At 33.1% G+C, this 57259-nt stretch carries 64 protein-coding genes (1 of these 64 cut by a window edge); 28 read left to right on the top strand and 36 right to left on the bottom strand.

The window, feature by feature from the left end:
- Together HYY69_01960 and HYY69_01955 are read right to left on the bottom strand one after the other, a co-directional pair.
- Positions 1-39: the start of a type II toxin-antitoxin system RelE/ParE family toxin gene (locus HYY69_01960; GenBank protein ID MBI3032214.1), read on the bottom strand. 294 nt of this gene lie to the left of the window's left edge; only the first 39 of its 333 coding nucleotides appear in the window; its start codon is at positions 37-39; its stop codon lies off the left edge, out of view.
- Positions 33-299: an AbrB/MazE/SpoVT family DNA-binding domain-containing protein gene (locus tag HYY69_01955; GenBank protein MBI3032213.1), complete on the bottom strand. Its 267-nt coding sequence runs from the start codon at positions 297-299 to the stop codon at positions 33-35. The genes HYY69_01960 and HYY69_01955 overlap by 7 nt, the downstream gene beginning before the upstream one ends.
- Positions 300-448: 149 nt before the next feature.
- On the opposite strand from HYY69_01955, the gene HYY69_01950 reads away from it, so the two are divergent.
- Both HYY69_01950 and HYY69_01945 read left to right on the top strand, forming a co-directional pair.
- The gene (locus tag HYY69_01950) at positions 449-1756 is read left to right on the top strand and encodes a PLP-dependent transferase (GenBank protein ID MBI3032212.1); all 1308 of its coding nucleotides are present in this window, start codon (positions 449-451) and stop codon (positions 1754-1756) included.
- A 31-nt stretch (positions 1757-1787) separates the two neighbouring features.
- Complete coding sequence (locus HYY69_01945; GenBank protein MBI3032211.1) at positions 1788-2591, top strand: class I SAM-dependent methyltransferase; 804 nt, start codon at positions 1788-1790, stop codon at positions 2589-2591.
- Positions 2592-2621: 30 nt separating this feature from the next.
- Here the strand turns inward: HYY69_01945 and HYY69_01940 are convergent, their stop codons facing one another.
- The 8 genes from HYY69_01940 to HYY69_01905 form a co-directional block, all read right to left on the bottom strand.
- Positions 2622-3419: a class I SAM-dependent methyltransferase gene (locus tag HYY69_01940; protein ID MBI3032210.1), complete on the bottom strand. Its 798-nt coding sequence runs from the start codon at positions 3417-3419 to the stop codon at positions 2622-2624.
- Entirely contained in the window at positions 3416-4246 is an 831-nt protein-coding gene (locus HYY69_01935) for a class I SAM-dependent methyltransferase (GenBank protein ID MBI3032209.1), read from the bottom strand. The genes HYY69_01940 and HYY69_01935 overlap by 4 nt, the downstream gene beginning before the upstream one ends.
- A gap of 16 nt (positions 4247-4262) precedes the next feature.
- Positions 4263-4574, bottom strand: a complete 312-nt coding sequence (locus HYY69_01930; GenBank protein ID MBI3032208.1) for a zf-TFIIB domain-containing protein — start codon at positions 4572-4574, stop codon at positions 4263-4265.
- 11 nt (positions 4575-4585) lie between these two features.
- Positions 4586-4804: a hypothetical protein gene (locus HYY69_01925; protein ID MBI3032207.1), complete on the bottom strand. Its 219-nt coding sequence runs from the start codon at positions 4802-4804 to the stop codon at positions 4586-4588.
- Between the two features lie 79 nt (positions 4805-4883).
- On the bottom strand, positions 4884-6236 hold the full coding sequence (locus tag HYY69_01920) for a hypothetical protein (protein MBI3032206.1): 1353 nt from the start codon (positions 6234-6236) through the stop codon (positions 4884-4886).
- A 44-nt stretch (positions 6237-6280) separates the two neighbouring features.
- On the bottom strand, positions 6281-6445 hold the full coding sequence (locus tag HYY69_01915; protein MBI3032205.1) for a hypothetical protein: 165 nt from the start codon (positions 6443-6445) through the stop codon (positions 6281-6283).
- A gap of 326 nt (positions 6446-6771) precedes the next feature.
- On the bottom strand, positions 6772-7182 hold the full coding sequence (locus tag HYY69_01910; protein ID MBI3032204.1) for a putative toxin-antitoxin system toxin component, PIN family: 411 nt from the start codon (positions 7180-7182) through the stop codon (positions 6772-6774).
- Positions 7179-7442 carry an AbrB/MazE/SpoVT family DNA-binding domain-containing protein gene (locus HYY69_01905; GenBank protein ID MBI3032203.1) on the bottom strand — a complete coding sequence of 88 codons (264 nt, stop codon included), beginning with the start codon at positions 7440-7442 and terminating at the stop codon, positions 7179-7181. Before HYY69_01905 ends, HYY69_01910 begins: the two co-directional genes overlap by 4 nt.
- Before the next feature lie 91 nt (positions 7443-7533).
- Here HYY69_01905 and HYY69_01900 point away from each other — a divergent pair, with 91 nt between their 5' ends.
- Both HYY69_01900 and HYY69_01895 read left to right on the top strand, forming a co-directional pair.
- Positions 7534-8370 carry an aldo/keto reductase gene (locus HYY69_01900; GenBank protein ID MBI3032202.1) on the top strand — a complete coding sequence of 279 codons (837 nt, stop codon included), beginning with the start codon at positions 7534-7536 and terminating at the stop codon, positions 8368-8370.
- A gap of 6 nt (positions 8371-8376) precedes the next feature.
- Positions 8377-8730, top strand: coding sequence for a response regulator (locus tag HYY69_01895; protein MBI3032201.1), 354 nt, complete (start codon positions 8377-8379; stop codon positions 8728-8730).
- A gap of 58 nt (positions 8731-8788) precedes the next feature.
- Here HYY69_01895 and HYY69_01890 read toward each other — a convergent pair whose 3' ends face one another.
- The 4 genes from HYY69_01890 to HYY69_01875 all read right to left on the bottom strand — a co-directional run bounded on the left by HYY69_01890 (position 8789) and on the right by HYY69_01875 (position 12076).
- Entirely contained in the window at positions 8789-9766 is a 978-nt protein-coding gene (locus tag HYY69_01890; GenBank protein ID MBI3032200.1) for a Fic family protein, read from the bottom strand.
- A gap of 203 nt (positions 9767-9969) precedes the next feature.
- Entirely contained in the window at positions 9970-10428 is a 459-nt protein-coding gene (locus HYY69_01885) for a hypothetical protein (GenBank protein ID MBI3032199.1), read from the bottom strand.
- Positions 10425-11285: a winged helix-turn-helix transcriptional regulator gene (locus tag HYY69_01880; GenBank protein MBI3032198.1), complete on the bottom strand. Its 861-nt coding sequence runs from the start codon at positions 11283-11285 to the stop codon at positions 10425-10427. The genes HYY69_01885 and HYY69_01880 overlap by 4 nt, the downstream gene beginning before the upstream one ends.
- Positions 11286-11323: 38 nt before the next feature.
- Positions 11324-12076 carry a hypothetical protein gene (locus tag HYY69_01875; protein ID MBI3032197.1) on the bottom strand — a complete coding sequence of 251 codons (753 nt, stop codon included), beginning with the start codon at positions 12074-12076 and terminating at the stop codon, positions 11324-11326.
- Positions 12077-12166: 90 nt separating this feature from the next.
- Between HYY69_01875 and HYY69_01870 the strand changes: the two genes are divergently transcribed.
- From HYY69_01870 to HYY69_01860, 3 genes are read left to right on the top strand one after another with little or no spacing between them, the layout of a single operon-like run.
- Entirely contained in the window at positions 12167-13294 is a 1128-nt protein-coding gene (locus HYY69_01870; protein ID MBI3032196.1) for an ABC transporter substrate-binding protein, read from the top strand.
- Between the two features lie 55 nt (positions 13295-13349).
- Entirely contained in the window at positions 13350-13574 is a 225-nt protein-coding gene (locus tag HYY69_01865) for a DUF433 domain-containing protein (protein MBI3032195.1), read from the top strand.
- 9 nt (positions 13575-13583) lie between these two features.
- A complete protein-coding gene (locus HYY69_01860) occupies positions 13584-13937 on the top strand; it encodes a DUF5615 family PIN-like protein (GenBank protein ID MBI3032194.1) in 354 nt (117 codons plus the stop codon).
- Between the two features lie 28 nt (positions 13938-13965).
- Here the strand turns inward: HYY69_01860 and HYY69_01855 are convergent, their stop codons facing one another.
- Positions 13966-14637: a hypothetical protein gene (locus HYY69_01855; GenBank protein ID MBI3032193.1), complete on the bottom strand. Its 672-nt coding sequence runs from the start codon at positions 14635-14637 to the stop codon at positions 13966-13968.
- An 85-nt stretch (positions 14638-14722) separates the two neighbouring features.
- Between HYY69_01855 and polX the strand changes: the two genes are divergently transcribed.
- Positions 14723-16456, top strand: coding sequence for a DNA polymerase/3'-5' exonuclease PolX (polX, locus tag HYY69_01850; protein ID MBI3032192.1), 1734 nt, complete (start codon positions 14723-14725; stop codon positions 16454-16456).
- A gap of 8 nt (positions 16457-16464) precedes the next feature.
- On the opposite strand, the gene HYY69_01845 is transcribed toward polX, so the two are convergent.
- Together HYY69_01845 and HYY69_01840 are read right to left on the bottom strand one after the other, a co-directional pair.
- Positions 16465-17217: a hypothetical protein gene (locus tag HYY69_01845; protein ID MBI3032191.1), complete on the bottom strand. Its 753-nt coding sequence runs from the start codon at positions 17215-17217 to the stop codon at positions 16465-16467.
- A gap of 48 nt (positions 17218-17265) precedes the next feature.
- Positions 17266-17715, bottom strand: coding sequence for an Lrp/AsnC family transcriptional regulator (locus tag HYY69_01840; protein MBI3032190.1), 450 nt, complete (start codon positions 17713-17715; stop codon positions 17266-17268).
- Between the two features lie 130 nt (positions 17716-17845).
- Between HYY69_01840 and HYY69_01835 the strand changes: the two genes are divergently transcribed.
- Entirely contained in the window at positions 17846-22888 is a 5043-nt protein-coding gene (locus HYY69_01835; GenBank protein ID MBI3032189.1) for a hypothetical protein, read from the top strand.
- 7 nt (positions 22889-22895) lie between these two features.
- On the opposite strand, the gene HYY69_01830 is transcribed toward HYY69_01835, so the two are convergent.
- A complete protein-coding gene (locus HYY69_01830) occupies positions 22896-23894 on the bottom strand; it encodes a winged helix-turn-helix transcriptional regulator (protein ID MBI3032188.1) in 999 nt (332 codons plus the stop codon).
- Between the two features lie 120 nt (positions 23895-24014).
- Here HYY69_01830 and HYY69_01825 point away from each other — a divergent pair, with 120 nt between their 5' ends.
- From HYY69_01825 to HYY69_01815, 3 genes are all read left to right on the top strand, one after another.
- The gene (locus HYY69_01825) at positions 24015-25136 is read left to right on the top strand and encodes an ABC transporter substrate-binding protein (GenBank protein ID MBI3032187.1); all 1122 of its coding nucleotides are present in this window, start codon (positions 24015-24017) and stop codon (positions 25134-25136) included.
- Between the two features lie 324 nt (positions 25137-25460).
- Positions 25461-26177 (top strand): hypothetical protein, encoded by a 717-nt coding sequence (locus HYY69_01820; GenBank protein ID MBI3032186.1) that lies wholly within the window; start codon positions 25461-25463, stop codon positions 26175-26177.
- Positions 26178-26196: 19 nt separating this feature from the next.
- Positions 26197-26376 carry a hypothetical protein gene (locus tag HYY69_01815; protein MBI3032185.1) on the top strand — a complete coding sequence of 60 codons (180 nt, stop codon included), beginning with the start codon at positions 26197-26199 and terminating at the stop codon, positions 26374-26376.
- 36 nt (positions 26377-26412) lie between these two features.
- On the opposite strand, the gene HYY69_01810 is transcribed toward HYY69_01815, so the two are convergent.
- A complete protein-coding gene (locus tag HYY69_01810) occupies positions 26413-27348 on the bottom strand; it encodes a Fic family protein (protein ID MBI3032184.1) in 936 nt (311 codons plus the stop codon).
- 53 nt (positions 27349-27401) lie between these two features.
- Between HYY69_01810 and HYY69_01805 the strand changes: the two genes are divergently transcribed.
- A complete protein-coding gene (locus tag HYY69_01805; protein ID MBI3032183.1) occupies positions 27402-28112 on the top strand; it encodes a helix-turn-helix domain-containing protein in 711 nt (236 codons plus the stop codon).
- A 13-nt stretch (positions 28113-28125) separates the two neighbouring features.
- On the opposite strand, the gene HYY69_01800 is transcribed toward HYY69_01805, so the two are convergent.
- The 3 genes from HYY69_01800 to HYY69_01790 form a co-directional block, all read right to left on the bottom strand.
- The gene (locus HYY69_01800) at positions 28126-28524 is read right to left on the bottom strand and encodes a PIN domain-containing protein (protein MBI3032182.1); all 399 of its coding nucleotides are present in this window, start codon (positions 28522-28524) and stop codon (positions 28126-28128) included.
- A gap of 1 nt (position 28525) precedes the next feature.
- Positions 28526-28711 (bottom strand): hypothetical protein, encoded by a 186-nt coding sequence (locus HYY69_01795; protein ID MBI3032181.1) that lies wholly within the window; start codon positions 28709-28711, stop codon positions 28526-28528.
- Positions 28712-28822: 111 nt separating this feature from the next.
- Positions 28823-29584 carry a hypothetical protein gene (locus HYY69_01790; protein MBI3032180.1) on the bottom strand — a complete coding sequence of 254 codons (762 nt, stop codon included), beginning with the start codon at positions 29582-29584 and terminating at the stop codon, positions 28823-28825.
- Positions 29585-29685: 101 nt separating this feature from the next.
- Between HYY69_01790 and HYY69_01785 the strand changes: the two genes are divergently transcribed.
- Both HYY69_01785 and HYY69_01780 read left to right on the top strand, forming a co-directional pair.
- A complete protein-coding gene (locus tag HYY69_01785; protein MBI3032179.1) occupies positions 29686-30540 on the top strand; it encodes a methyltransferase domain-containing protein in 855 nt (284 codons plus the stop codon).
- Between the two features lie 136 nt (positions 30541-30676).
- Positions 30677-31744: an inositol-3-phosphate synthase gene (locus HYY69_01780; GenBank protein ID MBI3032178.1), complete on the top strand. Its 1068-nt coding sequence runs from the start codon at positions 30677-30679 to the stop codon at positions 31742-31744.
- Positions 31745-31746: 2 nt separating this feature from the next.
- On the opposite strand, the gene HYY69_01775 is transcribed toward HYY69_01780, so the two are convergent.
- Complete coding sequence (locus tag HYY69_01775; GenBank protein MBI3032177.1) at positions 31747-32136, bottom strand: PIN domain-containing protein; 390 nt, start codon at positions 32134-32136, stop codon at positions 31747-31749.
- On the bottom strand, positions 32133-32336 hold the full coding sequence (locus HYY69_01770; protein MBI3032176.1) for a hypothetical protein: 204 nt from the start codon (positions 32334-32336) through the stop codon (positions 32133-32135). Before HYY69_01770 ends, HYY69_01775 begins: the two co-directional genes overlap by 4 nt.
- Before the next feature lie 470 nt (positions 32337-32806).
- Here HYY69_01770 and HYY69_01765 point away from each other — a divergent pair, with 470 nt between their 5' ends.
- Positions 32807-32986 (top strand): hypothetical protein, encoded by a 180-nt coding sequence (locus HYY69_01765; GenBank protein ID MBI3032175.1) that lies wholly within the window; start codon positions 32807-32809, stop codon positions 32984-32986.
- A gap of 21 nt (positions 32987-33007) precedes the next feature.
- On the opposite strand, the gene HYY69_01760 is transcribed toward HYY69_01765, so the two are convergent.
- Positions 33008-33466 carry a YbhB/YbcL family Raf kinase inhibitor-like protein gene (locus HYY69_01760; protein ID MBI3032174.1) on the bottom strand — a complete coding sequence of 153 codons (459 nt, stop codon included), beginning with the start codon at positions 33464-33466 and terminating at the stop codon, positions 33008-33010.
- Between the two features lie 278 nt (positions 33467-33744).
- Here HYY69_01760 and HYY69_01755 point away from each other — a divergent pair, with 278 nt between their 5' ends.
- Positions 33745-33957 (top strand): antitoxin VapB family protein, encoded by a 213-nt coding sequence (locus HYY69_01755; GenBank protein ID MBI3032173.1) that lies wholly within the window; start codon positions 33745-33747, stop codon positions 33955-33957.
- Positions 33936-34310: a type II toxin-antitoxin system VapC family toxin gene (locus HYY69_01750; GenBank protein MBI3032172.1), complete on the top strand. Its 375-nt coding sequence runs from the start codon at positions 33936-33938 to the stop codon at positions 34308-34310. The genes HYY69_01755 and HYY69_01750 overlap by 22 nt, the downstream gene beginning before the upstream one ends.
- Before the next feature lie 82 nt (positions 34311-34392).
- Here HYY69_01750 and HYY69_01745 read toward each other — a convergent pair whose 3' ends face one another.
- Both HYY69_01745 and HYY69_01740 read right to left on the bottom strand, forming a co-directional pair.
- Positions 34393-35217, bottom strand: coding sequence for an A/G-specific adenine glycosylase (locus tag HYY69_01745; protein MBI3032171.1), 825 nt, complete (start codon positions 35215-35217; stop codon positions 34393-34395).
- A gap of 34 nt (positions 35218-35251) precedes the next feature.
- A complete protein-coding gene (locus HYY69_01740; protein ID MBI3032170.1) occupies positions 35252-36175 on the bottom strand; it encodes a phosphate uptake regulator PhoU in 924 nt (307 codons plus the stop codon).
- Between the two features lie 401 nt (positions 36176-36576).
- On the opposite strand from HYY69_01740, the gene HYY69_01735 reads away from it, so the two are divergent.
- The 3 genes from HYY69_01735 to rlmD all read left to right on the top strand — a co-directional run bounded on the left by HYY69_01735 (position 36577) and on the right by rlmD (position 41525).
- Positions 36577-38223 carry a hypothetical protein gene (locus tag HYY69_01735; protein MBI3032169.1) on the top strand — a complete coding sequence of 549 codons (1647 nt, stop codon included), beginning with the start codon at positions 36577-36579 and terminating at the stop codon, positions 38221-38223.
- 111 nt (positions 38224-38334) lie between these two features.
- Positions 38335-39969: a hypothetical protein gene (locus HYY69_01730; protein MBI3032168.1), complete on the top strand. Its 1635-nt coding sequence runs from the start codon at positions 38335-38337 to the stop codon at positions 39967-39969.
- A 443-nt stretch (positions 39970-40412) separates the two neighbouring features.
- The gene (rlmD, locus tag HYY69_01725; protein MBI3032167.1) at positions 40413-41525 is read left to right on the top strand and encodes a 23S rRNA (uracil(1939)-C(5))-methyltransferase RlmD; all 1113 of its coding nucleotides are present in this window, start codon (positions 40413-40415) and stop codon (positions 41523-41525) included.
- A 98-nt stretch (positions 41526-41623) separates the two neighbouring features.
- Here rlmD and HYY69_01720 read toward each other — a convergent pair whose 3' ends face one another.
- Complete coding sequence (locus HYY69_01720) at positions 41624-42172, bottom strand: nucleotidyltransferase domain-containing protein (protein ID MBI3032166.1); 549 nt, start codon at positions 42170-42172, stop codon at positions 41624-41626.
- 107 nt (positions 42173-42279) lie between these two features.
- Between HYY69_01720 and HYY69_01715 the strand changes: the two genes are divergently transcribed.
- A complete protein-coding gene (locus tag HYY69_01715) occupies positions 42280-42735 on the top strand; it encodes an NUDIX hydrolase (GenBank protein ID MBI3032165.1) in 456 nt (151 codons plus the stop codon).
- A 101-nt stretch (positions 42736-42836) separates the two neighbouring features.
- Positions 42837-43457 carry a hypothetical protein gene (locus HYY69_01710; GenBank protein MBI3032164.1) on the top strand — a complete coding sequence of 207 codons (621 nt, stop codon included), beginning with the start codon at positions 42837-42839 and terminating at the stop codon, positions 43455-43457.
- 2 nt (positions 43458-43459) lie between these two features.
- Here HYY69_01710 and HYY69_01705 read toward each other — a convergent pair whose 3' ends face one another.
- From HYY69_01705 to argS, 5 genes are all read right to left on the bottom strand, one after another.
- Positions 43460-43732, bottom strand: a complete 273-nt coding sequence (locus tag HYY69_01705; GenBank protein ID MBI3032163.1) for an acylphosphatase — start codon at positions 43730-43732, stop codon at positions 43460-43462.
- Positions 43733-43767: 35 nt separating this feature from the next.
- Positions 43768-44280 carry an LEA type 2 family protein gene (locus tag HYY69_01700; GenBank protein MBI3032162.1) on the bottom strand — a complete coding sequence of 171 codons (513 nt, stop codon included), beginning with the start codon at positions 44278-44280 and terminating at the stop codon, positions 43768-43770.
- Positions 44281-44479: 199 nt separating this feature from the next.
- Positions 44480-45142: a DEAD/DEAH box helicase gene (locus tag HYY69_01695; GenBank protein ID MBI3032161.1), complete on the bottom strand. Its 663-nt coding sequence runs from the start codon at positions 45140-45142 to the stop codon at positions 44480-44482.
- Positions 45139-46152: a tRNA 2-selenouridine(34) synthase MnmH gene (mnmH, locus tag HYY69_01690; protein MBI3032160.1), complete on the bottom strand. Its 1014-nt coding sequence runs from the start codon at positions 46150-46152 to the stop codon at positions 45139-45141. Before mnmH ends, HYY69_01695 begins: the two co-directional genes overlap by 4 nt.
- A 42-nt stretch (positions 46153-46194) precedes the next feature.
- Complete coding sequence (gene argS / locus HYY69_01685; protein ID MBI3032159.1) at positions 46195-47904, bottom strand: arginine--tRNA ligase; 1710 nt, start codon at positions 47902-47904, stop codon at positions 46195-46197.
- Positions 47905-48036: 132 nt separating this feature from the next.
- Here argS and HYY69_01680 point away from each other — a divergent pair, with 132 nt between their 5' ends.
- Together HYY69_01680 and HYY69_01675 are read left to right on the top strand one after the other, a co-directional pair.
- On the top strand, positions 48037-48678 hold the full coding sequence (locus HYY69_01680; protein ID MBI3032158.1) for a hypothetical protein: 642 nt from the start codon (positions 48037-48039) through the stop codon (positions 48676-48678).
- Between the two features lie 9 nt (positions 48679-48687).
- Positions 48688-49293 carry a hypothetical protein gene (locus tag HYY69_01675; GenBank protein MBI3032157.1) on the top strand — a complete coding sequence of 202 codons (606 nt, stop codon included), beginning with the start codon at positions 48688-48690 and terminating at the stop codon, positions 49291-49293.
- Between the two features lie 19 nt (positions 49294-49312).
- Here HYY69_01675 and HYY69_01670 read toward each other — a convergent pair whose 3' ends face one another.
- Complete coding sequence (locus HYY69_01670; GenBank protein MBI3032156.1) at positions 49313-49558, bottom strand: hypothetical protein; 246 nt, start codon at positions 49556-49558, stop codon at positions 49313-49315.
- Positions 49559-49776: 218 nt separating this feature from the next.
- A complete protein-coding gene (locus HYY69_01665; GenBank protein ID MBI3032155.1) occupies positions 49777-50865 on the bottom strand; it encodes a DNA double-strand break repair nuclease NurA in 1089 nt (362 codons plus the stop codon).
- Between the two features lie 52 nt (positions 50866-50917).
- Here HYY69_01665 and nadC point away from each other — a divergent pair, with 52 nt between their 5' ends.
- The 3 genes from nadC to HYY69_01650 all read left to right on the top strand — a co-directional run bounded on the left by nadC (position 50918) and on the right by HYY69_01650 (position 55521).
- Positions 50918-51799 carry a carboxylating nicotinate-nucleotide diphosphorylase gene (gene nadC / locus HYY69_01660; GenBank protein MBI3032154.1) on the top strand — a complete coding sequence of 294 codons (882 nt, stop codon included), beginning with the start codon at positions 50918-50920 and terminating at the stop codon, positions 51797-51799.
- A gap of 33 nt (positions 51800-51832) precedes the next feature.
- Positions 51833-54187, top strand: a complete 2355-nt coding sequence (gene topA / locus HYY69_01655; protein ID MBI3032153.1) for a DNA topoisomerase I — start codon at positions 51833-51835, stop codon at positions 54185-54187.
- 152 nt (positions 54188-54339) lie between these two features.
- A complete protein-coding gene (locus HYY69_01650; protein MBI3032152.1) occupies positions 54340-55521 on the top strand; it encodes a hypothetical protein in 1182 nt (393 codons plus the stop codon).
- An 18-nt stretch (positions 55522-55539) separates the two neighbouring features.
- On the opposite strand, the gene HYY69_01645 is transcribed toward HYY69_01650, so the two are convergent.
- Positions 55540-57246 (bottom strand): carbamoyltransferase, encoded by a 1707-nt coding sequence (locus tag HYY69_01645; GenBank protein ID MBI3032151.1) that lies wholly within the window; start codon positions 57244-57246, stop codon positions 55540-55542.
- Between the last annotated feature and the right edge of the window lie 13 nt (positions 57247-57259).

Below are 57259 nucleotides of genomic sequence, written 5' to 3'. Positions count from 1 at the left end.
TTCCTTCCTAAACTGAAGATCAAATATGGCATCTACCACTTTTTCATTTCCTCTATGAATTCATCAAATCCCATACTTATACCTTTGCCTTCCTCAATTCGCTTGAATGCTTCCTCAGTCCGTCGTGCAAATTCTAAATCATCTTTAAAGTTCTTATCAAGGTTATCAGCTTTCTTCATGATGATTTGGTTGTTATTCCTTATAATAATCAGTTTATCACCTTCCTGCATATCTTCTCTCATTTCAGTAGGTATCACTACTTGTCCCCTGGAACTCATTCTTGTTATTGCAACTTCCATATATTATCACCAAGTAAGATTAATCTTATGTGATATAAATACTTTTTGGTTCTTGGTATTTCTGATGCTCCTTCTACAAATTTATTTTTCCAATTATATATAACTACTGTTAAGTGAATATTTAAATATAAGTGGTTTTTACTCATAGGATGCATGAACATTGGTTTAATCGAGTATGGAAAAGGGCAAGAGATAGTATTTTAGTTACTCCCCAGAATTATGATCCTGATTTTAGTGAATTTAATCAAAGACTAGCTGATGCTTGGGAAAAAGTAAAAGATGTTTCTGAACCTTCACAAATAAATATTCCTATGAGTAGAATTGGTCAATTAGCAGCTATTAGGGCATGGCAGGATCCAGGACATTTTTATGCTCGTTCTGGCAGTCCAAGTCATGATGCTTTACATTATATGTTATTACGGGCAGAAGCAGGCTATATTTCAGATGTTGAACAGCATGTAGCAGCAGCATCTTTTCCTGCAGGAATGTCTGCAATTGATACTGTTATTGAAGAATTAGTAAGGCATATTCCTAAGGCAAATAGAAAAAATATTTTATTTCTTCAAGGAAAACAAGTCTATCCACAAACGTATAAAGTTCTTGGTGAGGGCTTAGAGGAAAAAGGTTTATTGCCTTCAGTAAAAATTGACACAACTAATTTAGGTGAAGTACAAGATGTATTACAACGACATAACCGAAAAGTGGTAGGCATATTTTATGAACCTGTAACTAATCCTACCATTCAATATACTGATACAAGAGCCTTGGCTGCATTAGCACATTCTTTTGATGTTCCGGTAATTGTTGATGCCACTTTTTTAACGCCTTATGAACAACAGCCATTGAGAATGGGAGCAGATATTGTTATTCATAGCGCTACTAAATATCTCAATGGAGCAGGAGACATGTTGGCGGGTGTTGTTGTTGCACCTCTTAGTTTTGTCCATGGAAATGGTTCAGTAACAGGCATGAAAGAAGTGCAAGAAAGAGCAGGAAGAGTGCTTGATCCAAAGTTAGCTTTTACTCTCGCAGAAAGGGTTCAACATCTTGGTTTACGTATGGAAGATCACGTAACTAATGCTTGTCATGCTGCTGATTATTTAGACAACTCAGAATTTGTTGAACGAGTTTATTATCCAGATTTAGGCAATGGAACAAGATCTGGTACTGCAGGCGGTGTGTTAAGTTTTGTTTTAAAAGGCGTTGATGGGTCTGAAAAAATTGCTCGTGAAAAAGCATTAATTCAATATTTAATCACGCATAAAGATTCTGCTCCAATTAGTTTTTCAGTAGGTTTAGGCGATACGCAATATCGTATGATTGGTTTAAACACTTTAGGTTATCTTACTTCACATGAACCAGGACTTGTAAGGTTTGCGATCGGAAGAACGTTTGAAGTAGGCAGAGTAATAACGTTTTTAGATACAGCATTGAATCATGTTTACAAAACACATTAAATTTAAATTAACGGTGTAACTACTTATGTTTATGGAACAACCTAACAATTCAGCATGCTACAGCAAATTTGTTGATGCTTGGCATAAAGCTATTTATCCTGCGCGTCCAAGTCTGCAAGAAATAGATATTTTTGATGAACTGATGCGTGATTTTAAACATAAAAAATTACTTATTCTCGGTTCTACTCCAGAATTTCGTGATTTGGGAGCAAAAAATAATCTTCAGGTTACTTGCGCAGATGCAAATTCTGATATGCTTGAAGGCATGAAGCAATTAATGTATTATAAAAATACTCATGAGCAATTAGTTGCCTGTAATTGGTTGGCATTGCCGTTTCAAGATAGTAGTTTTGCTCTTGTTTATGGTGAGCAATCTATCAATGTTCTTCCCTTAGAGCAATGGGAGCATTTTTTGCAAAATGTTTTTCGTGTCTTGGAACCAAATGGCAGATTTGTTCTCAAAATTATGATGCGAAAACCCGGTGACGAAAAGAGTATTTTGTCTACGTTTAAAAAAAGAAATTATGATCTTGCTTATATTAAACTCAAAGCTTTTGGTTCGTTATTGCCATTGACTAATAATAGTCTTTGCATTGGTGATAGTGTAACGTATGTTACTGATCTTTTTAAAAGAAGCATAGTTTCTTCTGAATGCTATCAGCGTTTTTTGTATCATGTTGATGATATAGGAAAAAGTGGATTGCGCGCTTATATGATGGATAAAGAATTGTTTGAGCTGCTATTAAGCAACTATTTTCATATTGAAAAAAAAGTACATGGCGCAGATTTTGAATTTCATGAGCATCATCCTATTTATGTATTGAAGAAAAAATAAATTTATTAACTAGAAAATAACTAAGTTTGGTTATTTAAGCTTTAAAATGTACAAGGGATATAATTCTGGATCAACTTCTGCATTATAACATGTATTAATAATATCAAAGTATTTTTTCATTGCGCTTTCAATATCTTTTTCAGTAGGCATATAAAATGTAAATTCCCTGTCTTTCATACCAGCTTTCTCAAAGAATGCAAATTCTTCTTTAGTAATAATGCCTTTTTGAAACAATTTTTCTGCAGCGTTATAAACATTTTTTAACATTACTCGTTCGTTTTCAGTGTTATAAACAGTTAGATACAAATTTCTTCCAATATAATTATATAATGGTTTTTTACTTCCTTTTTTTCGATACTCTTTAATTACTTGTTCTTCATTGATTGTTTCATGCTCCTTTCTAATGTATATTCTTGGCATAAAAATACCATGAGGCTTAAGCATTTTTTGTACATTCTTTAAAAGTATGTTGATTCCTTCTCTTTGAACTAAATTGATTACATTATCCGCTAGAATAATATCAAATTTCTCATCTAAAACCGTTTGCAGCCAATTGCCTTCGACTAATTTTTCATGTGGTTTTGCTGTTACTTCTTGTTTAAGGTATTCAAAATTATATCTGCTGAAATCAAGGCAGGCAATTTGAACCTTTAATTCACCACAGAGATTTCTGTATTCTGGCGTTGCGCCGAGAATTAAAACTTTGCACTCTTTGCCAACTAATTTTATTTTTGACTTTATAATCTCTAAATCTTTTTTTGATGCTCGCGCAGGTCCGGTATAATATTCCCAATGATGCACAAATTCATCACTCCAGTCTCCTTTCATGTGGTCACCTTTGCAACATAGATTGGTGCATACACTGTGTAGGAATATTCTTCAGCTCTTTCTTTTGCAAGTATAAAAAAATTATTTTCTCTTAATAATTTTTCCCATAGTTCAATAGGTGGAAACACTGAAATTATTTTATGAGCTTCTTTGTAAACATTATTGAATTCATTTTCAGTAAGAAGTTTTTTCTCAAATAATTCCCTAATATAATCAAAATATACTCTCCAATATGATTCAAAATTTTGTTGATTATACCACGTACTTGACCATGAAATCTTTGAGTTCATCCTGAGATTGTATTTTAAATTTCTTAATTTTCTTGTTGTTCTAAATTCTTCAATAATCTCTTCTGGTTTTCTTAATTTAATGTTTTTGTTGTAAACAAATTGTCGGAGAATAAAAATTCCTTCATTTTTAAGAGCTCTTCTAATTATCAAAAGAAGTTTTGTATATTCTTCCCAAGCAATGTTATTAAAAGAAGCGTCACCGATTACTAAGTCATACCTATTTTTTTCATCAATTTCAAGCCAGTTTTTAATCATAATTCTCTCATTATTCTGATTATTAGGTATCATGAAATTTTTCATATTTTCAATAACGTCTTTATTGATATCAACTACTGTGGTTTTGAAACCTGCTTCAAGACAAATATCGCGTAATGAAGCAGTAGCACCAAGAATTAATGCAGAATTTTTTCCTTTTGTATATTTCTCGATCAAATGTTTATATATCTCAATTTCTTCATCAGACGGTTTTGATGCGTAATAATTCTCTTCATTGAAAATTTTGTTCCAGTATTGTATATTGTGGATACTTGGTTCCATTACCTATGACCTGTCTTTACTCAAGTTCTACTAAAATATGTTTTTTGTCAGGGACAGAAACATACACCTCTTCACCTTTTTTTAAATCTAAACTTCTTACTACATTATTATTCAAATAAATACCAAGTCGCTCTCCTGATAATTTGACTATTCTCTGCTTTATTTTAAGAGGAGCTTCTCGTAATTCTTCAAGCACTTTCTTGCTTGATGTTTTTTCAAACTCAAAATAGTCGCAGTTTGGACATTGATAGCTTAGAGATTTATTTTTAGCGCCGTAAATTGCTACCTCTACTTCCTTTAAGTTAGTGTTACATTTTGGGCATTTCATAGTAGTATCACCTACATTAGTTTTGCATTTATAACAGATAGTACATCATCTTCAATTTTAAATACAAGATAATAACCATCTTTTTCAATTTCAAACACATCACCCTTTTTTCGAGGGTTTTTTATACTAAAAATTAATTCAACTACTTTATCCCAAGGTACGTCCTTAGCATGTTCCTCAAGATAATGTTTAGTTGGACGTATTTCAGTAAAATAAACAATGTTTTTCATCTTGTACTACATTTATGTAGTCTTTTTTACTATATAAATTTTTCTAATTTTTAAACAGATTTTTTTTAGAATCGGTAATCTATATTTTCCTTATAATTCCTTTCTCTCCATCAACTTCAATCATATCATTGTTTTTGAAAACCTTAGTTGCAATCTTCGTTCCCACAATGCAAGGCTTATTCATCTCTCTTGCAACAATGGCTGCATGGCAAGTTATGCCACCTTCATCAGTGATAAAGGCTGATGCTTTCTGCATGGCAACAATGTATTCTGGGTTTGTTGTAACAGCAACCAATATATTTCCTTCTTCAAATCTTTGTAAGTCTTCTCTTTTAGTTATTACCTGCACTTTTCCGATGGTTTTGCCTTTGCTTCCTACGATCCCTTTAATTTCATGTATTTGTTCAGTGAGCTGTTTCTCAATAAAATTATTTAATATTTCTTTTCCTTGTTGTGTTGTTATAGTCTCTCCATGCATCTCAACAATAAAAGCTTCTTTTCGTTTTTCAATAATTGCATCAATCTGTTTTTTAGATAGCATTGTTTCTTCAGGAAGTAAATAACCGAGATCTTTGTCATTAACTAAATGTAATCTCTTTGCAAGTTGTGTTACAAGCTTTTGTCCAAGATAGAATGCTTCTCTGCGGTATTCATCACGTTTGTCTTTAATATAAAGGAATTTCTGGTATACTTTTATAATCTCCTTATTTTTAACATGAAAATCAGGATGATTTTCATATTGTTCATTATTATTTATTTTGAATGAAAGCACATATTCACGGATTTGTGTACTATCTAATGGTTTTACAAAGGGATCTGTATTACCAATCCAAGGCGCATGTTCTTTTACATACTCTATTCTTTTATTGGTGTCATGTTCTTTTTTGAAATAATCTGCAATTCTCAGTAGAACTGCTTTTTCAGAAGGATGTGAATAATGTTTGATTGCATCTTCTACTTTTTCTGGTGGCAATTCCTGTTCTAAAGCTTCTTTGAAAATAATTGCCATAATATCAACTAAATAAAATGATTTCCACAATATGACACAAAAATTAATCAACCCATTATAATAATCCTTATAATAACTTTTCAACTGTTCAACAGAAGTTTGCTCTGAAATCACCATGTTATTTACAACTGCAATAAAATGACTGCCTTTTTCTTCTAATTCGTTGATAATAACATTCATTAATAGCGGGTCTTTTTTTAAGTCATGGTACAGTTTCTTATTCAGTTTTTTCTGTGCGCCTTTTTCACGATATAGACTAATCCAGCCGTCTTTGCCATCTGCCCTTACTGCATCTTCTTTACCTAATTCTTGTTTTAATAATCTTGCTTCTCCGACCACTGCGGAATAGCCATACAAGAAGGAATATTCACGTTTAAGAATGAATTCGTAATTTTTATTATAATCTTCTTGAAATGGAGGCATTCAACTTAGTTAATCAACAGAATTTTAATATGTTTCTATTATCTTTAATATTCTTCTCCTTCCTCTGTCGTTAAGATTCCTATTAGTTTACTAAATGAATTTCCAGAGGCAAGCCTGTCAATAACTTCACTAAAACTCTCATTATTTTCCTTTTTCAGTAATAATTTTTTATAGGAACTTTCTGTAATGGTAATACATTTTGTTGCCATATTAATGTAAATGTATGTACATGTAGTTATATTTTACGGTTTAGCTATTATACTTCATCCATATCCCTATAATTTCTGAAACTATACACTTAAAAGAAAAAATAAATAAATTATCATTGATATAATTGCTCTTTTGGTCCTGAAGATGTAGTTTATACTATCTCAGACCTAGTTAAAGAAATAATAGAAGAATTGTTTAAAGTATTCAGAAACACTGGTTGCTTTAGCTAAAGAAATGTACTGGTATTCAGTTTTGTTCTGTGTTTTAGCTGATGATTGTTTCTGCATAACTAACACGAATGGCGATACTTATATTTAAATGTTGTTTATTTTTGTACGTGAAAGTCTTGTAAAAATTGTTCTGGCGTTACTATTTTTATGTTAAAATATTCTTTTAATACTAATAAATCCTGATCTCTTGTAACAATAATGTCTGATTTCGATGCAGTCGCACAAGCTATGATATGGTCATCAAGGGGATCTCTACTAATTTTTTCGATAGTTATAATATTTTTACAAATAGTTGCATAACTTTTAATACATTCTAAAATATCATGAATTTCTGTTTCTTCAAGATGAAAATCTCTTTTCAAAACTCTTGTTGTTTCAGCAATTATTTCATTTGATATAATTATTTGTAGCTCTGAATCAAGACAAAGCTGTACAATTTTATAAGGATCACCATTCCAGAAAATACTTGAGATTAAGATATTAGTATCTACTACAATACGGATCAAAGTTGCCTGCCTTTTTTAATTAATTCTTGAAGATATTTTTCTCTAAGATTTCTTTTCTTTGCAAAAGATACACCCCATGCATGAATATCTTCGAATAATTCTTTAGATGATGGTGTTTTAATCTTTTTGAGAATTAAGGTATCATGTTTTCCAGTAATAGCAAATGTCTCTCCATCCTTTAAACCAAGTTGATTTCGTATATTCATAGGTATAACTATTTGTCCTCGCGATGATAATTTTGTTAAAACCGTTTGAGTCATATTCTCACCTAATAAGATAATAAGATATACTTACTTATAAAGTTTATGAAAAATGATTAATTATTTATAGTAAGTCAAAGACCTATTGTTTATGCTTAATCTTCAATCAACTATCCAACTCAATAATGGCATCAATATTCCACGATTGGGCTTGGGAACGTGGAAGACTGCTCCTGGAAAGGAATGCGAGCAAGCTGTTTTAGATGCATTAAAAGTAGGGTATCGTCATATTGATACTGCTGCAATTTATCGCAATGAGGAAAGCGTTGGAGCAGCGATTAAAAAAAGTGGTATTCCTCGGAAAGATATTTTTCTTACTACTAAATTATGGAACGATGATACTAATGATCCGCGGTTAGCGCTTGAACAGAGCCTGAAAAAATTGCAAACTGATTATGTTGATTTGTATCTTATTCATTGGCCGGTTAAAAATAGGCTTGATGCCTGGCGAAATTTAGAGGAATTGTATGATGAAGGAAAGTGCAAGGCAATTGGGGTTAGCAATTTTCTCGTGCATCATTTGGAAGAATTATTATCTGTTTGCGATATAGTTCCTGCCATTAACCAAGTTGAATTTAATCCTTATTTATATCAAAAAGATCTTTTGAAATTCTGCCAGAAACATGGTATTCAGTTGGAAGCGTATTCTCCATTAGCACATGGCAAAAAATTGGCTGATAAAAAGCTTGCAGCAATAGCTCGAAAATATAATAAAGATCCTGCACAAATATTAATAAGATGGAGCTTGCAGCACAATCTCGTTGCTATTCCCAAATCAGTTCATCCTGGGAGAATTACATCTAATGCAGATGTGTTTGATTTTCAGCTGAGCAAAGAAGATATGCAGCAGTTGGATGCAATGAATGAAGATCTACGGATGTGTTGGTTTATTGATGAAGATGAATTGCTGCCGAAGAAAGTGAGGTAATTATACATGTCCTATGGAATACTTTATGTTGAAAATGAAGCAATAGCCGGCAGTATGGTAAAGAGGATGCTCGAAAAAAGAGGTCACTTTGTTTTTCATTATGATTCAGCCGAAGCTTGCTTGGATGATTTAAGAGATTTAGATTTGCGGTATGATCTTGCGATTGTTGATCGCGAACTTGGCGTGCGTTATAGTGGTGATGATCTTGTTATTGCATTAAAACAAAAATATTCTCGAAGACCTATTCTTTCAATTTCTTGTTATCCTGAAAAAGCACCTGATGCTGACTCTTTTTTAAAAAAGCCATTTGGGATTGATGATTTAGTTAGAAAAATTGGCGAAATAATGACAAGCAAATAATTGGCTATTTTTAGGGTCTACATTAATATTTATTTTATTAATTAGGGTCTACAAATGATTATCCCCACTTTGAAAATATTTTTTCATAAGTATCAATAAATGCTTTATAGCAAAATGTTACTATCTTTTGATATTTTTCAGGCTCTAATTTAGTTAAATCAGCTTTGTGACCTTCAGATAGAGCTGTATAATATTCGTTTCTGGTTTTGTTTTTGATTACTAATGGTGGCAGATTATTCTGCAATATGATAAGATTGATTAACATTCTTCCTGTTCTTCCATTCCCATCATAAAATGGATGTATCTTTTCAAACTTTTCATGAAAAATACTGGCAAGAATTAATGGATGCAGTTTTCTCTTATGTTGTTCATGCCATTTTAATAAAATGTTCATATCAATTTCAACGTATTTTGCTTCAGTCGGCGTAAATTCAGCACCAAATACTCTTACGTTTTGCTTTCTAAACGATCCTGTCCTCTGGTCAATATTTTTAACCAGTCTTTGATGAATATCTATAATTATTTCCTTGTTTATTGTTGGTTTTTCTTTAATAATATAATCAAAGGTATCCTTTTCATTAATATGGTCGTAAATCTCCCGCAAATCCTTACCTTTTGGTGTTATGTTTTCATTAAGCAGCAGATTAGTTTCCTGCAATGTTAATGAATTTCCTTCAATGGCATTGGTGTTGTAAATATATTCTGTTTTAAAATCTTTAAACATATCTTCTTTTAGTTTTTCATCATCTATATCCAACTTTTTCTTGAAATCTTGCTTGATTTCTTCGATTTTCTTAAGCTCTTCAGATGAGAGAAACACTATGTTCCAATCTTCCTTATCTTCTTTCATATTTTTGAGAATAAAATTAACTTTTGTTGAAGAAATTCTCTTTATTTTCTTATTTAATTCTTTTTTAGAAATAGGATCTTTGCCTAAATAAGCAACGGTTTTCTTTTTTACTTTATTACCTACTCTAGCTGAAACACGGGCATAATAATAGTTTTTTCCTTGTATGTTCTTCTTTTCAATGTGCATGGTATGATTATTAGGGTCTACATATATTTAAAGATTGTGTTTTAGGGTCTACAATTATTATTTTTGGGAATAAAGTTGCACAAATATTGTGGACTAAACAGCCTTTTGCTTTTGTTATTGAATCTGAAGAAATACGTGCGAGCTTTAAAGGTTATTTTGATTATTTCTGGAAAAATAAAGACACAAAATAGCTCTTAATTGTTTTATTTTTGTTCTTTAATTTTTAACTCTAGTTGTTCTAAATTTATCTTTTGTTTGATAATATTAATTACAGTGCTTATGGTTGTTTCGACAGTTTTAAGCTCTTGTTTAAGAGTTTCTCGATTAAAATCTTTTTCAATTTCAGGAAATTTTCTATAATCAGCATAAGCTCTAAACGAATATGTTTTGTGATAAAGTTTTTGCAAATCAAGACTATATTTCTGTTTTATGTTTTCTAGTTTTGCAAAATCTCCAAAATGTTTCTTACTGAAATTTCCAGTTTCAAAAACAAGTAATGCATTAGATACATGTTCAACACAGAGAAATAATCTGCTGAATGATGATTCTAATAGCTGCAGCTCTTCAAAATGATCTATGGTAACTCTCTTGCTTCTCTCTTTAACTTCAAGAAAACAACGTACTCCTAAACCTAATTCTGTTTTAATTTCTTCTTCTCTCATAAAATTGATCCACCTATTTTCTCTGCAAACTGCAGTGCTTTATTTACCTTGTCAGGAAGCTTCATTTTATAGGATTTCTTGAACATTACATCTAATTCTCTGTCATCCTTAGGGCTTAAATCTTTATAATTCATCGCTGCATACATAATATCCCTAATACCCTTTTCTAAATGTCTTTTTAAATATTCTTTTTCAGAAAACTCAAGGCATGACAAGATCTCTCTATAACCTATTATAAATCTCTCTTCAATATCTTGCTTTTTCAAGAAGAATGATCTATACTTTAGATAAATGACCTCTTGTTCACAAGAGTATGGTAGGCCGTTGGTGATATTTTTAAAAAGCATATCTTCATGACTTAAGCCGTTCTCTATTTCTTGAAGTGTGCCAATGATGGGTGAAAATCTAAAATCTATTTTTTTAATGCGTTCTATCAACGCCTTGCTGCCATCTGTTTTTTTAAGGAGAATAAAAATATCAATATCATTAAAATTTCTGTTTATACTTGAACCGAAAAAAATTACGCCTACATAATTATCATTAAGCATCTGTTTCAGTAATCCATTTAATAACGCTGGTTTGTAACATAATTTCTGATCATATTTTTTTTTAATATCATCTAAGAACAACTTAAGAATAGTATTTGCATACCTATGGAAATAATTAAATCTATATATATGGGTTTTTCCTTTAATTTCTTTCCTTATAAGATCTTCTTTTTCCAATATTTTTAATGATCGCGATATATTTGCTTTTGTTGTTTTTGTAGCAGTTGCTATTTCAGTTAAACTTGCTTTTTGGTCTATGAGATGCCTTAATATCCGTTCGTTTACTTTTGTTATTATTTTTGATAACATATGTTATTATAGTTGATAACTTTAATATTTAAATGTTTCTATTCCTTAGCATTCTTCCACAACACTTTAAAGAATTCCTTGTAAGAATCTGCTATTTCTTTGCTTTGGAGCAATGTTGCAATAGGTTGTTCACTCCAGACAATGATTGCTACTTTGTCGCCGTAAACCCATGTTGTTGCTGGCGTTGCTTCTTGTTTGGTGAATCTCATTATGCATTTTTTCCAAGGCGATCCTGCTTTTTTCTTTTTTACTGTTTCGTTGAAAATAATTTTAATGATAATATTTAATTTTGCTCTTCGTATATGCCATTGTTCTGCATAATGTTTGAATACTTCAACTAATTTTCCTTCGGCTCCAAAGACTAACAGTTCTTTTTTAGTATTAAGAACATCTTCAGTAATTGACTGCAGTCCTTTTTTTCCTTTGTAAAGCGTTGCTTCCTGCCCTTGTTTTGATAGTTTTTTCCTTGCTTGCAATTCCGGGAGAACTTTGCTGAATAACTGCTTTTTATGTTCTAACTGTTTTTGTTTATCTTCCAAATAAAGCATGAATCTTTTTGGCTCTGCTGCCTGAAAACATTTTCTGTTTGCTGTATTGATGTAGCTGACTAATCCTTTTTGCGTTAATTTCTCCAATGCGTCGTATACGTTAGTTCTATTAACACCTGATATTTTGGTTATTTCACCTGCCAAGTTTGGACCTTTTTCCAATAATGCAAGATATACTTTTGCTTCATTTCCTGCCAAGCCTATCTCTTCTAATATTGGCTGTATCGTTTGATTTGCATTCATTTTGTAAAGTACTCTCTTACTGCTTATAAATATTGTTGTTATAGTATATTACAACAAAAGGTTATATAATCGATTTATCTCCCTTTTTAGATGGCTGAAAGCTATATTTCAAAGATAACATCTATGTTTATCATACTATTATTAGGATTCCTTTTTATCTCAAGTTGCAATTCTGATACTAATAACAATAATTCTACAACTCCTATTTCTTTGGGTGTTATTATACCATTAACAGGAAATTCAGCTTTGTACGGAACTGAAGCTTATCAAGGATTATTATTGGCTGAAAACGAATTTGAGCAGCAACATGGCAATATATTTACTTTGCATGTTGAAGATCACCAAGGCGATACAAAACAGGCGGTTGCAGCGTATCATAAATTGAAAGAGTTGAATACTATTTCGGGTGTTATTACGGGTATGAGTCCTTCAAGTTTGGCTATTGCTCCTTTGGCAAATCAAGATCAAATTGTCCAGATGGCAGTTTTTTCTTCAACACCAAAATATACCTCTCCTAATGATTACACCTTTAGAGTTACTGTCAGATCTGAAGTTGAAGACAAGTATCTTGCTCAATATATTATTACCTCTTATCAAACAGTTGCAATTCTTTATGTGAATAATGATATGGGTTTAGGGCATAAAAATGGTTTTGCAGGATCATTTACTTCATTGGGTGGAACAATTGTTCTTGAAGAAGGTTATGATCCAGAAAGTTCTGATTTTAGAACACCATTGCTTAAAATTAAAGAAGCAAATCCTCAAGTACTTTTTATTGCTGGCGACATTAAAACAACATCGTATGTGGTGAAGCAAGCACGAGAAATGGGTATTACTATTCCTTTATTCGCCACTCGTGCAATTCAAGGCGAAGATCTTTTATCCATTGCCGGCGAAGCTGCTGAAGGATTGACCTATACTTATTCGTTTGATTTAAATTCATCAAATCAACAGCTCCAACATTTTGCTGAGATGTATCACGCGATGTATGGTCAGGATCCAACTGATTTTTCAGCTCAGGGTTATGAAGCTGGAAAATTACTGTTTCAATCATTTTATGATTGCTCTGGAGATACTGCCTGTGTCAAGGAACATTTATTTCAAGTAAAAGATTATCCTACTTCGTTTGGCCCATTATCTTTTGACAGGAATGGCGATGTTGAATATGCATTTATTATTAAGCAAGTTAAAAATGGTGGGTTTGTGATTGTGGAATAACTTAATATTGTTTAGATCAAGAAAATTTATATATCTAAACATCTATAATCCTACCATGGCTCAAAAATTATTGCAACGGATAGTAGTAGATCCTAAAATCTGTCATGGCAGAGCCAGTATTAAGGGAACCCGTGTTATGGTTTCGATAATCTTAGATAATTTGGCAGAAAGCAGAAGTATAAAAGAAATTTTGAATGATTATCCTTCTTTAACTGAAAATGACATATATGCCGCATTGGAATATGCGGCTGGCTTAGCAAAAGAGGAAATCATTATTTAGGTGATTGCCTTGAAGTTTAAATTAGATGAAAATATTCCTCTTTCTTTAGGAATTGTTATTAAACAATTAGGGTATTATGTTTGTGATGTTTATCAACAAAATCTTTCAGGTAAAAGTGATGATCAGATTTTTCAAACTTGCAAAAAAGAAGGTTTCATTCTCATTACTCAAGACTCTGATTTTGAAAATACCCTTAATTATCCGCCTAAAACTCATCCGGGAATTGTTGTTTTTAAGTTAAAAAATCAAGGTACGAGTTCTATGATTCAAGCGTTTAATTATTTAACTAAAAAAGTGAATTTAGAAAGACTAAATAATTCAATCACTATTGTAAAATCAAAAATGATTAAAATTAGAGATTGATGTATTTCAATTATATCTTAACTTCTGATCAATTAATCATTTCAAGCTTTTTTTGAAAAATGAGTAATCTTTGTTTAGCCTCTTGACTACCAATATATATCTCATCTAATGTAAGATTAAATGATTCTTTCCAAGGTGATAAATTCTCTTTGTCAATCAGCAATATTCTTTCTTTATAATATTTATCCATTAGTGCATTAGCTTGTATTAATGTATCAAGTATTTTAATTGAATCTTCTCTTAGTTCTCTTGTTTGTAAAATTTCAGAACTTTTTTCTAAAAAACTGTATCTAAACCTATGCTCAAATAAAGTTAAATCATTTTTCCATTGGTTAGTATTATCTTCAATTTGTTTAACAACTATTAAGTTAAAATTTATTTCAAATTTTAATTGTTCAATAATTATTTCTTCTTTATCTAATTCTCTTTCTCTATCTTGATAATATGTAACAATTGCAAAAATTATAGAAAAAATAGTAACTATCTCTGCAACAAAGTAAATAAACCCTTTTAAGTTAGAGATAGTTTCTTTGTTATCTGAGTATACTGTACCAAATTTCTTTTTGCATCTAAAAAATAATTTTAAATCATTAATAAATACTTTGCGTTCTGAACTATTGATTGTTAATAAACCAAATATTACTATTAAGATCATCAATGTTATTGTAATACTTATTATAATCTCTGTTAATAATGGCATATACTAGTAAGGATGTTCTTTATTATAAATTTAATCTCCAAATTTCAACTAAAACTATATAAACCTCTTTCCTTATAAACTAAACATGCGCAAGAACCTTCAAGTTGCTAAAATATTGTATGAAATAGCAGACTTATTGGAAATTCAAGATGTCCAATGGAAGCCAATTGCTTACAGAAGAGCTGCTCAAACTATAGAGAATCTTTCTGAGGATATTGCTGAGCTTGTCAAGCAGGAAACTGTTCAGGAATTGCCTGGCATTGGAGAAGCAATTGCTGAAAAAATCAAAGAAATTGTCACAACTGGTAAACTAAAATATCTTGAACAATTAAGAAAAGAAGTTCCTGTTGATACACAAAATTTGTTCAGGATAGAAGGTTTAGGACCAAAAACAGTAAAATTATTATATAATCAACTCAAAGTAAAAAATCTTCAGCAGCTTGAACAAGCAGCTAAAACTAACAAAATTGCACAGCTTGAAGGCATGGGTGAAAAACGTCAGCAGCTTATATTGCATCATTTGGAAGCATTGCATCATCAAGATCAAGGACGAATGCCTTTGGGATTTGCAGAGCCAATAGCAGATGAGATTGTTAGTATACTAAAAAAAGTTTCAGGTGTTGAACAAGTAACTGTTGCAGGTTCTTTTAGAAGAGGCAAAGAAACAGTTGGTGATTTAGACATTCTTGCCGTTGCGAAAAATGCTGCTGCAGTGATGGAACGTTTTGTCAGTATGGAATCAGTGCAGGAAGTTCTTGCTCGAGGAGAAACCAAAAGCAGTGTTAAACTGCAGAATAATCTTCAGGTTGATTTAAGAGTCGTTAAACAAGAGCAGTATGGTGCTTGCCTGCAATATTTTACTGGCAGCAAAGAACATTCTATTGCTTTGCGGAAAATTGCGTTAAAAAAGGGCTTGACTATGAATGAATATGGTATTTATCGTGTTAAAGATAAAAAATTAGTTGCCAGTAAAACTGAAAATGAGGTGTATGCTAAACTCGGTTTGCAATATATTCCTCCTGAAATGCGGGAAAACAGAGGAGAAATAGAGTTAGCAGCTAAAAACAAGATTCCTCAACTCATTGAATTTAAAGATATTAAAGGTGATTTTCAAACACAAACTGATTGGAGTGATGGTCAGGATAGTATTGAAGCAATGGCAAAACAAGCTCAGTCGTTAGGTTGGAACTATCTTGTTATTACCGATCATGTAGGTGGCATTGGTATAGCAAATCCTTTGGATGAAAAACGTTTGTTAAAACAAGGAGTGGAGATTGATAAACTTAATAAGAAATTTGATCAACAAAAAATTGATTTTCATATTTTTAAAGGAGCAGAAATAGACATTAAAAAAGATGGCCAACTTTGGCTATCAAAAATAGTTTGCAACAAACTTGATGTTGTTCTTGCTTCAATTCATTCAGCTTTCAGAATGTCAAAAGAGGACATGACCAAACGTTTAATAACTTGTTTTGAGGATTATCCTGTCCATGTTTTTGGACATCCCTTTGCACGGCATATTAATAAGCGTGAACCAATAGAGTTTGATGTTGAAAAAGTATTCCAAGCTGCAAAAGATAATAATGTTTATCTTGAAATTAACGGTCAACCGACAAGAATGGATTTGCCTGATGTTCACATTCATACTGCGCGTGAATTAGGATGCAAGTTTGTTATTAGTTCTGATGCGCATAGTGCTGAGCAATTATTGTTTCTAAAATATGGTGTTATTAATGCGCGGCGAGGATGGTTAGAAGGGAAAAATATATTGAATACACAGGTATCGCATCAAATTCAAAAAATACTTAATATAAAATAGTCTAATTTTTATTTTAATCTATAAGCTGCGCGATATGTTTCAGAGAGATCATCTAATGAAAGTTCTTCATTAATTTGAACACGATCAAGATTTGCTCTTATTTCTTCTTTTATCCATCGTTGTAATCTTTCTTCGATTTTTCTTTTTAATCTATGCAACCTGCTGCGAGGTACACCAATAATATGTTTTATATAAATATTAATTAATCCCTGGTTTGTTTCTAAGAGTTTTCTGTAAATTAGGATGGGTTTTGCTTCAGCATCATGTTCTAAGCTTATAAAATCTCCTTCGGCAATGCCTGAACTTAGGCAGGCATGTTTGTATTTTAATAGTTTATCTCCATAAATAGCTTTGTACGAAGGTGATAAATCAGCAATTGTTGTTGTTCCGGTTATTAGCAAATTATCATCTTTTAAGCTTGTTTCTATTTCTGTTCTAATAACATTTTCTACTCTTCCTTTAACATATAGACGTAGTCGCTCTAATCTTTGTGCTTCTTTTTGATCTCCATTATTGATTAATGCAACATCTTTTAAAGTTTTATAAGCTGTTACAGGATCTTCTTCAACAAGTTCCACAGCTTCTGGTAAATTTCGTTGTACTTGTTTTTTTCTTCTAAAATGATCAGCATAAAATCTTGCGATTTGCACTAACGGTCTTGCTACTATAAGTCCAAACAATCCATATCCTACTAATGGTGCTAAACTAGTTACACCCTCATATGTTGTTGCTTCTTCTTTTGTTACTATATCATCTAACATAGTTTTAGAGAGAAATACCTTACTATTTATAAAATATATAGATATGATCTATTTTATATCATTAATAACAAAGAACGTTTCAGAGTTTTTTACACCAGGTATTTTATGTAATTTTACTGATAATAACTCACCAAACTCTTTAATATCCTTAGCTCTAGCTTTTAACAAGATATCAAATCTTCCAGTTAAGTATTTTATTTCTTCAACTTCAGGCAACGCACAAAGTTTTTTTTTCAAATCTTCTCGCACTTTATCATCACCCAAGGTTGAAGCGTCATAATGGATGAGTGTATAACCACAAAGTCCTCTTCCTAACTTCTCCTCATCAATAATCGCGGTATACTTTTTGATGATACCTTGTTGTTCTAATTTCCTGATGCGATGATATACTGTTGTTATCGGAATACCGGTTTTCTTTCCTATTGCCCTTGTGGATAATTTAGCATTATCTTTCAGCAGCTCGATGATTCTTTTGTCTATTTCATCTATTATATCCATTAATATGAATTATTTGTTCCATATTATATAAATATTTCGTTTATTTTTGAACATTTGTTCGATTTTTTGATGAAAAGATTAATAAGGATGTTCTGTATAATAAGTTGACTATCATTGGTGGTGTGGGATTATGAGTAAAAAACGATTATGGTTGTATTTTGCTATATTCTTATTCTTAATAGATTTCGCTTTAGCTGGGGAAGTATATTATATTACACAAGATCAGGAGAATTCTTATTTTGCGTTTAGTGGTTCACCTTCTTATAAAGATGTTCAGCAAACATTTGTTGCACCACAGGATTTCACGATTACTGCAATAGCATTAAATTTGAAGGCTTTGAATCCGCAAGGTTGTGGTGTCAAATTACTTAGAATTGAAGTTCTCGATCAAAATGGGAATTATGTTACTGATAGTGGTTGGTTAGGAGACTTTGAAAACGCCGCAGGATCTTTGTATTATAATTTTCCAGGATATGGTTATCTAAATAATTACTTTGATTTCGTCAAAATTCCATTGCTTGATACGACAAAAGATAATCTGATGAGCGGCAAGCAATATCAACTAAGAATTTATACTAATGTTTGTTCATCCAGCTCAGAAACAAATCCTGCGTTTGCTTTAGCAGGCAGCACTTCGGATGTTTATTCAGGTGGTCAAGCATCTGCTAAACCAGCGTCTTTTCAAATTAAGGATTTTTCTTTTAAGGTTTTAGGTTATACTCCACAACCAACCTGTAAAGAAGATAAAATCTGCGAAAATAATCAAATTGTTCAGATCTATGCTGACTGTAGTAAGCAATACCTCCAAACCTGCTCAGGAGATTACGTTTGTGAAACTGGTTCTTGTCTATATAAATATCCTTTGATGAACATTGCTGGATTCAACATCTATAAAAATGATAATTATATTCAACCAGAAACTTCTTTTGTCGAGAATGATAAAACAACATTCTATCTTTCAACAGAAAATGCCAATGGGAAACCTGGGAGTTATACCACTACAATTACTGTTTATGATAGTAATAATAATATTGTTTCTCTATCTAACAATCCTTACACAGAAACAAGAACTAGCCCTTCTTTTGGCAATGGTGATGTTGTAAAATGGCCAGTAATTATTGATAGTTCCTTTAAACAAGGACAATATAAAGCTGTTGCAAATGTTCAAAACTGCAAAGCACCGAGTACTTGTAGTGTCGAAAAAATATTTTATGTCGGATCAACTTGTTACGATAAAGATAATGACGGCGTAACAACCTGTCAGGGAGACTGCAATGATAATGATGCAAGTGCTTCTTCTTCTAAAACATGTTTGTATGATGGAAATAGTTGTGGAATTCATCAACTTTGTATAAATCAATGTCCTTCAGTACCGGTTGAAGTATGTGATGGAGTTGATAACAATTGTGATCTTCAAAAAGATGAAAATAATGTTTGTTCTGCTATGACGTATTACTGTGATAATGATGGTGATGGCAGTATAAGCAAGTCAGTTTCTGGTACGTGTTCAACCTTTAATTGTCTTCCAAGTGGTTGTACTTTGATCCAAGGAACTGATTGTGATGATAGTAACAACAATGTTAATCCCAAAAAAAGTGAATTGCTTTGCGATCAATTAGATAATGATTGTAATGTAAATACTAAAGATGATAATTGTGAAAATGGAATGAGTTGTAATTATGATAGTAAACAATGTTCTATAAATAGTGAAGATGTAGATTACATTTTTATAAATACAAAAGGTTTTATCTTTGTAGCAGACAAAACTAACGCTTATGAAACTACTGTTTTTGAAGAAATATTTGATGAATATGAACCAAAATATTCTGCGGTTCTCTTAACAGGGCAGCAGATGAAAAATTTTGCAGGTGTTCTTGATGATTTCTTGTTGGAGCTCGGACAATATGAATACGTTGCAAAAGAAGTCATCATTGATAGTTCTGAATATGGTAAAGTAAAAGTGTATAGCGTTGGACCTCAAACAGAGATAGGGAAGATTAGTGATGATATGAGTAATCTTGTAAAGAATAATCCTCTGGCAAAGAGAGTAAAAAACTTTTTTGGCACCGCTGATAGTGCAATTAATATTTTGGATGTCAGTTTAGCGCTTATTCACGGATTTGAGAAAGCAAACGAAAGTACTACTGAAGATCAGATCTTTGTTGCGTTGGTCTATGCTGGAGAAGAAATAGTAGATGGTTATAAGAATATGCTTATTTTTGCGGATGAGGAGATTTCAAATGCTGTTTATATTCATTCATATGGATTAATTCATATTAATACTCCCCTCAAAGATCTTGGAAATTTCTTAGACACCTTCAAAGTTTCAAACAAAAATGGCGATACATGTCTTGGTTTTTGGAAATGGATTAGTTGTATCATGACAATTAATGACGTATTCACTCATCCACTTACCTTTATTACTAATGCAGATTATTCAGCAAAAAACAATAGTATTAATTTCCTAATCACTGTTAAGAATTACTGGCAACAGCTCATAGGTGGGAAAATATTTCTTGGAGCGACTATTTCTGATCGTAATGGCTATTCTTGCAACTTACCTTGGAAGGAATTGAACTTTGCTCCAGGTGAAGTACAGTCAGTTTCTTTATCTAAACAGAATCTTGATAAAAACAAAGAATATATTCTAACTACAAAACTCTGGTATCAATGTACATTTGGATGTGAAGATGCAAGCGGATGCTATAAAGATGGCTGTTGCAATTATGAAGCTTTTCAGACAAGCTATGATCTAAATTTTACTTTGGACAACAATCCACCTATTATCAATGACATTAAACTTAATGATATCTCTTATCAAAGCATTTTTTATGAAGGTGAAAATATATCCATTGAATTTATAGTTTCAGATTTAGATGACAACGACATAGTGCAAGTCGGAATTGTTGATTATTCATTATTCACGTTTTTAGGATTGTCTGGTTGTGAAAAAGACTTTGCAGGAAGCAAGCATTGTAATTTTTTATTTACTACAAAACAAGGCGAAGCAGGAACATATAATTTAACCTTGTATGTTACTGATGGATATGACACTGTCTACAAAACCATTCCAATAACACTTTACCATAATTCTCCACAAATAACCTATCCTCAACAAAATGATATAACTAACACTCAAAATCCAACCTTCAAATGGAATGCTATTGTTGGTCAATTACCAATAAGCTATACCATTAACATTTTCGAAGATATAGAAAGCAATCTCATCTTTACCAAAGAGCTTGGTGATCCTAATCAAGGAAATATAGTGAAACAACATACGCTAACAGACATTACTCTTAAAAAAGATAAAAATTATTTTGTTCAAATTGTCGCATTGAATAACAATGGAGTTACTTTGGCTTCAGAAAAAGTCACATTTTACGTTGATTGTATAACTGATCTTCAATGCGGAGATCCAACAACGTCTCTTTATTGCGGCGCTGATGGCCATTCATATCAAGAAACAACAACACCTACTTGTGTTAATCCAGGAACATTGCAATCCCAATGTGTAACCGAAACAACAACTGCAAAAATAAATAGTTGCAGCTATGGATGTCAAAATGGAGCTTGTAATACGCTGATTTCAACACCTGACACTACAGATGATGCAGAATTATCCTATGTAGGAAATCAAGCAATTCTTGACTGGCGTGTTAATGATCTATCAATTGCTTCGCTTAATTTACCGTTTGAACCACATACAGAATCAACAACGAAAGTAAAAGATTATTCAGAAAACAAGAATGATGCGGTTGTTAATAGTGCTTTGTTCAAACCAACAGAAGGTCATGATGGTAAAGGGGCTTATTATTTTGCTGGTAATAATGCTGCAATTATCTCCACACAACCAATAGATCTATCAAAATACACGGTAAGCTTATGGATAAAACCAGAAATAGTATCAGGCTTCAAGAATTTCATCTATATTCCAGAATCAAAACGCTATTTTGCAATTTCCAATGGTGTTTGCAGCTGGACAGGAACAATATGGTCATGTACGAAAAAAGCACCTTTAATAAACACGTGGACACATATTGCAATAACGTCAGATGGAAATGTGTATCAAAATGGTGTCTATGACGGAAGAATTAGGGTTTTACCGCTTACAGGGATAGCTTCTTTTGGCGATCGCGATCAATCTGCTTATGATTTTAAAGGACTTATTGATGATATTAAAATCTACAACAAAGTGTTATCACTTCAACAGATTCAAAAACTTGCTAATAAACAACAAAACATAATTGTATCAGAAGAAACACAACCAAACGATGTTTGGAGTGTTGCAGCAACTAATAATGATGGCGCTGAAGACGCTGAAACAATAATATCAAATACAATTACTATTAAACATGGTATTAATTCATTTACACCGATGCTTGTTTCATCAGATGGAGAACAAACAACAGATACCAGCAATCTTTTGCTTACTCAGTTAGTAGAGCCGCCTTTGAAAAATATCATTGATTGGAGAGTGAATGGAATATCAATTGCTTCACTTAATTTACCATTGGAAGCACATGCAGAATCTGCAACTAAAGTAAAAGACTATTCAACAAATAAGAATGATGCAGTTGTCAATGGTGCAATGTTTAAATCAAATACTGGTTATGATGGGAAAGGCGCTTATTATTTTACAACAAATACTGGAATCACCACAGCACAGCCAATAAATGTATCGAAATATACCGTAAGCTTGTGGGTAAAACCAGAAGTAGTAACAGGATATAGAAATTTCATCTATATCCCAGAAACAAAGCGATACTTTAGCATTAACAATGGAGTTTGCAGTTGGACAGGAACAATATGGTCATGCACTAAAAAAGCACCCGCGATAAATACTTGGACTCATATTACTATCACTTCAGAAGGCAATGTCTATCAAAATGGTGTATATGATGCGAGAATAAAAGTATTGCCTCTTCTTGGAATATTAGTTGTTGGAGATCGAGATCAGTCAGCTTATGATTTCAAAGGTTATATTGATGGAGTTAAAGTATATAACAGAGTTCTATCACCAGAGCAAATCAGTCAATTAGCTAATGGAAAAGAAGATCTATTAGTACATCAGGAAACAGTTCCTCAACAACAATGGCAAGCTGCAGTAACAGCTAACAATGGTGTTAAGGATGGAATAACTAAGTTTACGAATACTGTTATTATATCTTAATTATTTCCTATTCTATTTTTTCTGAAGGAAAGTACACAATCTTATGCTCCTTATACCACAATAGATGTTTATAACTTTCAATAATATCTTTGAATTTGTGACGTAATTCATTAAGAATACTCCTGAACTGTTCATAACTTTCAACTTCCAACTCAACTTCTAAATCAGCTTGGGCAGTACTTTCATAACTATAAACAATATTGGGATGCACTGCAAAATAGTTCAGCATCTCCTGTTTTTTGCTGTAATCTTTGAGCATGAATTCAATTTTGTACCAATAATAGCCTATTTTGCTGATGTCGATCATTGCTCTAAATCCCTGAATGATTTTTTGTTCTATCATTTTTTTGATACGATATTTGACTATCATCCCAGTCAAATTTAGTTTTTTAGCAATATCAAGGAGTGGCATTCTTCCATCAGCTGCAATGCATCTCAAGATTTTTTCATCTGTTTCATCGATGGTTGCAGTTTCATCAGTTATATAATTAATTGCTTTACTCTCTTTTGTTTTTTTATTAATCAGGTAAGCTCGCTTATAAATCTGGAAGGTTGTATAGATTGATTGTTCAATCTCAAGAATATATGGTTTAAGTTTGGCAAGCAATTCTTCTTTCATCTTATGGCAGTCAAGAATTGTTTTTTCCCAGCTTCCTACGCCTAAATCTCTAAAGCCATCCATGCTGTCAACCCACCAATATTTAGGATGCTTGACAAAATAAGTAATGATTTCTTGTTCTTTATCAGGATCATCATTTTTGAATTTAATAAAAAACCGATTACACATATAGCCAAGCCTGCTCATATTAATAATAGTGTAATATCCTTTAATAACGCCTTCTTGTTCCAATCGTTTAATCCGATAATTGACTACTTCTTTGCTTAAACCAACCTTTTTTCCAATCTGAGAAAAACTTTGCCGTGCATCAAGATCAAGTTGATACAGTATTTTCCTATCTTTCTTGTCTAATTTTACGATTGCTTTTTTTATGATATTATTACTCATATTTTTTATTATAATGATATATAATTTATAAATATTATTGTTTTGATAAAATATATTACATAATATTTTATATACTATTATTGGCTTCTTATCCTATTTTATGCGTTTGGAGGGTTGATTATGATGAAAAGATTACCTATCATAGCTTTAGCTTTAAGTGTTATGCTTATCTTCTTACTCAGTTGTTCAGCTAATACTGAACAAAATCAGGAACCAATCAAGATTGGTTTTGTTGGACCATTAACTGAAGAAATTGCAAGTTGGGGATTAAATGCTTTGGCTGGTGCGCAGCTAGCAGTTAACGAAATAAATAATGCTGGTGGTATTAACGGCAGAAAAGTTGAGCTTATTGTTGAAGATGACAAATGCAAGCAGGATAGTGTCAATGCAATTACTAAATTAATCAGTGTTGATAAAGTAGTCGGTATTATTGGGCCAATTTGCAGTTCAGCAGCAGCTCCTGCAATGCCTATTGCTCAGCAATATGGTGTCCCAACAATAACACCAACAGCTTCTGCTCCAGAATTAACAAAGATTGGTGAATATATTTTTCGTGTTTATCCTTCAGATTCAGCACAAGGTGTGTATGCAGCAGATTTTATTTTTGGCAAACTGCAAAAGAAAAAAGTTGCCTTAATTTATGTTCAGAATGCTTGGGGAGAAGGTTTGCAGCAGGTTTTTAGCAAACGTTTCATGGAGTTGGACGGAGATGTAGTATATCAAGCAGGTGTTTCTCAAGATGAAAAAGATTTTAAGACTGAATTGTTGAAAGTAAAGAATAGCGGAGCTGATGTTTTATATTTTCCTGTTTATCCAACCAATGCTGTCGCAGCTTTTAAACAGATGAAGGAAATTAAATTTGATATTCAAGTTGTTGGAGGAGATGTGTTGGATAGCGATGAAGTAATTAAAAGCGGTTATGCTGATAATGTTATCTTTACTGTTCCTGATGTGTTATTTCCTGAGGAGTTTAAACAGCGTGTTAAACAAGTCCAATTACAAGGTTATCAGCCATTTGAAGTTTCATTTGTCAGCGCATTAGGTTATGATGCTGGTAACGTTATGTTATCAGCTATTGAACAAGCTGGTGATGATAAGGTTAAGATTCAACAAGCGCTTGAACATACACTTATTGAAGGTGTTTCATCTAAAATTATTAGCTTTGATGATATTGGTGATTTGAAAAATCCTCAGTTTAAGGTAAAAGTGATTAAAGGGGATAAAGCTGTTGGTTATGGATAATTTTTATTATCTTTTCTATTTTGATTTATTAATTTTAAAATTTTTACTGACAAAAATCAAAAGATATTTAAACTTAGAGGTTATTCTTATCTTTATGAAACAATATAATTGCATCCAAAGGCTTAATGGCCGTGATTGCCTTCCTTGTGCGTATTTATAATTCTATTAACTATTGTCGACTGAATTTTTTTTTGTTTTTCTCATTTAATATTGATTATAAAAAAGGTTGTTCTCTTTCTTATGTAATTCCCAAATGGTCACTTTAATTTCTAATAATAATATTTCACTTTGAATATAAAATAGCGATAGCTATGGAGGGAAAAAATGTTACAAATAATTAAATTAGGTTCCGCATGTTTGTTTGATGCATATGGAGGAATTGCTTTTGATACTCTTAGAACAAAAGCACAGGAGATTGAAGAAACACTGGATGACGTAGTTTTAGTTGTATCTGGCGCAATTGCCTTAGGAAAAATGCATGAAGGTGAAGCAAGAAAAAATGCTGATTTAACAGCCGTAGAATTACAAGGTTATGCATGTCTTGGTCAGCCAAAATTAATGCAATTATATGCTGATTTATTTACTCAACAGGTAAGCCAACTTTTATTAACATCGCATGATCTGTTGCATCATGAAAACCATATTAGTGGTTTAGTTTATCACAATATTGGCAGGAGAAGAATAACCGTTGTTAATTATAATGATGGAGTTGATTTTGAACAATTAAGAAAAGATAACGATACTTTGGCAGCAACTATTTTACGCTGTTGCGGCGCAGATAGATTGGTTATTCTCGGTCATTATGATGGCATGCTTGGTGAAGATGGCAAAGTTATACCCTATGTAAACAGGGTTTCAGATGATTTGTATACAATGTGTCGTGGTGTTTCAACCCATGGAAATGGCGGGTTTGCTACTAAGCTTGATGCAGCACGACAAGTATTAGCTGAAGGAAAAGAAATGATTATAGGAAATATAAAATACACTTTGAGAGATATTGTGACTGGCACAGTTCCTCGAACTTATTTCAAGCTAGATTAAACAATAGTCAGTACAATGCATTAATCATGCTAAGGAAGAGCTTTTAGAAAGGCAAATTATTTGTGTGGTTAATTTTCCTACCAAACAAATTGGTCCTTTCAAATCAGAAGTGTTAGTTATGGGTGTTGATACAGAGCATGATGGCATTACGTTGTTGATGCCTGGGAAAAAAGCGAAATTAGGGAATAGGGTTTATTGATTCTATTTTAGGTGACTACACTTTAACACTTTGTAGTCACCTGAATGATTTTTCCAATGCTTTATATTCTTTTATAAACAATTCCAATGTTGGATGTAAATCATGATTTTTCTCGTAAGCCTGCAATGAAGTATAGTATTGCATTCGGTTGCTAAGTTCTATATTTATGGGGGGAAATCCTTGTTTTAAAAGTATATTATTTAAAAGAATTCTTCCTACTCTTCCATTGCCATCTGCAAAGGGATGAATATTTTCAAATTGATTGTGCACAACAGCAGCAAGCAATAGTGCAGGATATTTTCTTCTATTTTTGTTATACCAGTCAATTAATTCATTCAGCAGAAAAATAATTCTTGTTTGAGGTGCGCCTTCATGAACAATATTGCCAAAACCGTCTCTAATAACTACTTCTTCTCCAATTCTCCGTAATTTTCCAGCAAAATGCTTTGAATTTTTGAAAACAATTTTATGGGCATCTTTAATTAATTTTATTGATAGATGTTCTTTTGTTTTTCTAATATAGGCAATTGCTTCTTGAACACCGTATGCTTCTGCAATATCATCTTTAGATTTATCCGGCCAGATATCTCTTTCTATGATTTCTTTTACTTCTTTGTCAGTTAACTCGCTTCCTTCTATTGCATTTGTGTTATAAGTAAATATTTCAGTAAAATGGATCCAATCATCTTCAGAAAGATGTTTTATCCTAATAGGAATTTTAGTTTGCAGTTTCTTAATAACATCAAGATCTTCTTTAGAAAGCACGACATGTAGGGGGTCTTTTATCAGATTATATCTTTTTATTTCATCTAACATAAGCTTTTCAGCTATTTTCTTTCGCTCTTCTAGAAGTTTTGTGTTTAGGTCAATGCCAAGAAATTTTCTTAATTTATGCACTTTTCTACCTTCCCTGAGTGAATGTGCTAAATAATACTTTTTCTTCTTATTTTGTGTTCTTATTTCAAGATGCATATACTTATAATAGGTGACTACATATTTAAATTTTTCGAAATTTATGCCTACATATGCAAAGATTAAGAGAAAATATAAAAATGGATTACCCCTATTTCTTAGTATGTGGATCGGTCATTTTTAACGTCAGTCATAAAAATTGCATTTATCTTAGCAATGCAGTCAAATATAATGTTGTTATCTCAATGTATCCTTTAAACTCCTATGTTGAAGGAAAATATCGTTTTCATACTAATGTTAACATTCTTGCCGGCAAAAAAGAGGACATTGATAAATTTGTCAAAGCTGTTCGTAAAGATAAACGCTGTCTTCATTTTAAAGGTTCGGGCAATGTTTACTTGTCCTATATGAAATTTGAAACCAAAGATTATCACACCACTAATTATTATTCTCAAAAAATATTTTTTCTCAAACCTATTGTTCATAAAGACTGCAAAGAAGACTGGTATTTTGGTGCATGGGAAAAATCCATTGTTACTGACATGTATGATATTTTTAAAAAACATTTTCATGTTGAATTATTAGCTATTGAAGAAAAGGATATTGCTGATGTATTTATCCCTCATGTTATGCCGAAAATCACTGAAAAGCAAAAGCAAGCATTGCGTCTCGCAATCAATGAAGGTTATTATCATTTTCCACGACATATTAATTTGGGGGGCTTATCTAAAATTATTGGTGTTTCTCGGGTAACTTATCAAGAACATCTGCGTAAAGCAGAAAGTAAAGTATTATCGGGAATATTTGGAGAGAATGTTGAATAGATATGGTTAAAAATTATAATCTTGCTAATTCATGTGTATGATAAATTATTATCTTATTTTGTTGTTTTAACTTTTTATCATTACTCCATATTGGGCAGTTTAACTTTAATGCGAGAGCAAAATAAACCATATCATCTGGATCAGGTGTAAGTTCTTGTGCTTCCTTAATGTATTGAGTTAATTCTTCAAGAGGAATAAGTGTAATTCTTCGTTTTAATATATTAAGAATATTGAAAAACTCTTCTGTTGTTCTCTCAGTTTTTTCAAGGATTTCTTCTTTATGATCTTCAAATTCTGTAAATATGTATTCAGAGGTAAAAAGATTAAATTTATCTGTAAATAGAAGATTATAACTAAAACTATTTCTAATCAGAGCAGCAAAAATAACATTAGCATCCACTACAAGGTTCATATTATTTGCCTAGTCTTCGAAGTCGGTTGCTTACAGCTTTGCTAACTTCTTTACCTAATCTTAAAGCATCAGTTTCAGTAAACTTACTTTTCTCTTTGAATTTTCTTAATACTTCCATGTCATGTATTTTTTGTGTAAATGCTTGCCGAGCTACCTCAGACCAATTCATTTCAGGAAATGAATCCATTTTTTGCTTTAATTCATTTGGGACAGCTAATGTCATTGTAGTCATAATATCACCTCCATATAACATTATGTTTAGATATGTATAATATGTGTAAATATATAAATATATCGTTTATTCCTTCGCCATGCTCCACAATAACTTGGCATATATCTTAAATGAATCTGCAACATCTTGGTTTTGAATAACGATAGAAAATGCTTTTCCTTTGTTAATGCCGATGGTAATGGTGTCTGCATAAATTTCCATCCATGCAGGGGTAATTAATCCTTCATCCATATAACGTACTTTGCTTAATGGATATGATGCAGATTGTTTTCCAAAAGGTTCGCGTGCATAATCATTATACAAATAATAACATTTGATCCCTTTTTTATATCTTCGCTGGTGATATTCTGCAGAATAAGGCGTTAATCTGTCATATGGAGTTCGCGCGATGCCGATGATCCACATTTCATCGCCTTTTTTCATGATCTCCAAAGTTCTTTCCCTCGCAGTTTGAATGCCACGCAAGCCATCGAATACTTGGGCTGAAGTAGCAGTTGTTTTTGTTTCCATTTGCAAGGTTGGAATTATTTTTTTCAAGGTCTCTTGCTGGGCTTGCATTTTTTCCTGTAATTGTTGGCTATACACCAGCAATCGTTCGGGATCAGCAGCTTGGAAATATTTTGTTTTGTTTTTTACTATGTGGCTGACTAATCCTTTTTTTGCCAGCTTTTCGAGAATTTTGTACACTTTTGAAACAGAAACATTGGATTCATCTACTATTGGCCCTGAGGTAGTTTCTCCTAGCTTGGTTAAGGCAATATATACTTTAATCTCTCCTTCTGTTAAACCAAGCTGCCTAAGTGGTTCAAGATTTATATCTCCTATCATATATAATAATGATAATCACTCTTATTTAAACTTTATCCCCCTAATGGGAGAATAATGTTTATATACTTGTTATTTATTTAGTTCTATCAAGTAGTGAAAATATGGTAAACAACACGTTTGGGAAGGAAATCAAAGAAATTAAGGATATTGTAGATGATCCTATTTGTAGAGCTTATATTGGAAGAACCTTAGGCACTATATTCAGCTCTATTGGAATTAACGAGTCAAGAAGTATAAAACTTATAGGCAAGATTTTTGCGTATGCTGAGCAAAATCAATTTTTATATGAATATAAAGCGAGGGGTGCTTTAGAAAAAGCAGCAGTAACTGAGCGATTGCCCTCAGCATTGGAAGGACGTTCACAATTAATCTATGATCAAGTAAAACCTTATGTTGTTGGTTCAACAGTTTTAGATCTTGGTTGTGGCGATGGAAAAGTTGGAGAATTGCTTGCAGATGATGGTTTAGAAGTAACACTTGCTGATATTTATCAACATCATCATGTTCCAATTATCGGATTACCATTTCGTTTAGTACGAAGAGAAGTAAAGTTATCTCTTGGACAACAATACGATACAACACTTTTGTTAACAGTATTGCATCACAGCGATGATCCATTGCAAACATTGAACACTGCAGTTCAAGCTACACGACAGAATGGAAGGATTATTGTTATCGAATCTGTATACAATATTGAAGATCAAACTGATTTTGGTAGACTAACTCCTGATCAGCAATTTGCCGTCAATATATTCTTTGATCATTTTTACAATAGAATTATTCATTATAATGATAATCCCTATAAAAAAGTAAATGTTCCTTTTAATTTTAATAGTCCTGATCAATGGAAACGGATTTTTGAAAGCAAAGGATTGCGGCAAGATAAGGTAATCTATTTGGGCATTGATCAGGCTTTAGTTCCTGAATATCATACGTTGCATGTGTTGCAAAAATAATATTTATTTACATTACTTATGTCTTCATCATTGAATACCTACATATGTAGGGTAAAATAAGAAATATGCTGATGAATTACTCAGCGTGTGTTGGGTGATCTCTATAAAACATAATTAGTGTTAACTTTGGTGTACTATGATGAACAAAATTAATGTAGCAATTATTGGCGTTGGAAGTTTTGCTAAAGCTTTGGTTGAAGGAGTGTCTTTCTACACCAAAAATCCAAATGAAACAACAGGATTATTACACCTTCTCATCGGCAATTACAAAGTAAAAGATATTAATTTTGTCTGCGCTTTTGATGTTGATGAAAGAAAAGTTGGCAAAAAACTTCATGAAGCAATTTCTATGGGAGCTAATGTTACTCAAGAAATTACTTTACCGTTTGATTACGATGCTGTTGTATATCGAGGTCCAACGTTCGATGGAATAATTGATGAAATGAAAGGATCTTTTGTTTATGAGAGTAAAGATCCTGTAGTTGATGTTGTGGAAATTCTTAAAAAGACAAGAACTGATATTGTTATCAATCTTATTCCCACCGGTAGTGATCAAGCAACGCTTTTTTATGCAGAAGCTAGTCTTCAAGCAAGATGTAGTTTTATTAATGCAATTCCTACTCATCTTGCAGTAATTCCAACGTGGAGAAAACGCTTTGAAGAAAAAGGATTGGTTGTTTTAGGCGATGATATCAAAAGTCAATTAGGCGCTACGATGCTTAATCGCAGTTTATTAGAATTGCTTAAAATGCGCGGCATAATAATCACTAAATCTCATCAAGAGAATTGTGGAAGCAATGCAGATCATTTCAATTTATTATATCGGTCTAAAGCAAAACAAACATCAAAAAGCGAAGCGCTCACTCAGTTTTTACAAACATCAGATGCTAAACCTACAGTAAATTTTTCATATGAAGGAAAACCATCAGGTCATAAAATGGTTACCATTACTCTTGAAGGAAAAATATTTGGCTGCATGCCGATAACCATAACTTCAGTTATCGAAGATGAAATCAGTATTAATGGCGCAGGCACCATTGTTGATGCAATAAGAGTGGCAAAATTGCTTGTTGATACAAACCAACAACCTAAAGCAGCATATGCTTGCGCATTTTTAATGAAAGCTCCTCCCCAACAAATGTCTGATAGAGAAGCATTTGAGATGTTTAATCAAATAGTGGAGAATAAGAATTTCCTTTTATGAACTTATTTGATCATTATCGCTTCTTTCATCCCTCTAAAATCTTCATCGCAAGTGACTATTTTTCCACCTATTCTCCTGGCAGTTAGCAAAACAAAGGCATCTGATAAACTTAAGTTCTTTCTTTTTTGTTTTGTTTCAGCATGAAGAACACCTGCTTCTGAAGCAAATTCAAGATTGATTTCAAAAATCTTTGATCGTGATAAAATTCCTTTTTTTTCTTCTTCAAAAACAGCATTATTTCTTCTAAAGCAACTTGTTAATTCTGCAATAGTTACGATATTAGTTACTATTTCATTTTTAGGATTATCGATTATTTCCTTTACTTTCTTTCCTGCTTCAGTTCCATTACAATATTCAATCCATCCACAAGCATCAATAACGTATTTATTCATTTTTCCAATTGTCCTCTTAGTTTATCTTCTTTTGAAAAAGAAACTTTTCCTTTTGTTATTCCAAAAAAGCTTCTTCTTACTTTTTTAACCTCGATGGTTACGGTCTCATTTTCTATCAATCCTTCTTGTTCAACAATTCTTTTAGGTATAGTGACTACTAATGAACCACCTATTCTTCGTGTTTTGCTCAGTGTTTGCATAGTAATCACCTTGTATAACTTGTAGTATAACTTTATTATATTTAAAGTTATCTATTTTTATCACCCCTACAACCTAGCTGATCTTCTATTTATATGTCCTACGCCACCCTGCTCAGTGGGAAAAATGTCCCGTGGCTTTACACAATATTTATATATTTCAGAACTATATCTTTTATTAGAGGTGATGAAATACTAAGGAGATTTTGTAATGAAAAATACCTTTAATAAATCGAATAGATCCTACTTTTTGAAGGGAGACATAGGAGAGACCGTTCAACTAAGGTTACAAGCAGAAAGGGAAAGGAGCAAACTCAAAGTTACAAATTATATTGCCTTAGTCGTCATATCATCTTATCTAATCGTAATGATCATAAGCTTGTTTTATGATAATCAATTCCGAGAAGTAATGGAACAATTAAAGGTTTTAGTGTTTATTATCATTGGTTATTATTTTGGTAGAGGGTATTAACATGGCAAGAGTTACATTAGGTGGATTGGATATTGGGAATGAAATACTTAACACAAAACTTAATATAGATACTATTCTCACAATACTTTTAAGAAAAAAAATAATCACACAACAGGAATATAAAAATATTAAAAAAGAAATTATTGATACTTACTACTCACAATATCCTACAAACGAATAATACTTCTCTTAATGTGGTTTATCACTTCTTCCTTTCATACACTCCTATTAATTCTCCTTTCGCAAGTATGTGGTTATTCATTGCTTTTTCAATCTCTGCTTTTGCACTTCCTTCGGGTAATTCAATCATACTATTTAATGCATAAACTTTAAAGAAATACCTATGTTCTGCATCAGGCGGACAAGGACCTTTGTAATTCAAGTTCCCTCCTGTTCCTTTCCCGTGCCTACCTTCTGGTTCTTCATGTTCATGGATTTCAGTAACTTTTGGTGGAATATTAAATACAATCCAATGATCCCATACTTTGCCTGCTGGTTTAATGGCATCAGGATCATCCATAATCAAGACTAAACTTTTGGTTTCACTTGGAATACCTTCTATTTTTAACGGTGGGTTTACATTTTCTCCGTCACAGGTATATTTGCTGGGAATTTTTCCATTATGTTTAAATGTGCTGCTTGTTATAGTTAATTTTTTCATAGTATTCACCTCTGAATCTTGTTTTTCAATAGGTATTGTTTGTTCTTCTTCAGTATATTCAGGAATATGAGATTTATTTTCAATTTTTTCTTGATCGTTTGTTGTAATTAACGATTGTTTTTGTTGTGGGTTGCAACCTATTATAATAATGATAAAGGTAAAAACAACAAGTAACCTGAGGATTTTTCTCTTCATAGTATCACTGTGTTTTTGAAGATTAAATAATTAACGGTTTTTAGATCGAAATATTTATATATATGTATATATGTATATTACTTATGTCGCAAATCATAAGTGTCTCTGATGATGTGTACGCGTCTCTTAAAAAAATAAAAGGTAAACAAAGTTTTTCCCAGGTATTACGTAGAATGATTCATCAAAAAGATAGCAAACAACGGTTCATGTCTTTTTTTGGAAAGGGTGGTATTGACGAAGCTAAGGTAAGAGAAGCTCGTGAGATGTGGCAAACGTGGGAAGACAAATTTGTTTAGATTCAGATATTGTTATTAATCATCTACGCGGTGATGAATCTATTAGGGATGTTTTGCAACATTTACGGGCTGATTTCTGTATTACCTCAATAAACTTATTTGAGTTATGGTATGGGAGAAAAGAATCTGAAACAATCACTCAGTTTTTATCAACATGTGCTATTTTATCATTAGATTATCGGTCGGCAATACTTGCTGCAAATATCCAGCGCGCTCTGAAGATAAAAGGGAATACATTGGATATTAAGGATTTGTTGATTGGTTCAATTTGTATTGTTGAGAATGTTAGTTTCTTGACCTTGAATAAAAAACATTTTGAACGTTTACAGCATCATGGATTGAGATTAGTGTAAAGTATGAACTGATTTGTAATAAGCGTAGCAAAAAAAGCAGGGGCATTTCTTTCGAAGTATTTTAGACATGATGAATTTATTGTCAAAGAACATAGTTGCTTTTCTCTTTTTTGATAAGCTCCTCTCTTTCTAAGTATAAAAGTATTTTTTTTATTTTTATTGAGTCCATTTTCAATTTTTTAATTATTTGTAATTCAGATATTCTTTTCTTTTCTGTTAATAACCTTATAATCATTCCTCTGATCTGTCTATCTGATCCTTGAAATTTGCTTTGTTTAGTATACTGTTTGCTTTTTCTGCTGAGATTGCCGTGTTTTTTCTTAAGCATGGCGCCATAATCCATTAATGCATTATACCATCGCCGAGGATTTTGTTTATTCATGGTTTGCAAAATCAGAGGAATAAGCTGTTTATCATCAATATTTTTTCGTTTATTTAGAAAATGATGAATATAAACAGTCCTAATATTTGTTTCAATGACTACTGTTGGCAGATTGAAGGCAAATGTTTGTATTGCAGCGGTAGTGTAATGTCCAATACCAGGTAATGCAGTTAATGCTTCTACGTTTTCAGGAAATTTTCCATAATATTTTCTCATAATTTCTTTTGCGCATTGATGCAATGCTTTTGCTCTTCTGTTATAACCAAGTCCTTGCCATGCTCTAAGCACGTCCCCTAATTCTGCTTGCGCTAAACTATATATTGTGGGAAATTGTTCTAAGAACTTGTTATAAAAATTGATAACGCGATCGGTTTGTGTTTGTTGGAGCATAATTTCTGACACTAATATTTTGTAAGCATCAGTAGTTTCACGCCAAGGAAACGAACGTTTGTTGGCGTTATAATACGCGTAGATTTTGTTTTGGAATGCAGCTATTTCTTTTTTTGAAAGTTTTGCCGTTCTCATTAATAAAGTTAATCTCTCGCTCTTTTTAATCTTATTATTCTTTTTCTCCGCTCAACTCTTTCAGCGTATCCAGTCTCATTGTGGTAAAATGATATATAATTCTGTTGGAGAAATCTATTCCTACCAATGCTTTTGTTAATTCTTTATCTTTAGTGCCATAGAGTTTTTCGATGTCAGTAGAGATTTGCTTATAAATTTTAAACGCTTTGATAGCATTTTCTTTCTTTGGTGTGTAAAAAAATTCATAGCTTATTCTAAAAAGATCATTCATGTTATGAATTAATTGAACTAAATCTTTATCAAGCTTTGTTCCTGCTAATATTTTTCCTAATTCTTTAAGCTCATCTCCTAAATCTTCTGCGCTTTCAATGAGATAATAAAGAAGTGTTTTTCCAAAATTAATTCTTTTCTGGTTTTTATTTAACTCCCGCAAACAAAAATACGTGAATTTATTAACATCGAAATCCTGGTAAAAAATATTTTCTAATGCTTTCTTATCATTTGCTTTCCAAGCCTCTTCGCAGGTTTTTGCCATGTCCATTAAAATAAGGAATGCTCTTCGTAGTAATGTATCAAAATCAAGGTTTAAATTAGAAGAAATAACTTGTATCTCGATTTTGTCTTTGCCAATATCCAATATCTCAAAACCCATTAATTCAGTTACTTTATTTTTAACAGCTTGGAGTATGTCTTGATTGTCGCAGTTGAGAACTATTTTATCATATCCTTTTTGATACGCGCGCGCAATAAAACGATCTGCTAGTTTTGGAACTAAACCAGAAACATCAACCATAATATCTTTAAGAGCTTGCTGTTTTTCAGTACTAATAGTTATACTATTATCTATTTCATCAATATCTATTTCATCGCCTGCATTGAGGTTATTCTTCTGCACCCATGCAGAAGGCAGGGTGATGGTTAATGCACGCACCCCCTGTTTTACTAATTTCCTTTTCACAATCATATGTTATCTATTTCGATATATAAATATATCGATTTGCTATATATAAGATATATCGCTCTATTCTTACTATATACTATATACCAAAATGATATATAATACTTTTACTATATATGTTGTTATGGATAACATATATGAGGTGAATCTTATGCAAAACAAAACAAATGAAGTTGTTGAACACAATGGGAGTAAATTGAATGCTAAACCAAGCGGCAGGGCTTCTGAACGTACAGCTGGCAGTCATTTGCTGATGCTGTACGAGAACATGAAAGGTGCGTGACAAGAAGCTGTCTGATTCTGACGTTGAAGAAGCAGACAGCAAAAATGATTATTTTTCTCTTTCTTAGTAGTAAATTGGTTAAGATTTAAAAATAAAGAAGTGTTTCTCGGTGAGTGACATGTCAACAGTAAACGGTTTAGAAGCAAGAGTACTGGTTTATGATCCTGAATATGGGATTACTGAACAAGTAGTACACCATCTCGAAGAACGTTTTGGTAAAGGTACTGTTGATGTGGAAGGCAGCGGTAAGCCAGTAGAATTATCAACTATTAATTACATTGATGATCTTGTTACACGCGTCTTAAATCATGATCCTGTTTATTATTCTCTCGTTGTTTATCCTGTTAGTATCTTTAAGGAATCTGGAAGTATGGGTTCTGTTGCTAGAATTCATAAATACGATCCTTTTATGCCACAGATGGTTTTAGGTGATTACAGAGCTGAATTAACTGATGCTATTATTACTGATGTTTTTATAAGTCTAGAATCATTTGATAATGAGATGAGTGCAGAGCATCTTAAACTCCTAATTGATACTTGGGTTAAAGCAGCAGTAAACGAACACGTTGTAGATACTACTGTTTTAGGTAAATCTGAGCGTGCAGGTATATTATATTCTGCTGCAAATGATGAGCAATTAAAAGCAGCTATTCATGGAATGATTTTCAAACAGCTTCATCCTTTACCTAATCTTGTTGTGGTAAAGATAGGTGGCAGTGCGTTAGATTTTACTATCCAAAATACTTTAGAAGCTAACTTGGGAATTGTTTGTTCTGAACTTAGTCAACTTCATGCTCAACGTTTATGCTATGAAGAGGTGTATATTCCACCTTATTCACAAACGAAAACTTGGAAAGATTCAGATGGACATGTCCATAAAGATGTTATTCACAAACCAGGGAGAAGAGTGAGAAGAGAGGTTACTCGTGTTCAGAGAATATTGATTACTGTTGGCGCAGGTCCTGCTGGTGATTTTTATAAAACACTCTTTAAAGTATATTCAAGATCACACCCACGTTTACCAGAGGAATTCCCCCTATTAATTGCTCATGTTCTCGAAAATAATCTACAGGCAGTAAGTTGTTTATTTAATCCAGTATTTAAGCCAGATAAATCAACTAGCTATGGAAAACCAGAGTTACTTACTTCTGGTGCTTATTATCGTATTAATGAAACTCAAACTTCGCAAGCTATTCCCTTAATACCTACTGCTCCGCATTGGATCATGGTAAAGCAAGGAATCCCTCTGACAGATTCAGATACGCAAACACTTGCTTTAGCTGATTTATATGGAGCTGAACGAGTAATTCTCTTAAAACGAACTGATGGAATTTACAATTTTGATCCGTATAGGGGTTTTAAGCCTGATTATAAACCACCCTATGGTTGTGCAGATTTAAATGCATGGCGTTCTGCACAAAGACATAACAGGAGACATGCAGTTGTCAATGTAAATGGAATTATCAATAATGAGATTTTACGAGAGGGAACCGGAATAACAGGACTTGCTGATGGAACAAGAGACCATCTGATGGAAACTTCAGCTTTAGAATATTTTCGAGATCGTTGTACTCGTTTAAAAGAAATTGTCGTTGTTCATGTTGCTCCTCATGAACTTTACCATCAAAGTAACTATGATGGTTTTAGTCATGTTATTACACGAGAACAACTTCAACTTTCAAGAGGTGGTTGGCCGGTTTATCTTAGACGAACAATTCGAGACGCAGTGAGAGGAAGAGCAAACAGCACTATTGTCAGGCAGTAGCGTCTATAAAAGCATTATATATCGATTTGCTATATATAGTATATATTGTTCTATTCTTAGTGGTAAATTGGTTAAGATTTAAAAATAAAGAAGTGTTTCTCGGTGAGTGACATGAGAGTTGAAGATGAAGTAGCAATTGGAGAAGATGATCGAAATCTTGAAGCGCGAATTCTTGTTTGTGATCCAAATCAAAGAGAACAACTATTGCCTTCTGTAGCTCTTCTTCCTGAATATTTCCGTAAAGAAATAGATTCAAGGTTCAAGGTAGCTTCAGATAGGAGTAGTAATTTATTACATGCTGTTTTTGGTTACGGTGGTTTTGATCCGATTAAGATTGAAATAGTTACTGATTTAAAACAAATTATTGAAACATTAAAAGCAAGTCCTTTGAGTTACTCCCTTGTTGCGTATACACTTGATGCTTTACGTTTAGAAGGAAGCGGAGGAACTATTGGAAGTGTTCATGCTATTGATCCTTTTATGCCACAGATGGCTCTTGGTGAACCATTAGAATACTTGGCAGATACTATAGTTGAAACAACAAGAACAGCTGAAAAAGAGGGAAAGAAACTAGCAAGGTCTCGACCTGCTGAAAAATTTCCTATACGTGAGTATGTTTGTAAACAAGTACAAAAAGTTCTTGCAAAATATAGTTTAGATGATGCTTTAGCAGGAAGATGTGCACGTGCTGGATTGCATTACTTTATATCCAGTGAAAGAGAATTACACGATGCTACCTTTGCTAAAATTTTTCGACAACCATCTGTTTTGGCAAATCTCATCGTTGTTAAAATAGGAGGAAGTGCTTATGATTATGATCGTCAGAATAGAGGCAGTACTAATTTAAGAACAGTTTGCCAAGCACTAAGTAAAATTCATCAGGATCGTCCAGAATCTCTTAGGGTAAGACAAAAAACTCAGGTCAATAGGATTTTAGTTACCACTGGTGCTGGTCAGTTTGGTGATATCCTTAAAGATAGCTATGCAAAATATGGGGATGATCCTTCGTTTGCTTGGGATCATCCTAAACGTATTTCAGAAGCATTAGAGCTTAATCTAAAAATTCTTAAGCAATTATTTGATCGTGATCATCCAGAAAAACATGGAAGAGCGAAATACGTTCCCGGTGATGCATTTTATTACGTGAGTAAAGATTCTTCTTCACGCAGGATACTTCTTCTTGGTACTGCACCACATTGGATAGTCATTAGAGATAAAATTCCCTTGCAGGATTCAGACACTCATACGATTGCTCTTGCAGAGTTTTATGGCGCTGAACGAGTTGTTTTAATTAAAAGAACCGATCGTATTTATGATTTTGATCCTTATCGTGGTTTTGTTTTTAATCCTAACAATAATAAATGCGCGGATTTAGAGAGTTGGAAAGAAGTTCAAGCACATAATAATTCCTATGGTGTTGTTGAAGTTGATGATCTTTTAGAAGGACGCATTTCTCGTGAAGGAACTAATTATTATACTGGTGTAGCAGATGGAACAGCCGGGCATTTAATGGAAGATTCTGCATTGCGTTATTTCCGTGATAAATGCAAGAAGGTTAAAGAAATTGTTGTTGTTCACATTGCTCCTGAAGAAATGTATGTTCAAGAGGGCACTTCAAATAGATACAGGCATGTTATTGATCAAGATCATGTTATTCAACTTCCTGAAGGTGGGTGGAAAGCTTATCTTGAGCATACTATTAAAGAAGCTTTCAAGGGAAATGTGTATAGTAAAATAGTGCGATAACTTAAACTAAAGTACGTATTAAGTCTTCTTCGGTTTTAGTGCCGGTTCAGCTTCTGAAGTGTATATCAATTGGATTTTTCTCTCTGGCACTCCGAAAAATCCCCAATATAAATTTAAGAAGAGCTTCACAAAAAGGAGTTCTGTCCTGAATCTCGGCATAGCCTCGGTTTTGGTGCCGTGATTATCCCGTTTGTGTGTAACAAAGAAAAAATTCCCACTGGAACTTCCTTTTTTCCCACGTATTAATTTGAAGGATAATCACCAGCATGGCACCAAAAACTTTACTGATCAAAGAAAGTGTTTGATAACATTTGACTTTCTTTGATGGTATATTGCTGCGCAATACATTCAGGACAGAACTAAGAATGTAGGCACTAAAACCCCATACTTAATACATACAAAATAAAGTTAGCTTTATTAATCCTTACTTATTTTTCAATATTATGTCATCTCCACTCTGTCAATACTTTGGTAAATGCGGTGGCTGTACAAGCCAGCATATTGAATATGAAACACAAATCATCAATAAAAAAAATCAATTAGCAAGAAGCATTGATTTTTCTGATATTACGGTAGTTGATGATCAACCCTATTATTATCGCAATCGTATGGATCTCATCTTTCATCCTCATGGATTAGGCTTTAGAGAAAAAGGAAAATGGTATAGCATTGTTGACATACAACAATGTGTAATATCAAATAGCAAATTAAATCAATTATTGAATGAAATCAGAGATTTCTTCAAAGGTGTTGATAGTTTTGATCTCCATAAACATACTGGGACGTATAGATATGCGGTGATTAGAACTCCTGAGTATGATTCATCTATTTCATTTGTTCTCAACGAAAAATCAACAAAAATAGCAGAAGCTCATGAAAAGATTAAAGCGTTTGCTGCAAAAATAATAGCGAATAATATTATCATTACCTATGCGAATCCTGAAAGTGATGTCAGTATTTCATCTGATTTTTTTGTTGTCAAAGGCAAGGATATGCTTGAGGAAACGTACTTAGGAAAAAAATTTCTTTACTCAGTGCAAGGATTTTTCCAAAACAATTTCAGGATGGCAGAAAAAATGCACCAGCACGTTCATGCTATTTTAAAATCTTATAAACCTGCTCACAAACATCTTCTTGATCTTTACGCAGGTGTTGGCACCTTTGGGATTATTAATGCTGGGCTGTTTAAGACGGTTACTATGATTGAAAGCGTTAAAGAATGCATTGATGCTGCAAATCAAAATATTGTTAATAACGAGGTTAAAAATGTACAAGCATTTGTCTTAGACGCGCAACATATTAAACGATTAAATCTCCAACAACCATTATTTGTTATAACAGATCCTCCTCGTTCAGGTATGAGTGAGAAAACTATTGAACTACTTAAGAATCTCGAACCAGAAGTGATTATCTATGTTTCTTGTAATATTGAGCAGCTTGGAAAAGATGTTAAAAAATTTAAAAAATACCAGCTTAAAAGCGCAGCACTGTTTGATTTATTTCCTCAAACACCGCATAGTGAAGCGATAGTAGAACTGGTTAGGAAAACTGATTAGAAATTATTTTTTATTTTAATCTTTTTTTAATCTCTTCTATTACCATAAATTTTCCTTCTTTTTTACATTTTAGAAATGCTTCTTTTTGCGTTAAGTACTCAGGCATTTATATTCACCTTTACAAAGTCAATATTTCCTTTAATGATATTTCCTTTAATAATATTTTTTACTAAGCCGATGCCTAATTTAATTAGTTCTTTTTTCGTTTGACAGATAAATAGTTGTATCTCATGATGTAGTTTTAATTCATAATCTGCTATCTTCAAACCATCTGCATTTCCATAAATAAAAATATCCAGATCACTATTTTTATACCAGTCTGAACGTGCAAAACTCCCAAAAATAATAATAGTCTCTGCTTTTTTTAATGAACTAAGGTGATTTAAAAGTCCACTTTGATATAATATATCTAATGCAAATAATTTTTTCCTATTTTTATATGCTGAAGCTTCATAATCACTCATGTAATAAGGCATTTTTCTTTTTTCTTTTATCCTTTTAATCAATCCTTCTTTTATGAATTGTTTGAGCCATCTGTCTGCTTTGCTTCGAGTTATTTCAGCTTCTCTCAATATCTCTTCAAAATGCCATTCTCTTGTTGGTTCTTCAAAAAATAATTGTAATAATTTCTTTTCCTTACTTTCCATAATAGTTCCTGTAATGGGAACTATTTTATAAATATTGTGTTTTCTCACCAATTTGAATATACTATATATACCATAAATTCATATATTATTTATTGTAATAATGATCTATGAAAACACGGACTATTGCTATTATTGTACCTTACACTAAAGAAGGCAAGGTTCTTCTTCAAAAACGTCATTCTATTAGCAAATGGGGCGAAGAATGGTCATTTTGGGGTGGTGGCATAGATCCAGGAGAAACTAAAGAGCAAGCTGCTCGAAGAGAGTTAAAAGAAGAATTAGATTTTGATGTTCAAAATTTACCATATCTTGGCGGGATTAATAAAATTATGAAACATATCAAAGATTTGGAATTATGGTATATTACTTATGAAATCTTTGTTACTCCTATTTCAGGCGATCTCAGCCAATTTCATGTACACGAAGGAGATGGGTTAGGGTTGTTTTCTTTGTCAGAAGCTCGTCATTTGAAAATGGCGCCTATTGATAGTCAAGCTTTAGATGTTGTTGAAGCCTTTTTATCTACTTTGTTAACCCTTGATAAATCAGAAATAACAGCGTAGGTATTATGCGATACTACGTTATACTACTACTCTATTTAAAAATATTCCATAAGTATTTATAAATCCGTATGCATTTCCTTGTAAGTAGCGAGTTGGTGGTGATGTCAAAACTTATAGAAATTGTCTCAGATTTTCATACTGGCGCTGAAGTTGCACAGTGTATTGGAGATGTTCATATTCGAGATCAACATTTAGGAGATAAAGTAACCTTGGCTTCTTCAGGTTTATTGATAGAAATTCCAGATGATGCTTGGAATTATGATCTTGTTTGTTATATTTTTGATCATGCAAGAGTTTTCTCTCAAGTACTAAAACCAGACCGAGAGAGATATGATAGTGATCTGGATTATAGAACTGATATTAATCAGCGTGCAAAAGAACAACATCAAACATTGCTTGGAATTAATATTACTCATCGTTTAGAATTTCATCGGATATTAAATTCACCCCTATCTTTTACACCTAAACAAACTGAAGTGCGAGATGGCGTTGCACTTGTTTTAGGTTTGAGAGAAGAGCATGTTCTACGCGCAGAACAACTTTATAATGGTGCAAATAGTCATCCAAAAATTGTTTCACTTCCAGATTATTTACTTGGGATAAGACCATTACCTAATTTAGAAGAACAATCAATTAACCGTGTAGGGAGAGATTATATTGACATTCTTAGAACTGCAATTCCACAAGCTATTGATAAGTTTGTTTCTCAACAGCATCCTTAACCTTAATACTTGATAATAAAATCATGGTATTGTTTGATACTATCTTCTTTAACTTCAATCTTATCTACTTTAGCAGCATCAGGACCTTGTTTGCACCACTCTATTAATTTTTTTAATTGGTCAATTGTTCCTTCTGCTTCGATATACACTGCTCCATCATCTTTGTTTTGCACAAAACCTTTTATTCCTAATTCTATTGCTTTTTGCAAGGTATGTCTTCTATAGAAAACACCTTGTACTCTTCCGTGAACAATGATCTGGTTATGTCTTATCATATATTACTGTTTACTCTTCTTCTTCTTATATTTTATTAATTCCAGAAGCTTAATTTATCTTTGAGAATTTCCTTGACTTTTTCTTTAATATCAATTGTCTTTTCAAAAGGTATTTGATACGAATTTTCACCAGGAACATTAATATTAATCATGCCATTGATGCGTACTTCAACTTTTTCTTTTCTACTTAAAGAAAATGCCTGTTTTAAGCCAATATTCCAACCAACATTTTGCTGGAAAGGAACAGTAGTTACCGCGTTCTTTTCCAAAACAAAGCTTGGTATAACTCCTGAGCTGAGTATATCACCTGTTTCTTTCAGGCTAATGTCGTAGTTGATACTATCAATAGAGACACTTATTCTGCTCGGGTTTTTTAAAGTAACTGTGCCATTCATCGTAAAACCTTTGTCACTAAAGCCTCCAATCTCATCAACTTCAAAGGTTACTAAGGTTACTTTTGTTAAGTTATTGCCTAAAAGGAATATTGCGCTTAATGCAATCACCATAAGCACTAATCCATATACTAGTGGATTATAATTCTGTGTCATGCTTTGTTTGAGCTATAGTCTTTTTTATAGTTTTCTGTTTATAGTTCGTAATAAGTCTGGGTTTTTAGTGCCTCTTTCGTGAAGCTCTTCTCAAATTGAGATTGGGGATTTTTCGGAGTGCCAGAGAGAAAAATCCAATTGAAATACTCTTCAAAAGCTGAACTGGCACTAAAAACAAAGAGGACTTATTACGAACTGTTTATACAAACTCAATGTTCCCCTCTAAATAAATACCTTTGTCTAATCTTACTGGTCTCCAAGTATCTATCACCAGTTCTGCATCAAGCCATGCTGCTAATTCGTCTGGATTGCCAATAGTGGCAGATAATCCTATGATCTGAATATTCTTTAATACATGGCGCAAAAGAGTAATCATAATTTCAAGTGTTGGTCCGCGTTCTGGATCATGGAGCAAATGTATTTCATCAACGATTACTACTTTAATATCTTTTAACCAAGGTGTTTGATGCCTTATTAATGAATCTAACTTTTCAGAGGTGCATAAAATAAGATCATATTCTTTAAGATAACTGTCTGAACTATCAATATCCCCAATGGAAAGCGCAATCTTAATGTTTGGATACCGTTGTTTAAATTCTTTGAATTTTTCAGAAGCTAATGATTTTAATGGCACAATGTAAATCGCTTTACCAATATCATGGAAAATAGCATTAATAATCCCCAATTCTGCAACTAAGGTTTTTCCTGAACCAGTTGGTGTACAAACCAATAGATTTTTGTCTTCAAAAAGCCCCTGTTGTATTGCTTTGACTTGGCAAGGCAAAAGCTCATTAAATTTTCTTTCTACTAATTTGGCGTATACTTTTTCAGGGATTTTGTCCTTTAATTTTTCTAATTTCATATTGTTATTACAAGTTCTTTTAATTTTTTCAATCCTTCTATGTCATTAGTAATAATAGATTCATATTTAATGGCATCTATGGTGTATTTATATAATGGATCATAATAATATTCTAAAAGAATTTTATTGGTTGTTATAAAATCTTTTTGTTCTAACGCATTAAGCATCATTTGCACCTGTTGTTTACCGACTTTTTGCTTTGTTTTTGGAATTATCTTTTTAATTTCTTCAATCATCTCAGGGTCTTGATAATATTCTTTTGTTATTCTTTTTGCTCTTTTTTCAATATTCTCGTTAACGCGAATATTAATTCCTTTTTTTATACTTTCCATTAAAAAATCAGGTATCTGCACATTCCCAATCTTCTTGCTCTCACCTTCAGTAAAAACATAATTTTTATTTTCTAGGGTTTTTAATGCTTGAAATAAATATGATTCGAACATCTTTTGCGTTCTTGGTTTTAAGCCAATGCCTCCAAACATTGAACTTCTATGCTGGGCTAATCCTTCAAGATCAAGAGTATTATACTCTTGTTTTTTTAGCGTGATTAATAATTCAGTTTTTCCAACACCTGTTAATCCCCACAGCACCAAGATGTTTTTAGGGAGGCTTATTTTTGGCAGTTGCTCTCGAACATAAGTTCTATATGCTTTATGTCCTCCTTCAAGCTGAAAAACATCAAAACCAATGCTTTCAAGAAAACTAGCAACTGCTTTTGAACGCATCCCTCCACGCCAGCAATAGATCACTATTTTTTGTTGTTTATACTGTTTAACTTCTTTAAAAAAAGTATCAAGTTTTGCTGAAAAATATTTAATTCCTTCTTCAATCGCCTGCTCTTTTCCCACTTGCTTGTATATCGTTCCAACTATCGCCCGTTCTTCATTAGAAAATAAAGGCAAGCTTATGGCTCCTGGGATATGATCTTCGGCAAACTCGTTTGGCGTTCTTGTGTCGAAAAAGACAAAGTTTTGATCAATACATTTTTGGATAGTTATCTTTTCAACCATATTGGTAAGAACTTGTTTTAATTTATAAAGTCTCTTTCAGAATTACATCTCTTCTGGTGTTTCTATTCCTAATAAATCGAGCCCCTTTTTGATAACAGTCCCTATATTATAGCACAATAAAGTTCTTGCTTTTACTAATGCTTCATGTTCTGCTTTCAAAATAGGTGTTTGATGATAATACTCATTAAATAACTGGCACAGATCCAGCAGATATCTGCATATGATACTTGGTTTTAATTGAAGGCTTGCTTCTTCGACTGCAAGAGGAAATCTGCTTAGCAATACGATTAATTTTTGTTCTTGTTCATTGAATAATGCAACGTCTATATCTCCTGCTGCTTTTTTTCCGTATTTTTTTAACACACTGTTAATCCTTGCATTAGCATATTGTAGATAAGGACCTGTTTCGCCCTCAAAATCACAAGCGGTTTTGACATCAAATACTATCATTTTATTGTTGTCCCTATTAAGCATATCAAATTTTATTGCAGCAATGCTAATTGCCTTGACTGTCTTTTCGATCTTATCTTTCTCCCAATCAATATGCCGTTTCAGTGTTTCTTCTCGTGTGTAATCAAACACCATTTGTTTCATGTCTTCATAAAGAATATTTTCTCCTGTACGGGAAGACATTTTTCCAGATGGCAATCTTACTTCAGCAAATGCAACGTGCCGGCAAAGTTCTCCCTGCTTAAATCCCATTATTTCTAATGTTTTAAAGGCCTGCTTTAAATGAAGTGTTTGCGCTGCTCCCACAACATAAATGCTTTTATCAATATTGTATTTGTTGAATTTAATTTCTGCCAATGCAAGATCTTTTGAAGAGTAAAGAGCAGTGCCGTCTTTTCTGAGAAGCACAAAAATTCCTAGATTATATTTTTCAAGATTTATAATTGCTGCCCCTTCATCTATTTTTGCAATGCCTTTTTCTATCATCCGATGAACAATATTCTTTGCAGGCTCATCCATCTCGCCTTCAAAAAAATAATGGTCAAACCTCGTGTTAAGGTCTTGATAGATTCTTTCAAATTCTTCTAAACTCCATGCCCGTGTTTTTTTCCAGAGTTTAAGAAGCTCTTTATCTGATTTATTGTCAAGTTTTTTATTTATTTCAAGCACTTCTTGTTCAAATTCTTTATTGGCAGCATCTTTGCTTTCAGATAATCTTTTTACTGCATCAACATAGACACTTGCTATCCATGTTGCTTTGGTATGTTTATCAAACGCATCGTTCTGATGGTATTTTAAATAACACCACAGCCATTTTGCAACATGCATACCAGTGTCCCCTTGATAATTTACTCTAATCACTTCATGGCCATAGTGGTGTAATATTCGCACTAAACTCTCACCAATAGAAGTACCTCTCACATGACCAACATGGAATGCTTTGTGAGTGTTTGCCTGGCTAAACTCAATCATCACACGCTCTTTTTTCTCTTCTCCTTTTCCATAATCTTCTTTTTTTGTGAAAATTTCCTTTACTACTGTTTTCGCCAAGCTTTTTTTGTTCATGAAAAAATTTACATAAGGGCCATTTGCCGTTATTTTCTGCATATGCTCAGAAGGTGTCAGTTTTTGCACTAATTCCTGCGCAATAATCATGGGACTTTTTTTAAGTTCTTTGCTTAATATAAAGCAAGGAAAAGCATAGTCTCCAAGGTTGCTCTCTTTAGGGATTTCAAGAACAATCTCTTTTTTGTTAAGCTCTTTCTCTAAAAGATCCTCGATTTCTTTACGATATTTATCCATACTGTTTATAAATAGATTATACACCTTTAAATGTATTCTGCTTCAGAGTACATTTAAATTGCCATATATAAATTATATAATGTTTATAAATAAATACAAAGGTTTAAATACTACCTCCTGAAATTTCATCTTATGTACAAACCAAGTATACTTGTTGTAGAACCAGAAATAGAAATAAGGGATGCTTTATTAGGAGATCTTCGTCATAGAGGTTATCCTATAGTAACAGCTGGTGATGGTTTACAAGCTTTAGTGCTTATGAAATTTATGGCGGAGCATGGTTTTAAGCTTCCCTTAGTCGTAACAAATGTCGATCTTCCGGTAGTTGATCATCCTTCTCTTGATCACGCACTTGATATTACCGGCTTGGATCTGACCACCTTGATTACTGGAGTTGGCACAATACCGCATGAATCAGATATTGAAACATATCTTTTTGAAGGAGACGAGCAAGAATATGCTGATTTTAAAAAACATTATTCTCAACATGATCAACCAACTAATGTTCTTCTGCTACCAAGTTCATATATTGATGCTGAAACTAGAGATTTAGCTACTACCTTTAATTCAATACTTTCTCGCAGAAGCAGGCAGCGTGTAGGAAGTCTTCCTCGTGATATACCTCTTAATAAGGGAGATTATACTGTTGATGAAACTAGATTACGTACAGAAGCTAACAAATTATTATCCCGTCCACTTGATCCTTATTCAGCAATATCTGAGAAAGCACGCCGTGAATTCGCCCAAAGAGTTCATGCGCCTGGGTATGTTTAAGTGAATATTATGTCCAATCTTTATCAACCACCAAAACCATTGTTATTAATTGTAGATGATAATCCTATAGATCTGGAATTATCAAGTGTTGTTCTCGGGAGACACTATGGGATTATTACTGCTGACAGCGGCAAACATGGGCTTCTCAGATTAGCGGAAGCTGGTCTTGAGAGCAAACTTCCTGATGGTATTCTTAGCGATTTTGAGATGCCTGAATTTGATGGAGATATATTTTTAGAGATCGTAAGAGGTGTTCGGTCTCCACAAGATACAGCAGCAAGATATTTTGGTGGAGATCGAAGAGGAATAGATGCAATACATGCAGGATTTCATCAATCATTAGGCGCGTCTGCAAGACCAATGATGTTATATTCATCAGGAGTAGATTTGGCGCCCTATCTTTCACGAGGTGCAAATGGAGTTTTTGATAAAGATCTTGTTAGGAAAAGCTTTAATGCTCTTGTTGAAATGGTAGCAACTCATCTTCCTTATGATCAAAAAGCTGTGACTGTTGTTCCAGCTCCTCATCAGTTTCTTGCTGCTGAAAGGAGACGTGATTCAGGATTGCTTGAAATACCACCTGTTGGTGCAGAACGACCTTATGATCGCAAATAGGTACGTATTAAATAAATAATTATACTTTCCTTACATGTCTTTCTTGAAAATCTTCAATCCGCTGCACGCTTTCGCGCATTTTTTTAATATCAGTTCTTAATTCTTTTAATTCTCTTCTAAAAACAAATCCCTGATATATTTTTACAATCACCAGAACAACATAAATGCCAAAAATACCTCCAAGAACATATTTTAAGCTTCCTATTGCCGATGAAACTAGTTTTACTAATGGTTCTAATACTCCAAATTCACTTCCCGTAGCCATGGTTTCTGTTCTAAGAATGGTCGTATATAAAGTTTTTCTATAACTCTGTAGAGAACTTTGCAAAATACTCGCAAAGCTCGGGTTACTGCCAGTTCGCATTGAGATAATCTTTTAACAAGGCAATTTTCTCTCTGGAACCTCGAAAATTGCTCGATAAGTCTTTCGAAAATGCTCACGAAATGGGCAGTAACCATAATTTTGCAAAGTTCTCTGTAATCTTACTGAATGCTATCTAGTATATCGTGCGCATTTTCTGCTCTCACTGATGTTTGCAATGCTTCATCTTGTTTTCCTGTTATTACGGTTAATTTCATTTTATAATATTGTTTTTCTTGTTCAGAAACACGCGCTTCTTTGTCGACAACTATTAATCCATAAGGATAACCGGGGAAAATGTAATCTTTGCTATTTTTAGCCATGTTTTCAAGAATATCTTTTACTGCATCCGGTGTATGTTGTTTTTGGTATATTTCAAATTTAAAAATATAGTTGCTTTTTTCATGTAATTTTACAAAATACATCTCTGCTTGATGCTGAGTGTTGGTAATCTTAACTGAAGGATAATAATACCATGATCTAATGTTTTTTGGCGCTAATTCATACAATGCTCCAATAGCACTATTTCCTGATGTTGTCAATAGATTTGTTGTCTTAGATAATCCTGCGATAACAACATTGTTCTTAATTCCTTCCTCATATAATTCCTGCCAATATTTATCTTCATTGGTGATCATACTTTTTAAATGATTGTCGAGGATAATGATATCATTTTTGTTCAATTCTGCTATCATGTTCTTTGCCAAGCGCAATTCTGAAAATTTTCTTGCTATTTCCCCCATTTTTGCGATTTCAGCACGTTCATTTCCCGTTTTTATCGTTATATCATTTGCATTTATCAAGAGATCATCTTTCTCTGGAAAAATAGATGCGCTTTGCTTGCTTAAAGGAAAGAAATCAACACTAAAAAAAATAGCATTATTTTTTATGATTGTTCTTGCGAGCAAGTAATATTCCTCTTTTATTATTTTTCTTGTTTTATTTTCTTCTATCACTACTGCTGCGACTCTTATTAGTTGAATTGAGAAATTTGGTGCTTCCAGCAATTCATTATTTCCTCCATCAATAAAGCAAATTTTATCATTGCGGCAATAATTATAATTATTGTCGTGAATAGGGTGGAAATTTTCTTGGCGCAATGGCAGCGCTTCATATCCTTGTGAAGAAAACATCATTTTTTCTTCATTCGGTGAACTAGGCGCAGGTGATTTTATTGCTAATGTTCCTAATAATTCTTTTAGTATATCCATAGTCATCTGTAACTTCGTAATATATATAAATTGCATTCTTTTTCTTAAGCTGATGGATGCTTTAGATACTCTCTTGAAATTAGCGCTTGATGAAGATATTGGGAATGGTGATATTACTACTAATCTTATTGCCACTCCTGATAAACAGGCAGAAGCAGTTGTTGGAGCAAAAGCTCCTGGAATTCTTTGCGGTATCGAAGTTGTTAAACGGCTTGTTGCCTTGTATAATCCAGATATTAATTTTCAACCATTGAAGCAGGATGGAGATATGATACATCAAGGCGATAAAATTCTCAAACTTCAGGGAAATGTTAATGCCCTCTTAACTATTGAGAGAACCCTGCTTAATTTCTTGCAAAGGTTATCAGGAGTTGCAACAACAGCGCATATCTTTGTTGAACAGATTGCCCATACTTCCGCAGTATTATTAGACACGAGAAAAACAATTCCAGGCTATCGCATCCTTGAGAAGTATGCTGTTAAAGTTGGCGGTGGCAGTAATCATCGCTTTGGACTTTATGATATGGTTTTAGTTAAAGATAATCATATATCGCTTGCAGGCTCATTGACTAATGCCGTTGAAAAAGTTCAAATTATCCGAGAGCAAGATCCCCATATGACTATCGAAGTTGAAATTGAATCTTTAGAACAATTAGATGAATTGCTTTTGCTTATTAAAGTTAAGGATGTTATTATTGATATGATCATGTTTGACAACATGTCAGCTAATGATATTAAAGATGGCGTAGCTCTTGTTAAACATTTTAATATCAAGCATCACAAAAATATTAAGATTGAGGCTTCCGGCGGCATTAATCTTGATACTATTCGCAGTATTGCGGAAACAGGCGTGGATTTTATTTCAGTCGGGGCAGCATTAACTATGAATGCTTTGTCGTTAGATATGGATATTGCTATAACTTCTTTACCATAAATTTATAAATGATAACTTAGTTTTTTATTTTTTATGACTTATGAGTTAATAATAACTGAAAAACCTAATGCAGCTCAAAAAATAGCTGAAGCTTTGGCAGATGGCAAGCCTATTAAAGAAAATCATCAAGGCGCACCATACTACAAAGTAACTCATGGCAATAAAGATATTGTTGTTGGCTGCGCTGTTGGTCATTTATTTACTGTTGTTGAAAAAGACAAAAAAGGGTGGACATATCCTATCTTTGATGTTTATTGGGAGCAAACGAGTAAATCTTCTAAAGGCGCAGCATATACTTCTAAATATGTCTCTGCCTTAAAAAAACTTGCAAAAGATGCTCGTGAGATTACTGTAGCTTGCGATTATGATATTGAAGGAGAGGTTATTGGATTAAATATTGTGAAATATGTCTGCAAGCGTAATGATGCGCAGCGTATGAAATTCTCAACTCTAACTAAAGATGAATTGCGAAAAGCCTATGAAACTAAATCAAAAACTTTAAATTGGGGTTTGGGGAATGCAGGGCTTACTCGCCATGAATTAGATTGGTATTACGGCATTAATCTTAGCAGAGCATTGTCCTTAGCAGTAAAATCAGCTGGTTCATTCAAAATTCTTTCTTCGGGCAGAGTTCAAGGTCCAGCTTTAAAAATAGTAGTTGACCGGGAAAAGGAAATTGCTGCTTTTGTGCCTGTGCCTTATTGGCAATTGCAGCTGTTATGGGAAAAAAATAAAACAGTTGTTGAAGCATGGCATATTCAAGATAAATTTGATGAGCGGCAAAAAGCAGTTGAGATTTTTGAAAAAGTCAAAGGCAAGCCTTGTTATGTTGTTAAATTAGAGACTTCTCAATTTGACCAGTCACCGCCAACACCTTTTGATTTAACGAGTCTGCAAATTGAAGCTTATCGCTGCTTTAGAATTCAACCAAATATCACGCTTGCTATTGCCCAAGAATTATATCTTGCCGGTGTTATTTCCTATCCAAGAACCTCTTCACAGAAATTACCTAAAGAGCTTGGTTATAAAACTCTGTTAACAAAATTGCAAAGTAATTTGGTTTATAAAGAATTAGCAACCAAGCTCCTTGCAAAAAAAGAATTGATTCCTCATGAAGGCAAGAAAACTGATTCAGCACATCCGGCAATTTATCCAACAGGAGAGAATGCTTCTCTTGATGAGCGCCAGCAGAAAATCTATGATCTTATTACTAAGCGTTTTCTTGCGACGTTTGCAGATCCTGCTAAACGAGAGACCGTAGTTATCACCTTAGATATTGAACGAGAAGCTTTTCTTTCAAAAGGAACTCGCACTATTGAAAAAGGATGGCATATTTTTTATGAACCATATGTTAAATTAGAAGAGCTTGAACTTCCTCATGTTCAAGAAAAAGAATCCGTGCAAGTAAACGATGTATTGCTACATGATAAAGAAACACAACCGCCTAAGCGATACACACCAGCATCTATCATTAAAGAATTAGAGCGGCAAAATCTTGGCACCAAAGCAACGCGAGCTACTGTTATTGAAACACTTTTTGATAGAGGTTATGTAACTGGTCAGCCAATTCAAGCGACTAAATTAGGAATTAATACCGTTGAAACTTTAGAAAAACATTCTCCTCAAATTTTGGATCAAGAATTAACACGCCACTTTGAAGAAGAAATGGATCAGATTGAACAAGGAACTAAAAAAAATCAGGAAGTTTTGGATGAAGCAAAAGATGTTTTAACAAAACTTCTTCATAAATTTAAGCAGGAAGAAAAAGAAATAGGAAGTGAGCTTATTGATGCCTATCGTGAATCAGATCGAATTGCGAATACTGTTGGTGAATGCCATAAATGCCATAAAGGGGTATTAATGATTAAACGTGGGAAATACGGTTTTTTTATTGCTTGTGATCAATATCCTCAATGTGATGTCACTATTACTTTGCCAAGCAATGCTCTTATTAAAACATCTGACCAAGTATGCGATACTTGTGGATTGCCAAAAGTCAATGTTATCAGAAGAGGAAAACGCCCTCAATTGTTTTGCATTGGTCCAGACTGCGCTTCTAAAGTTCAGGATACACAAACAATTAATTCAGTCCAGCAATTACCTGAAAAATTACCTCAGCCCTGCCCAAACTGTGGCAAAGAAATTATCTTGAGAAAGTCATTTTACGGGCAATTTTATGGGTGTTCTGGTTATCCAGCATGCAGAACCGTTGCCAAGATTAACAAAGATGGAACTATAGGAGCGCCTTATCAAAGCAAGCCAAAGGAGAAGAAAATTAAAGAGTCTAAAAAAGAAACTGCTTCTGAAACTGAAGTTGCTTCAGCTGAAAAGCCTGCTAAAAAAACAGTTTCTAAAAGAATGGCTAAGAAAAAAACAGATAAAAAATAGTTTATTTATTCATTTTTATCTCTTATTTGGTTTTATTTTATCGAAACATTTATATATTTTAAATTACTACCTAGTGGTAACTTTGTTGGGGTTAGTATTTATGTTAGAGAAACGGTTGGTTTGGGACTTTTTTCTAATATAAATCGACAATTATGAGAATAAAAAACTTATTAAAAGGGATTCTTGCTTTTTTTGCTGGTTATGCAGGAATTGAAGTGGCAGTAGTTTCGACTGATGTAGTTCATAAAGGTGAATCTGAGGCTCATCAGGAAGATCTTGCTGAAAGACATAAAATTGCTTATGCTAAACAGCATGATTTTTATTATGGACTTTTTGAACCTCATCCTCGGCTTGGCTTTGTTCTTTCGTCACACAATTATGGAAGACATAATCAAGAACATTATACACTCCAAGGAAGTCCTCACGGTACATTTCTTATTCTTGCGGATCAATTAGGTTTTAGAGATGAGGGTGATGATAGAAAAACTGCTCCTGTTGCTGTTGTCGGTGGAACATCATCATTTGGTTCTCTCTATCCTGCAGAGTCTTTCTCTGAACAACTGGAAGTACGATTAGGCACTACCGTTTCAAATTTTTCCATGCTTGGCTATAAGCCTTGGCAATTTAATACAGTAATGAGAGAATTTCCCGATTATTTTAAGAATAGAACTATAGTTTATTGTATTTCACCAGAGGATTTTGTTCCAGAACCTATATTTGATCCAGCACATTATTATGCAGCAATGGGCTGGGACAAATACAAGGATCCAACACCTCCTGAAAAAACATTCGATGACGAGCTTCCAGATATACCTTTCAAGGATCGTTTTTTAACAACATATCTTTGGAATTTAGCTTTCACTTCAGAAGCTGAAATCGCAGCATCAAAAGAAGTTATGCGAAGATATGGCACTGTACCTGATCCTGAAGCAAAAACCCTTGATAATCTTCTTACGCATGCTGTTTTAAATCCACAATCCATGTCACATTCATTAGCAATGCTTGGGGAAGCTATTGATATTGCTGACAAATTAAATTCTGACATGGTGTTTGTTCTTTCGCCGAGCAAAGGAATGGTGTTATGTGATAAATATCAACAGCTTGTTCCTGAAGGTCAAGAAAAACTTCAAATAGAATTTCAACTTTATGCTACTGTCGAAAGGTATTTACGCTCACGATCAGTTTCCTTGATAAATCTAACGCCTTCATTGCAAAATGCATATCGATTAGGACTTGATCTTTACCATGGTTATGATCGCACTGGTGAATGGCAAGGTCAAGTTGCAGAAGTGCTTGCAGAGCATTTGCGAGGTCAACAGTTTTTGGTTAAATAACTAAAATACATTTTTTATTTATTTACTCTGTTTATCCACAACATACTTGCCAATTACTAAAACATCCATCTCTGTTCCTAAAAAACATTCTACTGCATCATGCGGTTCACAAACAATTGGTTCTCCACTTCTGTTAAATGAAGTATTTATTAATACTGGTACACCTGTTTTATCACCAAAATGTTTTATTAATCTATAATACAGGCTATTTTGATCTTGTGTTATTGTTTGCAGCCGCGCTGTTCCGTCAACATGTGTTGTAGCAGGAATAACTGATCTTTTATCTTTATGGACATCTGCTACTAATGTCATGTAGGGGCTTTCCTGTGTTGTATCAAAATAATCTCCTGCTTCTTCGTATGTTACAACTGGAGCAAATGGCCTAAAACTTTCTCTAAATTTAATTTTTAAATTTACCCTTTGCCAATTTTCATAATTTCTTGGATCAGCAAGTATGCTTCTGTTTCCTAATGCTCTTGCACCAAATTCCATTCTTCCTTGAAACCATCCAACTACTTTTTGCTTAATTATTAAGTCAGAGACCATATCAGTTAATGTTCTTTCATCATCAATGCGTTGATAGTTCAAACCTTTTTTATCAAGCGCAGCTTGTATTTCATGATCAGTATATTTTGGTCCTAAATAAGTAAGTTCAGGCTGGTACACTCTTGGTCTTCCCATCAAACAATGATATGCAAATAATGCTGCGCCAATGGCTCCGCCATCATCTCCAGCTCCAGGCGGTATAAAGATGTTTTTAAAACCGCTTTCTCGCAATATAGCGCTATTTGCAACACAATTCAAAGCAACACCACCTGCTAAACAAAGATTATCAAGACCATACTGTTTTTGAGCATCTCGAGCTAGTTTTACCATTACCTCTTCAGTTACTGCCTGCATTGATCTCGCAAGATCTTTGTGCTGTTGTGTTAAAGGCTCGCCAGGCTTTCTTAGTCTCATACCAAACAATTTTTGAAACTTTCTTACCTTTACTGCTCGCAGTGAATCATGATGACCAAAATAATTCATGTTTAATCTGAATGTTCCATCATCGAGAATATGAATGAGATGCTGTTTAATCATATCAACATATTTTTTTTCACCATACGGTGCAAGTCCCATTACTTTGTATTCAGCATCATTTATTGCAAAGCCAAGAAAATGGGTAAAAGCGCTGTAAAATAATCCTAATGAATGAGGAAAACGCAGTTCTTTCTCCAAAGTAACCTGATTTTCATGTCCATAACCAACAGCAGTTGTTGTCCACTCGCCAACACCATCTACGGTTAATATCACTGCTTCTTCAAATGGTGATGCAAAAAAAGTATGGGCTGCATGAGATTGATGATGGAAGGGATAATAAATATCTCCAGCAAACCCATGGATTTTTTTTCTAAAATCATGACTCGTATTCAATAACTTATTTAGCCATCTTCCTAATGCAGTATTATGCCATCGCCATGATCCTGGAAATCCTCGTCCAGCAACATAAAGATCTCGTTCTAATGTTACTATTGGTTTTTCATAAAAAACAATGGCATCAAGCGTTCCTGGAGTGACTCCAGCTTCTTCGAAACAATAGGCAACAGCATTTTCTGGGAAACTATTATCATGTTTTTTTCTCGTGAATCTTTCTTCGGATACAGCTGCTAAAACTTGTCCACTCTCTCCCACAATTGCAGCAGAGCTGTCGTGAAAATGGCATGATAATCCTAATATGTTCATAGCAATTGTTCTC

Source organism: Candidatus Woesearchaeota archaeon, assembly GCA_016192995.1.
Classification (GTDB): Archaea; Nanobdellota; Nanobdellia; order Woesearchaeales; family DSVV01; genus JACPTB01.
The sequence above is the reverse complement of the archived record's forward strand: the minus strand, read 5'-3'. Positions and strand labels throughout refer to the sequence as shown.

Bases quoted from the DNA above. Each gene is read 5' to 3' on its own strand.
- HYY69_01955 (MBI3032213.1), bottom strand. From the start codon at position 299: ATGGAAGTTGCAATAACAAGAATGAGTTCCAGGGGACAAGTAGTGATA.
- HYY69_01950 (MBI3032212.1), top strand. From the start codon at position 449: ATGCATGAACATTGGTTTAATCGAGTATGGAAAAGGGCAAGAGATAGT.
- HYY69_01945 (MBI3032211.1), top strand. From the start codon at position 1,788: ATGGAACAACCTAACAATTCAGCATGCTACAGCAAATTTGTTGATGCT.
- HYY69_01940 (MBI3032210.1), bottom strand. From the start codon at position 3,419: ATGAAAGGAGACTGGAGTGATGAATTTGTGCATCATTGGGAATATTAT.
- HYY69_01935 (MBI3032209.1), bottom strand. From the start codon at position 4,246: ATGGAACCAAGTATCCACAATATACAATACTGGAACAAAATTTTCAAT.
- HYY69_01930 (MBI3032208.1), bottom strand. From the start codon at position 4,574: ATGAAATGCCCAAAATGTAACACTAACTTAAAGGAAGTAGAGGTAGCA.
- HYY69_01925 (MBI3032207.1), bottom strand. From the start codon at position 4,804: ATGAAAAACATTGTTTATTTTACTGAAATACGTCCAACTAAACATTAT.
- HYY69_01920 (MBI3032206.1), bottom strand. From the start codon at position 6,236: ATGCCTCCATTTCAAGAAGATTATAATAAAAATTACGAATTCATTCTT.
- HYY69_01915 (MBI3032205.1), bottom strand. From the start codon at position 6,445: ATGGCAACAAAATGTATTACCATTACAGAAAGTTCCTATAAAAAATTA.
- HYY69_01905 (MBI3032203.1), bottom strand. From the start codon at position 7,442: ATGACTCAAACGGTTTTAACAAAATTATCATCGCGAGGACAAATAGTT.
- HYY69_01900 (MBI3032202.1), top strand. From the start codon at position 7,534: ATGCTTAATCTTCAATCAACTATCCAACTCAATAATGGCATCAATATT.
- HYY69_01895 (MBI3032201.1), top strand. From the start codon at position 8,377: ATGTCCTATGGAATACTTTATGTTGAAAATGAAGCAATAGCCGGCAGT.
- HYY69_01890 (MBI3032200.1), bottom strand. From the start codon at position 9,766: ATGCACATTGAAAAGAAGAACATACAAGGAAAAAACTATTATTATGCC.
- HYY69_01885 (MBI3032199.1), bottom strand. From the start codon at position 10,428: ATGAGAGAAGAAGAAATTAAAACAGAATTAGGTTTAGGAGTACGTTGT.
- HYY69_01880 (MBI3032198.1), bottom strand. From the start codon at position 11,285: ATGTTATCAAAAATAATAACAAAAGTAAACGAACGGATATTAAGGCAT.
- HYY69_01875 (MBI3032197.1), bottom strand. From the start codon at position 12,076: ATGAATGCAAATCAAACGATACAGCCAATATTAGAAGAGATAGGCTTG.
- HYY69_01870 (MBI3032196.1), top strand. From the start codon at position 12,167: ATGGCTGAAAGCTATATTTCAAAGATAACATCTATGTTTATCATACTA.
- HYY69_01865 (MBI3032195.1), top strand. From the start codon at position 13,350: ATGGCTCAAAAATTATTGCAACGGATAGTAGTAGATCCTAAAATCTGT.
- HYY69_01855 (MBI3032193.1), bottom strand. From the start codon at position 14,637: ATGCCATTATTAACAGAGATTATAATAAGTATTACAATAACATTGATG.
- polX (MBI3032192.1), top strand. From the start codon at position 14,723: ATGCGCAAGAACCTTCAAGTTGCTAAAATATTGTATGAAATAGCAGAC.
- HYY69_01845 (MBI3032191.1), bottom strand. From the start codon at position 17,217: ATGTTAGATGATATAGTAACAAAAGAAGAAGCAACAACATATGAGGGT.
- HYY69_01840 (MBI3032190.1), bottom strand. From the start codon at position 17,715: ATGGATATAATAGATGAAATAGACAAAAGAATCATCGAGCTGCTGAAA.
- HYY69_01835 (MBI3032189.1), top strand. From the start codon at position 17,846: ATGAGTAAAAAACGATTATGGTTGTATTTTGCTATATTCTTATTCTTA.
- HYY69_01830 (MBI3032188.1), bottom strand. From the start codon at position 23,894: ATGAGTAATAATATCATAAAAAAAGCAATCGTAAAATTAGACAAGAAA.
- HYY69_01825 (MBI3032187.1), top strand. From the start codon at position 24,015: ATGATGAAAAGATTACCTATCATAGCTTTAGCTTTAAGTGTTATGCTT.
- HYY69_01820 (MBI3032186.1), top strand. From the start codon at position 25,461: ATGTTACAAATAATTAAATTAGGTTCCGCATGTTTGTTTGATGCATAT.
- HYY69_01810 (MBI3032184.1), bottom strand. From the start codon at position 27,348: ATGCATCTTGAAATAAGAACACAAAATAAGAAGAAAAAGTATTATTTA.
- HYY69_01805 (MBI3032183.1), top strand. From the start codon at position 27,402: ATGCAAAGATTAAGAGAAAATATAAAAATGGATTACCCCTATTTCTTA.
- HYY69_01800 (MBI3032182.1), bottom strand. From the start codon at position 28,524: ATGAACCTTGTAGTGGATGCTAATGTTATTTTTGCTGCTCTGATTAGA.
- HYY69_01795 (MBI3032181.1), bottom strand. From the start codon at position 28,711: ATGGATTCATTTCCTGAAATGAATTGGTCTGAGGTAGCTCGGCAAGCA.
- HYY69_01790 (MBI3032180.1), bottom strand. From the start codon at position 29,584: ATGATAGGAGATATAAATCTTGAACCACTTAGGCAGCTTGGTTTAACA.
- HYY69_01785 (MBI3032179.1), top strand. From the start codon at position 29,686: ATGGTAAACAACACGTTTGGGAAGGAAATCAAAGAAATTAAGGATATT.
- HYY69_01780 (MBI3032178.1), top strand. From the start codon at position 30,677: ATGATGAACAAAATTAATGTAGCAATTATTGGCGTTGGAAGTTTTGCT.
- HYY69_01775 (MBI3032177.1), bottom strand. From the start codon at position 32,136: ATGAATAAATACGTTATTGATGCTTGTGGATGGATTGAATATTGTAAT.
- HYY69_01770 (MBI3032176.1), bottom strand. From the start codon at position 32,336: ATGCAAACACTGAGCAAAACACGAAGAATAGGTGGTTCATTAGTAGTC.
- HYY69_01765 (MBI3032175.1), top strand. From the start codon at position 32,807: ATGGCAAGAGTTACATTAGGTGGATTGGATATTGGGAATGAAATACTT.
- HYY69_01760 (MBI3032174.1), bottom strand. From the start codon at position 33,466: ATGAAAAAATTAACTATAACAAGCAGCACATTTAAACATAATGGAAAA.
- HYY69_01755 (MBI3032173.1), top strand. From the start codon at position 33,745: ATGTCGCAAATCATAAGTGTCTCTGATGATGTGTACGCGTCTCTTAAA.
- HYY69_01745 (MBI3032171.1), bottom strand. From the start codon at position 35,217: ATGAGAACGGCAAAACTTTCAAAAAAAGAAATAGCTGCATTCCAAAAC.
- HYY69_01735 (MBI3032169.1), top strand. From the start codon at position 36,577: ATGTCAACAGTAAACGGTTTAGAAGCAAGAGTACTGGTTTATGATCCT.
- HYY69_01730 (MBI3032168.1), top strand. From the start codon at position 38,335: ATGAGAGTTGAAGATGAAGTAGCAATTGGAGAAGATGATCGAAATCTT.
- rlmD (MBI3032167.1), top strand. From the start codon at position 40,413: ATGTCATCTCCACTCTGTCAATACTTTGGTAAATGCGGTGGCTGTACA.
- HYY69_01720 (MBI3032166.1), bottom strand. From the start codon at position 42,172: ATGGAAAGTAAGGAAAAGAAATTATTACAATTATTTTTTGAAGAACCA.
- HYY69_01715 (MBI3032165.1), top strand. From the start codon at position 42,280: ATGAAAACACGGACTATTGCTATTATTGTACCTTACACTAAAGAAGGC.
- HYY69_01710 (MBI3032164.1), top strand. From the start codon at position 42,837: ATGTCAAAACTTATAGAAATTGTCTCAGATTTTCATACTGGCGCTGAA.
- HYY69_01705 (MBI3032163.1), bottom strand. From the start codon at position 43,732: ATGATAAGACATAACCAGATCATTGTTCACGGAAGAGTACAAGGTGTT.
- HYY69_01700 (MBI3032162.1), bottom strand. From the start codon at position 44,280: ATGACACAGAATTATAATCCACTAGTATATGGATTAGTGCTTATGGTG.
- HYY69_01695 (MBI3032161.1), bottom strand. From the start codon at position 45,142: ATGAAATTAGAAAAATTAAAGGACAAAATCCCTGAAAAAGTATACGCC.
- mnmH (MBI3032160.1), bottom strand. From the start codon at position 46,152: ATGGTTGAAAAGATAACTATCCAAAAATGTATTGATCAAAACTTTGTC.
- argS (MBI3032159.1), bottom strand. From the start codon at position 47,904: ATGGATAAATATCGTAAAGAAATCGAGGATCTTTTAGAGAAAGAGCTT.
- HYY69_01680 (MBI3032158.1), top strand. From the start codon at position 48,037: ATGTACAAACCAAGTATACTTGTTGTAGAACCAGAAATAGAAATAAGG.
- HYY69_01675 (MBI3032157.1), top strand. From the start codon at position 48,688: ATGTCCAATCTTTATCAACCACCAAAACCATTGTTATTAATTGTAGAT.
- HYY69_01670 (MBI3032156.1), bottom strand. From the start codon at position 49,558: ATGGCTACGGGAAGTGAATTTGGAGTATTAGAACCATTAGTAAAACTA.
- HYY69_01665 (MBI3032155.1), bottom strand. From the start codon at position 50,865: ATGGATATACTAAAAGAATTATTAGGAACATTAGCAATAAAATCACCT.
- nadC (MBI3032154.1), top strand. From the start codon at position 50,918: ATGGATGCTTTAGATACTCTCTTGAAATTAGCGCTTGATGAAGATATT.
- topA (MBI3032153.1), top strand. From the start codon at position 51,833: ATGACTTATGAGTTAATAATAACTGAAAAACCTAATGCAGCTCAAAAA.
- HYY69_01650 (MBI3032152.1), top strand. From the start codon at position 54,340: ATGAGAATAAAAAACTTATTAAAAGGGATTCTTGCTTTTTTTGCTGGT.
- HYY69_01645 (MBI3032151.1), bottom strand. From the start codon at position 57,246: ATGAACATATTAGGATTATCATGCCATTTTCACGACAGCTCTGCTGCA.